Origin of the sequence: Bradyrhizobium sp. (assembly GCF_030654605.1) — a bacterium.
In the GTDB taxonomy this organism is placed as follows: Bacteria; Pseudomonadota; Alphaproteobacteria; order Rhizobiales; family Xanthobacteraceae; genus Bradyrhizobium.
Map to the genome: position 1 here is coordinate 1 of NZ_JAURXB010000198.1, position 41,210 is coordinate 41,210.

General features: G+C 64.3%; 31 protein-coding genes and 2 tRNA genes. 9 read left to right on the forward strand and 24 right to left on the reverse strand.

Translation table 11 applies throughout. The features are described 5' to 3' along the window. Window positions 1-190: 190 nt before the first annotated feature. Window positions 191-1,006: a nucleoside triphosphate pyrophosphohydrolase gene (gene mazG, locus Q7U29_RS18120; RefSeq protein ID WP_304743739.1), complete on the forward strand. Its 816-nt coding sequence runs from the start codon at window positions 191-193 to the stop codon at window positions 1,004-1,006. Between the two features lie 135 nt (window positions 1,007-1,141). Here mazG and hflX read toward each other — a convergent pair whose 3' ends face one another. The 7 genes from hflX to dusB form a co-directional block, all read right to left on the reverse strand. Next, window positions 1,142-2,515 (reverse strand): GTPase HflX, encoded by a 1,374-nt coding sequence (gene hflX / locus Q7U29_RS18125; RefSeq protein ID WP_304743740.1) that lies wholly within the window; start codon window positions 2,513-2,515, stop codon window positions 1,142-1,144. Between the two features lie 11 nt (window positions 2,516-2,526). After that, window positions 2,527-2,775 carry an RNA chaperone Hfq gene (gene hfq / locus Q7U29_RS18130; protein WP_006020546.1) on the reverse strand — a complete coding sequence of 83 codons (249 nt, stop codon included), beginning with the start codon at window positions 2,773-2,775 and terminating at the stop codon, window positions 2,527-2,529. A 254-nt stretch (window positions 2,776-3,029) separates the two neighbouring features. Then, the gene (locus tag Q7U29_RS18135) at window positions 3,030-4,400 is read right to left on the reverse strand and encodes a sigma-54 dependent transcriptional regulator (RefSeq protein WP_304743741.1); all 1,371 of its coding nucleotides are present in this window, start codon (window positions 4,398-4,400) and stop codon (window positions 3,030-3,032) included. 18 nt (window positions 4,401-4,418) lie between these two features. Beyond that, a complete protein-coding gene (locus Q7U29_RS18140; RefSeq protein WP_304743742.1) occupies window positions 4,419-6,746 on the reverse strand; it encodes a PAS domain-containing sensor histidine kinase in 2,328 nt (775 codons plus the stop codon). Between the two features lie 152 nt (window positions 6,747-6,898). After that, complete coding sequence (gene ntrC / locus Q7U29_RS18145) at window positions 6,899-8,341, reverse strand: nitrogen regulation protein NR(I) (protein WP_304743743.1); 1,443 nt, start codon at window positions 8,339-8,341, stop codon at window positions 6,899-6,901. A gap of 9 nt (window positions 8,342-8,350) precedes the next feature. Further along, complete coding sequence (locus Q7U29_RS18150; protein WP_304743744.1) at window positions 8,351-9,523, reverse strand: nitrogen regulation protein NR(II); 1,173 nt, start codon at window positions 9,521-9,523, stop codon at window positions 8,351-8,353. Continuing rightward, window positions 9,520-10,521, reverse strand: coding sequence for a tRNA dihydrouridine synthase DusB (dusB, locus tag Q7U29_RS18155; RefSeq protein ID WP_304743745.1), 1,002 nt, complete (start codon window positions 10,519-10,521; stop codon window positions 9,520-9,522). Before dusB ends, Q7U29_RS18150 begins: the two co-directional genes overlap by 4 nt. A 281-nt stretch (window positions 10,522-10,802) precedes the next feature. On the opposite strand from dusB, the gene Q7U29_RS18160 reads away from it, so the two are divergent. Together Q7U29_RS18160 and Q7U29_RS18165 are read left to right on the forward strand one after the other, a co-directional pair. Next, a complete protein-coding gene (locus Q7U29_RS18160) occupies window positions 10,803-11,999 on the forward strand; it encodes a bifunctional 2-C-methyl-D-erythritol 4-phosphate cytidylyltransferase/2-C-methyl-D-erythritol 2,4-cyclodiphosphate synthase (RefSeq protein ID WP_304743746.1) in 1,197 nt (398 codons plus the stop codon). Between the two features lies 1 nt (window position 12,000). After that, a complete protein-coding gene (locus Q7U29_RS18165; RefSeq protein ID WP_304743747.1) occupies window positions 12,001-12,603 on the forward strand; it encodes a CinA family protein in 603 nt (200 codons plus the stop codon). 135 nt (window positions 12,604-12,738) lie between these two features. Here the strand turns inward: Q7U29_RS18165 and Q7U29_RS18170 are convergent, their stop codons facing one another. Then, window positions 12,739-13,194 carry a type II toxin-antitoxin system RatA family toxin gene (locus Q7U29_RS18170; RefSeq protein ID WP_304743748.1) on the reverse strand — a complete coding sequence of 152 codons (456 nt, stop codon included), beginning with the start codon at window positions 13,192-13,194 and terminating at the stop codon, window positions 12,739-12,741. Window positions 13,195-13,203: 9 nt separating this feature from the next. Further along, the gene (gene lipA, locus Q7U29_RS18175) at window positions 13,204-14,163 is read right to left on the reverse strand and encodes a lipoyl synthase (protein ID WP_304743749.1); all 960 of its coding nucleotides are present in this window, start codon (window positions 14,161-14,163) and stop codon (window positions 13,204-13,206) included. A 131-nt stretch (window positions 14,164-14,294) separates the two neighbouring features. On the opposite strand from lipA, the gene Q7U29_RS18180 reads away from it, so the two are divergent. Next, a complete protein-coding gene (locus Q7U29_RS18180) occupies window positions 14,295-14,900 on the forward strand; it encodes a DNA-3-methyladenine glycosylase (RefSeq protein WP_304743750.1) in 606 nt (201 codons plus the stop codon). Between the two features lie 684 nt (window positions 14,901-15,584). Here the strand turns inward: Q7U29_RS18180 and Q7U29_RS18185 are convergent. Beyond that, a complete protein-coding gene (locus Q7U29_RS18185) occupies window positions 15,585-16,703 on the reverse strand; it encodes a hypothetical protein (protein WP_304743751.1) in 1,119 nt (372 codons plus the stop codon). Window positions 16,704-17,017: 314 nt separating this feature from the next. Here Q7U29_RS18185 and Q7U29_RS18190 point away from each other — a divergent pair, with 314 nt between their 5' ends. After that, window positions 17,018-17,725 carry an outer membrane protein gene (locus tag Q7U29_RS18190; protein ID WP_304743752.1) on the forward strand — a complete coding sequence of 236 codons (708 nt, stop codon included), beginning with the start codon at window positions 17,018-17,020 and terminating at the stop codon, window positions 17,723-17,725. Between the two features lie 198 nt (window positions 17,726-17,923). Here the strand turns inward: Q7U29_RS18190 and Q7U29_RS18195 are convergent, their stop codons facing one another. From Q7U29_RS18195 to Q7U29_RS18215, 5 genes are all read right to left on the reverse strand, one after another. After that, complete coding sequence (locus Q7U29_RS18195) at window positions 17,924-20,788, reverse strand: valine--tRNA ligase (protein ID WP_304743753.1); 2,865 nt, start codon at window positions 20,786-20,788, stop codon at window positions 17,924-17,926. A 180-nt stretch (window positions 20,789-20,968) separates the two neighbouring features. Further along, a complete protein-coding gene (locus tag Q7U29_RS18200) occupies window positions 20,969-21,727 on the reverse strand; it encodes a PopZ family protein (protein WP_304743754.1) in 759 nt (252 codons plus the stop codon). A 331-nt stretch (window positions 21,728-22,058) separates the two neighbouring features. After that, window positions 22,059-23,465 (reverse strand): TolC family outer membrane protein, encoded by a 1,407-nt coding sequence (locus Q7U29_RS18205; protein ID WP_304743755.1) that lies wholly within the window; start codon window positions 23,463-23,465, stop codon window positions 22,059-22,061. Between the two features lie 276 nt (window positions 23,466-23,741). After that, window positions 23,742-24,407: a protein-L-isoaspartate O-methyltransferase gene (locus Q7U29_RS18210; RefSeq protein ID WP_304743756.1), complete on the reverse strand. Its 666-nt coding sequence runs from the start codon at window positions 24,405-24,407 to the stop codon at window positions 23,742-23,744. A gap of 155 nt (window positions 24,408-24,562) precedes the next feature. Next, window positions 24,563-24,742, reverse strand: coding sequence for a hypothetical protein (locus Q7U29_RS18215; RefSeq protein WP_304743757.1), 180 nt, complete (start codon window positions 24,740-24,742; stop codon window positions 24,563-24,565). Between the two features lie 270 nt (window positions 24,743-25,012). Between Q7U29_RS18215 and Q7U29_RS18220 the strand changes: the two genes are divergently transcribed. The 3 genes from Q7U29_RS18220 (at window position 25,013) to Q7U29_RS18230 (ending at window position 27,933) form a co-directional block, all read left to right on the forward strand. Continuing rightward, a tRNA-Asn gene (locus tag Q7U29_RS18220) sits at window positions 25,013-25,087 on the forward strand. A gap of 521 nt (window positions 25,088-25,608) precedes the next feature. Next, window positions 25,609-25,788 (forward strand): hypothetical protein, encoded by a 180-nt coding sequence (locus Q7U29_RS18225; RefSeq protein ID WP_304743758.1) that lies wholly within the window; start codon window positions 25,609-25,611, stop codon window positions 25,786-25,788. A 576-nt stretch (window positions 25,789-26,364) separates the two neighbouring features. Further along, entirely contained in the window at window positions 26,365-27,933 is a 1,569-nt protein-coding gene (locus Q7U29_RS18230) for a hypothetical protein (RefSeq protein ID WP_304743759.1), read from the forward strand. Window positions 27,934-28,035: 102 nt separating this feature from the next. Here the strand turns inward: Q7U29_RS18230 and Q7U29_RS18235 are convergent. From Q7U29_RS18235 to Q7U29_RS18260, 6 genes are all read right to left on the reverse strand, one after another. Continuing rightward, window positions 28,036-28,109, reverse strand: a tRNA-Cys gene (locus Q7U29_RS18235). A 50-nt stretch (window positions 28,110-28,159) separates the two neighbouring features. Continuing rightward, window positions 28,160-28,891 carry a tRNA-uridine aminocarboxypropyltransferase gene (locus Q7U29_RS18240; RefSeq protein WP_304743760.1) on the reverse strand — a complete coding sequence of 244 codons (732 nt, stop codon included), beginning with the start codon at window positions 28,889-28,891 and terminating at the stop codon, window positions 28,160-28,162. A 58-nt stretch (window positions 28,892-28,949) separates the two neighbouring features. Further along, window positions 28,950-32,060 carry an efflux RND transporter permease subunit gene (locus tag Q7U29_RS18245; protein ID WP_304743761.1) on the reverse strand — a complete coding sequence of 1,037 codons (3,111 nt, stop codon included), beginning with the start codon at window positions 32,058-32,060 and terminating at the stop codon, window positions 28,950-28,952. Continuing rightward, window positions 32,060-35,194, reverse strand: a complete 3,135-nt coding sequence (locus Q7U29_RS18250) for an efflux RND transporter permease subunit (RefSeq protein ID WP_304743762.1) — start codon at window positions 35,192-35,194, stop codon at window positions 32,060-32,062. Before Q7U29_RS18250 ends, Q7U29_RS18245 begins: the two co-directional genes overlap by 1 nt. A 52-nt stretch (window positions 35,195-35,246) precedes the next feature. Continuing rightward, window positions 35,247-36,611, reverse strand: a complete 1,365-nt coding sequence (locus Q7U29_RS18255) for an efflux RND transporter periplasmic adaptor subunit (protein WP_304743763.1) — start codon at window positions 36,609-36,611, stop codon at window positions 35,247-35,249. After that, a complete protein-coding gene (locus Q7U29_RS18260; protein ID WP_304743768.1) occupies window positions 36,601-38,049 on the reverse strand; it encodes an efflux transporter outer membrane subunit in 1,449 nt (482 codons plus the stop codon). The genes Q7U29_RS18255 and Q7U29_RS18260 overlap by 11 nt, the downstream gene beginning before the upstream one ends. A gap of 496 nt (window positions 38,050-38,545) precedes the next feature. Here Q7U29_RS18260 and Q7U29_RS18265 point away from each other — a divergent pair, with 496 nt between their 5' ends. Beyond that, the gene (locus tag Q7U29_RS18265) at window positions 38,546-38,947 is read left to right on the forward strand and encodes a DUF2177 family protein (protein WP_304743764.1); all 402 of its coding nucleotides are present in this window, start codon (window positions 38,546-38,548) and stop codon (window positions 38,945-38,947) included. A gap of 29 nt (window positions 38,948-38,976) precedes the next feature. Here Q7U29_RS18265 and Q7U29_RS18270 read toward each other — a convergent pair whose 3' ends face one another. The 3 genes from Q7U29_RS18270 to Q7U29_RS18280 are packed head-to-tail and all read right to left on the reverse strand — an operon-like array spanning window position 38,977 to window position 41,172. After that, complete coding sequence (locus tag Q7U29_RS18270) at window positions 38,977-39,786, reverse strand: DUF1295 domain-containing protein (protein ID WP_304743765.1); 810 nt, start codon at window positions 39,784-39,786, stop codon at window positions 38,977-38,979. A 46-nt stretch (window positions 39,787-39,832) separates the two neighbouring features. Next, window positions 39,833-40,480 (reverse strand): ChrR family anti-sigma-E factor, encoded by a 648-nt coding sequence (locus Q7U29_RS18275; protein ID WP_304743766.1) that lies wholly within the window; start codon window positions 40,478-40,480, stop codon window positions 39,833-39,835. After that, the gene (locus tag Q7U29_RS18280) at window positions 40,477-41,172 is read right to left on the reverse strand and encodes a sigma-70 family RNA polymerase sigma factor (protein ID WP_304743767.1); all 696 of its coding nucleotides are present in this window, start codon (window positions 41,170-41,172) and stop codon (window positions 40,477-40,479) included. Before Q7U29_RS18280 ends, Q7U29_RS18275 begins: the two co-directional genes overlap by 4 nt. Between the last annotated feature and the right edge of the window lie 38 nt (window positions 41,173-41,210).

Consider the following 41,210-nt stretch of genomic DNA (forward strand, 5'->3'; position numbering starts at 1 on the left):
GAATCCTGTCCGCCGGAAAACAGCACCAGCGCGGTTTCGGTTTGGAGTTGGTCGCTCATGGCGTGCCCATAGCACTCATCGACCTCAGGGCCAATCGGTGGAAACATCCGCCTGCCCGGCTCGTTTCGCTGGGACGGCGGCTCCCGTTGCGGCATAAGGCCTGATGTTCTCTCCGGCCTTTGGGTGCGTCATGACCCCTTCCCGCGATATTTCACGCCTGCTCGAAATCATGGCGGCACTGCGCACGCCCGGCAGCGGCTGTCCGTGGGATCTCGAACAGAATTTCGCGACGATCGCGCCTTACACCATCGAGGAAGCCTATGAAGTCGCCGACGCCATCGCGCGCGGCGATCTCGACGACCTCAAGGACGAACTCGGCGATCTCCTGCTGCAGGTGGTGTATCACGCCCGCATGGCCGAGGAGCAGGACGCGTTCGCGTTCGGCGACGTGGTCGAGGCGGTCACGCGCAAGATGATCCGGCGGCATCCGCATGTATTCGCCGACGAGAACGGCCGGTTGACGCCGGTCGGCGTCACCAGCGCATGGGAGCGCATCAAGGCCGAGGAGCGCGCCGAGCGCGCCGCGCGGCGGCCACCTGAGGAAATCTCGCACACATCGCTGCTGTCCGGCGTCAAGGCAGGACTGCCCGCGTTGTCGCGCGCCATGCAATTGCAGCGCAAGGCCTCCAGCGTCGGATTCGACTGGAACGACCCCCGCGAAGTCCTGCGCAAGATCCGCGAGGAGGCCGACGAGATCGAGGCCGCACTGGATAATGGCGACGCCAGGGAGCTTGCCGAGGAAACCGGCGACCTGCTGTTCGCGCTGGTCAATCTGGCGCGCCATGTCGGCGCCGATCCCGACCTGGCGCTGCGCAGCACCAACGCCAAGTTCGAACGCCGGTTTGGCTATATCGAGAAAACGCTGGCGGCCCGGGGAAGTACGCTGGAGCAGGCATCTCTCGAGGAAATGGATGCGCTGTGGGACGAAGCGAAAGGCAACGAATAGAACTATCAACACCGTCGTCCCGGCGAACGCCGGGACCCATACCGCGTGATCCATCGATGTGATGACGATGTTCGACGATCTATCGTAACGATGAACGCCCGGGATTATGGGTCCCTGCGTTCGCAGGGACGACAATTACGAATGCGGTACGGCGTCGAAGCGATTGACGACGATGTCGCGCTTGGTTTCATCGACGCGCACGGTCATGTCGAAGCGGCCGTCGTGAAGCTGCTTGTTGAGCACTTCGGAATTGCGATGCAGCCAGCTGATGCCGGCGCCGTCGGAGGCGTCGATCGACAGGTCCAGCGTCATCCGGGTCGCCGCCAGCCGATGCTCGATCGCCGTCAATAGCGCCTCGACCCCCTCACCGGTCTCGGCCGAAACCAGGAAGCACGGGCGTTCCGGCGGACGGCGGGCGGCGATGTTCTGCAGATTTTCACGCATCTCGGGATCGAAGCGATCGATCTTGTTCCAGACCTCGAGAATGCGGCCGGCGTCGGGATCGATGCCGAGCTGCCGCAGCACGGTATCGACGTCGCGCTGCTGCGCTTCGGCGTCCTCATGCGAGATGTCGCGGACGTGGAGAATGACGTCGGCTTCCAGCACTTCCTCCAGCGTTGCGCGGAACGCCGCCACCAATTGCGTCGGCAAATTGGAGATGAAGCCGACGGTATCCGACAGCATCGCCTTGCCGCCATGCGGCAGATGGAGCGCGCGCAAGGTCGGATCCAGCGTCGCGAACAGCATGTCGGCCGCCTGCACCTCGGCGCGGGTCAGGCGGTTGAACAGCGTCGACTTTCCGGCGTTGGTGTAGCCGACCAGCGCCACGACGCGATACGGCACCCGCTTGCGTCCCTCGCGATGCAGCCGCCGCGTCGCCTGAACTTTACTGATTTCGTTTTCCAGCCGCGCGATGCGATCGCCGATCAGCCGGCGGTCGGCCTCGATCTGCGTTTCGCCGGGTCCCCCCATGAACCCGAAACCGCCGCGCTGCCGCTCCAGATGGGTCCATGACCGCACCAGCCGGCTGCGCTGATAATTCAAATGCGCCAGCTCGACCTGAAGCGAACCTTCCCTGGTCTTGGCGCGCCGGCCGAAGATTTCGAGGATCAGTCCGGTGCGGTCGAGCACCTTGGTGTTCCAGGCCTTCTCGAGGTTGCGCTGCTGGATCGGCGACAGCGCGCAGTCCATCACCACGAGTTCGATGTCGTGCCCGGTGATCAGGCCGACGATCTCCTCGACCTTGCCCTTGCCGAGATAGGTGGCGGGCCGGACCTGGCTGATCGGCGCGATCAGCGCCTCCGCGATCACAAGATCAATGGCACGCGCCAAGCCGACGGCTTCCTCCAGCCGCGCCTCGGAATCACGCATGGCATGCGAATCCATTGGCGCGTCGGGGTCACCGCGACGCACACGCAGATAGGGGCCGATGACAACCACCCGCCCCGATTCTTTGCCCCCTGCCGACCGCGGACGGTCGGCGCCCCCCTCAGGATTTCGGGGTTCCAATCAGATCACTCTCAAGCCGGCGCGTCCTCGCCGCCTTCGAACAGCTGGATCGGAGCGCCCGGCATGATGGTCGAGATCGCGTGCTTGTAGACGAGCTGCGAATGACCGTCGCGACGGAGCAGCAGGCAGAAATTGTCGAACCAGGTGACAATCCCCTGCAGCTTCACCCCATTGACCAGAAAGATCGTCAGTGGCGTCTTGGTCTTACGAACGTGATTAAGGAAGGTGTCTTGTAGGTTTTGTGCGCGGTCTGCCGCCATTGTTTTTGTCCCGCAGTCTTGTTTGCTTCTTTTTATTGAACCGATGGCTGCTCTCTAGCGGAGCGGTTCCCCGGTTGCCGGCTTCCCCTGAGATCCCCCTCCGAGGGCGCGGCGGTATGATTAGAAGGCAGGCGCGCTTTTTAGGCAAGCCAGTTCGCGCCTCAGTCGCACAGAACACTGGTGCAATTCTCCGTAAAAGCACGGAAAGAGATGAATTTTCTCAAGCAAATGCATGGAATGAACGCTGAGGTTACCTAGCCGACGCCGAGCGCCTTGAGCTTGCGATGCAGCGCCGAGCGCTCCATGCCGACGAATTCCGCGGTACGCGAGATATTTCCGGAAAAGCGACTGATCTGTGCGATCAAATAGTCGCGCTCGAATACCTCCCGCGCCTCGCGCAGCGGCAGGCCCATGATGTGTTCGCCATTGTTGCTGGTCGGCATCGCCGGCACCATCGAGCCGACGTCCTGCGGCAACATATCGGCGGTGATGATCACCTCCGGACCGCCGCTCGCCAGAATCATCACGCGTTCGACGTTGTTGCGAAGCTGGCGGACGTTGCCGGGCCAGACGTGCGACTGCAATACCGCCATCGCATCCTGGCCGATCTGGCGCTTGGGCAGCCCGGTCGCGACCGAGATCTGATCCATGAAATAGTCGATCAGCTCGGGGATGTCCTCGCGCCTTTCCGACAGCGGCGGCACCCGGATCGGCACCACCGACAAGCGGTGATAGAGATCCTCGCGGAACCGGCCTTCGGCGATCTCTTCTTCCAGGTTACGCGCGGTCGATGAAATGATGCGGACGTCGACATGGACCTTGGTGGTGCCGCCCGCTCGCTGGAAGGTCTGGTCGACCAGAACGCGCAGGATCTTGTTCTGGGTCTCCCGCGGCATGTCGCCGATCTCGTCGATGAACAAGGTGCCGCCATGGGCCTCCTCCAGCGCCCCCGCCTTGCGCTGCTGCTCGCCGTTGGACTGTTCGATGCCGAACAGCTCGACTTCCATGCGCTCCGGCGTGATCGCCGCGGCGTTGATGACGACGAACGGTCCCTCGGTACGGGCCGATGCGTTGTGCAGGGTGCGGGCCGCCAGTTCCTTGCCGGCGCCGGACGGGCCGACGATCAGGATGCGGCTGTTGGCCTTGGCGGCCCGCTCGATGGTCTGGCGCAGCTGGTTCATGCAGGCCGAGCGACCGGTCAGCACGCTGGCGGCCGGCGCCAGTTGCTTGAGTTCCTTCACCTCGCGCTTCAGCCGCGAGGTCTCGAGCGCCCGGGTCGCCACCAGGATCAGCCGGTCCGACTTGAAGGGCTTTTCGATGAAGTCGTAGGCGCCCCGCTTGATGGCGGCGACCGCGGTCTCGATATTGCCGTGCCCCGAGATCATCACGACAGGCACGTCGGCGTGGTCCTTCTTGATCTGCTCCAGCAGTTGCAGGCCGTCGAGCTTGCTGCCCTGCAACCAGATGTCGAGAAACACCAGATTCGGCCGCCGGTTGGCGATTTCCGCCAGCGCCGAATCGCTGTCGCGCGCGGTCCGGGTTGTGAATCCCTCATCATCGAGAATGCCGGCAACCAGATCCCGAATATCTGCTTCGTCATCGACAATCAGAATGTCATTTGCCATGGGTCGCGCCCTGTCTTGTCAGTTGCCGGTTGCGGCTTCGATTTTTGTTTCATTGTTAGTCGTGTCAGCGGGCTCAATGGTTTCAGGCGCCGGCTGCCTTGTTTCTGCCGCCGGCTCCTTGATCTCCGGCTTCGCTGCGTGGCCCGAGATGGCAAACCGCAGCCGCATCCAGGCGCCGCGCTGCCCCGGCCGGATGTCCGCGGCATCGTGCAGCTCGATCTTGCCGCCGTGGTCTTCCAGAACCCGGCCAACGATGGCCAGACCCAGGCCGGTGCCCTTCGACCTCGTGGTCACATAGGGTTCGAGCAACCGCGCCCGCGCCACCTTGGGCAGGCCGATCCCGTTGTCGATGACATCGATCACGATGTCATCTCCTTCGATGGCGGCAACGACCTCGATCCGGCCCTTGCCCAGCTCCTCCGCCGGGACGGCTTCGATGGCCTCGGTCGCATTCTTGATGATGTTGGTCAGCGCCTGCGAAATCAGCCGCCGGTCGAACTGCGCCCGCATCGGGTCGTCCTTGATCTCGGCTTCGAAGTCGATGTCGGGATTGCCGACCCGCATCAGGAACACCGCCTGCCGGACGGTGTCGGCGACGTCCTCGCCCTCCATGACGGGTTTCGGCATTCGCGCGAAGCGTGAGAATTCATCGACCATCCGCCTGATATCGTCGACCTGCCGCACGATGGTATCGGTGCACTGCTCGAAGATCGCCTTGTCCTCGGTGATGACCTTGCCGAATTTGCGGCGGATGCGCTCGGCCGAAAGCTGGATCGGCGTCAGCGGGTTCTTGATTTCGTGCGCGATGCGCCGGGCGACGTCGCCCCACGCCGAGGTCCGCTGCGCCGAAACCAGCTCGGTGATGTCGTCGAGCGTGATGATATAGCTGTCGCGCGACTGGCTGGTCTGTTCGGCGCTGACCCGCACCGACAGATTGCGCTCGTGGCCGTCGCGGAGAAGGGTGATCTGGCCCTGCACCAGCCGCTGGGTGCCCTCGCGCGCGGTCTTCATCATGTCATCGAGTTCGGGCAGCACGTCCGACAGCGGATGGTCCAGCGTCTCGGATTCCGCGTGGCCGATCAGTTTTTCGGCGGAACGGTTGAGAATACCGACATTGCCGGCGGCATCGACCCCGATGATGCCGGCGCTCGCCGACGACAATACCGCCTCGATGAACCGGCGCCGGCTGTCGATCAGCTCGCTGGCGCCGACCAGTTCGTCGCGCTGCGTGCGCAGCTCCTGCGTCATCTTGTTGAAGGTTTCGCCGAGCTGGGCGAGATCGCCCTCGGACTTGTGAACCGGCACCTGAACATTCAGGTCGCCGGTCGAGACGATATTGGCGGCGCCCATCAGCCGCCGGATCGGCGCCACCAGCCAATTGGCGAAATTCAGCCCGATCAGAACCGAAGCCATCAGGATGGTCAGCGCGATCACCGCGAACATCAGCGCGAGCGCCACCTGGAAGCCGAGCTTGCGCGACTCCATCTGGGCGTATTCGGCGACACTGGCCTGGGTCTGTCTTAGCTGCGCGACCACGCGCGGATCGAGCAGGCGGGCGACATAGAGGAAAGTGTCGTTGAACGCGCGCAGCCGGATCACGGCGGCAACGTAATTCGCCTCGATGAACACGGCGATCTGCGGTTCGGTTTCATCGACGCCGCTGAGGAATTCCGGGGCCGGCGTCGTGAAGGCCTGCGCGATACCGGTTTGCGCGGTCTCCAGGACATTGGGGACATTGTCGATCACCATGGCGCCCGGCAGGTTGCGCGCGGCGGCACTTGCGGTCAGCAGCCGGCGAAAGGTGCCACGGTCCTGGTCGAACAGCGGCCGCGCATTGGCGATGTCGTTGGCCATGCCCAGGATGTCGCCGCGAATGACCTGCGCATGCTCGTGCAGATAGGCGTTGGCCACGATCAGCGAGTTCTGGATCACCTCGCGCGTCGGACCTGAAAACAGCCGGTCGAGGCCGCGATCGATGGTGATATTGGCGACGATCGCCACCAGCACCGCCGGCAACACCGCAATGACGGAGAACAGGCTGACGATCTGGACGTGCAGTCGCGCCGCTGCCCGGCCACGGCGCCGGGCCTGAACCACCTGCCAGACCTCGCGGACGATGATGCCGACCAGGAGCAGGATGGTCGCCGCATTGATCAGCAGGAACGAATAGACCACCTCCCGCGTCGCATCGACCGGCGTCAGGCCCATCAGGACGACGAAAGTGAGGAAGGCCGACAATAGCGCAATAACGACGGCGAACGGCGCCAGCCACCTCCGCAGGGTTGATCCCCTGGATTCAGCAAACGTCGGATCGAACGATGAGGTCGAGGTGTCTGCGCTGGTCATTCCGGCAAGGTGTGAGCTGAAGGCCTAGGTCCGCCGGCAGCGGACTGATGCATTCATATCACAATGTTGCCGAATTGCGACAATTCCGCGGCGTGCCCTCGCAGCGAACTCCGCGGGCTCAATTTATGAACGTATTCCAGATCCCGCAGCCGCTAACTGCCGCTCCGATAGACCTGAATGTCGAGATCCCGGATCTTCTTCCGCAGCGTGTTGCGGTTGAGGCCCAGCAGATCGGCGGCGCGAATCTGATTGCCGCGCGTGGCCGCCAGCGCCGCCGTGAGCAGCGGAATCTCGATTTCCTTGAGGATCCGGTGATAGAGCCCCGGTGGAGGTACGCCGTTGGGAAAGCCCGAAAAATGCGATGACAAATAAGCTTCGACCGCGCCGCCGAGGTTGTCGACGCCGTGCTGGACGCTGCCGCCAGAAGTCACCGCCGGAGGCGCCAGTTCGCCGTCGATGACGGAGCCCGTGATCACGTCCTGTGGATACAAAGCGGCCAACCGGCGCGCGAGGTTTTCAAGTTCGCGCACATTGCCGGGCCAGCGATGCTGCTTCAGGCGTTCCAGCGCCAGCACATCGAGCTTCTTCGGCGGCAATCCGTCCTTCTCGGCCAGCGTGAAGAAGTGCCGGATCAAATCCGGCAAATCCTCGATTCGCTCTCGCAGCGGCGGCAGCCGCAGCGGCACGACGTTGAGGCTGAAGAACAGGTCCTCGCGGAACAGGCCCTGCTGAATCAGGATGCGCAGGTCCTTGTTGCTCGCAGCCACAATGCGCACGTCGGTCTTGATCGGCGTACGGCCGCCGACCGTGGTGTATTCGCCCTGCTGCAGCACGCGCAGCAGACGGGTCTGCGCCTCCATCGGCATGTCGCCGATTTCATCGAGGAACAGGGTGCCGCCTTCGGCCTGTTCGAACCGGCCCGAGGCGCGGGTATTGGCGCCGGTGAAGGCGCCGCGTTCATGGCCGAACAACTCCGATTCGATGAGGTCGCGCGGGATCGCCGCCATGTTGACCGCGACGAACGGGCCGTTGCGCCGCTTGCCGTAATCGTGCAGCGCGCGCGCGACCAGCTCCTTGCCGGTGCCGGACTCGCCGGAGATCATCACGGTGAGGTCGGTCTGCATCAGCCGCGCCAGCACCCGGTAGATTTCCTGCATCGCGGGCGAGCGGCCGACCAGCGGAATCGAATCGAACTCGTTCTCGTCGGGATGGCTGGCCACCCGCTCCTTGGGCTCCGCCAGCGCGCGGCCGACGATGGTGATGAGCTCCTTGAGGTCGAACGGCTTCGGCAGATATTCATAGGCGCCGCGCTCCGAGGCGCGGATCGCCGTCATGAAGGTGTTCTGCGCGCTCATCACGATGACGGGCAGATTGGGGCGCATCTTCTTGATCCGCGGCAGCAGATCGAAGGCGTTCTCGTCCGGCATCACCACGTCGGTGATGACGAGATCCCCCTCGCCCTGGCTTACCCAGCGCCACAACGTCGCCGCGTTCCCGGTCAGGCGCACCTCATAGCCGGCGCGCGAGAGAGCCTGGTTCAGTACCGTACGGATGGCGGTGTCATCGTCGGCTACAAGTATGCTACCTGCGGGCATTGTCATTCCTCATCTGGAGTTCTGTGAGGCATGCGACGGCGTCCCCGGAACGCCGTCGCGGTTGCTTTCGAATTGTTTGGTCGGGTTGAACATCGGCAGCAGCACGCGGAACGTGGTCTTGCGCGGCTGGGATTCGCATTCGATGATACCGCCATGATCGCCGACGATCTTGGCCACCAGCGCAAGGCCGAGGCCGCTGCCGCTCGGCTTGGTGGTGACGAACGGATCGAACAGGTTCGGCAGCAGGTCGTCCGGCACGCCGGCGCCATTGTCCTTGACGCAGAATTCGAGCGGCAGCGACACCCGCGATTTCTTGCCGGGCACCGACAGCCGAACGCCGGGACGGAACGCGGTGGTGAGCTGGATCTCGGCATCGCTGCCGAGATCGACAACCGCCTCGGCGGCGTTCTTCACCAGATTGAGAAACACCTGGATCAGCTGGTCCTGGTTGGCCAGCACCGGCGGCAGCGACGGGTCGTAGTCTTCGACGAAACGGATATTGCGGGCAAAGCCGGACTGGGCGAGCCGCTTGACGTGATCGAGCACGCTGTGAATGTTGACCGGGCCGCGCGCCACCGGCCGGTCGTCGCCGAACACTTCCATGCGATCGACCAGCGTGACGATGCGGTCCGCCTCGTCGCAGATCAGCCGCGTCAGCATGCGGTCTTCCGACGAGGCCGCCTGCTCCAGCAGCTGCGCCGCGCCACGAATGCCGGACAGCGGGTTCTTGATTTCGTGCGCCAGCATCGCGGCCAGCGCGATCACCGAACGCGCCGCACTTCGATGCGTCAATTGCCGGTCCATCTTGTCGGCGATGGTGCGTTCCTGCAGCATCACCACGATATGTCCGGGCCGCTCGGTGAGCGGCGCGACGTGCAAATCGACCTGACGATCGCCGCCGATCCGGGGCGTCCCGAGATCGACCTTGTATTCATTGACCGGCGAACCGCTCGAGCGCACCTGGTCGATCAGCGCCAGCAACGGGCTGCCGAACGGCACCAGTTCCTTCAGCGACTGGCGCTGCAGAAACTGGGTCGAAATCTCGAAAAACGATTCCGCCGCCATATTGGCGTCGATGATCTTGCCGTCGGGCGCGATCAGCAGCACCGGATTCGGCAAGGCGTTGAGGATGGCCTCGCTTTCCGATGGCATCGTGCGGCGGTGGTCTGCGGCTAGACTCATGCAGCAGCACTCCATGCAAAGTCGTCGAATGCATCTTCAAGGGATCGGTGAACGCGGTTCGGATCGTCTGACGTCAATATCTTCTGTCGCCAGGCCCTGAGCGTCGCCGCCGGCGCGCAGCTGTATTGAGAAGCGACTTCCAGCGCCCAGCCGAGATGCTTGCGGGCGTGGCGGAGCCCGATGCGCAGGCCGTAGAGGCTGCAGACTTCATCATAGAGCGCGCGGATATAGTCGAGCTGCTGCGCCAGATCAGGCGCGTCCTCCGGGATGCCCGATTCGAGCCGGCGTCCGATCTGGCCGGGCAGCCACGGCTGGCCCTGCGCGCCACGACCCATCATGATCGCGTCGGCGCCGGACATTTCGAGCGCCGTCACCGCCTTCTCGAACGAAGTGATATCGCCGTTGACCACCAGCGGAATGGCGATCGCATCCCGGACGGCGCGCACCGCGCCCCAATCGGCTTCGCCCTTGTAGAACTGGCAGCGGGTGCGGCCATGCACCGAAATCATCTGTATGCCGGCGGCCTCGGCGCGGCGCGCCAGTTCCGGCGCGTTGAGGGAGCGATCGTCCCAGCCGAGCCGCATCTTCAACGTGACCGGCACTTTCACCGCCGCGATCGTGGCTTCGATCAGCGTCAGGGCGTGATCGAGATCGCGCATCAGCGCGGAACCGGACTGGCCGCCGGTAACGTGGCGGGCGGGACAGCCCATGTTGATATCGATGATGTCGGCGCCGGCGGACTCGGCGATCCGCGCCCCCTCCGCCATCCAGTGCGCCTGGCAGCCCGCGAGCTGCACGACATGCGGACCGATCCCGGTCGCCTCGCAGCGCAGCAGCGACATCGGGCGGCCGTTGACGAGATCATCGCTGGCGGTCATCTCGGAGACGACGAGTCCCGCCCCTAGGGCCGCGGTCTGACGCCGAAACGGCGCGTCGGTGATTCCTGACATCGGCGCCAGCAGGGCCCGGTTGGCGACCGCAATATCACCTATTTTCAATGGCTTAGGATTTGAGGATACCGCAGTCACGGAGTTCTCGTTTTTCTGACTCGCGCAACATTGCGTCCGCCGGGAGCCATTTTGCGCACAAATCTTGTGCAGTCAAGTTCCATGCCTACACTTTAGACAATTCTATCAATTGCGCAAGTGCACTGCAGCAAAATATGCTTTTCCCACAGCTAACGGTAAACGGCCTGTTTTTACGCCCTCGGCATGATAGGGAGGGCGCCAACGGACCTCCGTTCCCTCCTTCAACCTCGAATCGTCAGTAATTAATCCAGATGCCCGGACCTGAGCGGACTGCAGCCATCCTTGTCGCAGCCGGGCGCGGGCTCCGCGCCGGTTCGGGAGGACCGAAGCAATATCGCTCGATCGGCGGGCAAACCGTCATCTTCCGGGCGATGGAGCCGTTCTGCCGCCATCCGCAGGTGTTTGCCGTGCAGCCGGTTTTGAATCCCGATGACACCGCCATGTTCAACGATGCCGTCCGCGAATTGCGTCATGCGCCGCCGACCAATGGCGGCGCGACGCGGCAGGCCTCGGTGCATGCCGGTCTCGAAGCGCTTGCCAGCCAGAGGCCGGATGTCGTCCTGATCCACGACGCGGCGCGTCCGTTCGTGTCGGCGGCGCTGATTTCGCGCGCCATCGACGCCGCCGGCCGCACCGGCGCCGCGGTGCCGGCGATCGCGGTCACCGACACCATCAAGCTGGTCGACGGCAGCGGCAATGTCGAAGCGACGCCGGAGCGCGCGCGGCTGCGGATCGCGCAAACCCCGCAGGCCTTCCGCTTCGACGCGATTCTCGACGCCCATCGCCGCGCCGCGCGCGAGGGCCGCAGCGATTTCACCGACGATGCCGCGCTGGCGGAATGGGCGGGATTGACGGTAGCGACATTTGAAGGCGATCCTGCGAACATGAAACTGACCACCCCTGAAGATTTCGTCCGCGAGGAAGCCCGCCTGGCTGCAGCACTCGGCGATATCAGGACCGGCACCGGCTACGACGTGCACGCCTTTGGCGACGGCGACCATCTGATGATCTGCGGCGTGCGCGTGCCGCACACCCGCGGCTTTCTCGCCCATTCCGACGGCGACGTCGGCCTGCACGCGCTGGTCGTCGCAATCCTCGGCGCGCTGGGGGATGGCGATATCGGCTCGCATTTCCCGCCGAGCGACCCGCAGTGGAAGGGCGCGGCGTCCGACCGCTTTCTGAAATACGCCGTCGACCGCGTCACCGCGCGCGGCGGCCGCATCGCCAACCTCGAAGTCACCATGATCTGCGAGCGGCCTAAAATCGGGCCGCTGCGCGACACCATGCGGGCGCGGATCGCCGAGATCACCGGGCTCAATGTCTCGCGCGTCGCCGTCAAGGCCACCACCAGCGAGCGGCTCGGTTTTACCGGCCGCGAGGAAGGCATCGCCGCCACCGCGAGCGCCACCATCCGTCTGCCTTGGGATTCCAAAGGTTGGAGCGACTGACATGAGCGGCAGCGACACCCGCGCCCTCTCCCGCTCGCTGCTCGATTTGTGCCGGATGCGCAAGCTCACCATTGCCACCGCTGAATCCTGTACCGGCGGCATGGTCGCCGCCGCGCTGACCGACATTCCCGGCTCCTCCGACGTCATCGACCGCGGTTTTGTCACCTACTCCAACGATGCCAAGCGCGCGATGCTCGGCGTCAAGGCCGCGACGCTTGCGAACTTCGGCGCGGTCAGCAAGGAAACCGCGACCGCGATGGCGTTCGGCGCACTTGAGAAGGCCGGCGTCGACCTCGCCGTCTCCATCACCGGCATTGCCGGCCCCGGCGGGGCGACGCCGGGCAAGCCGGTCGGCCTCGTCCATCTCGCGGTCGCCGCGCGCGACGGCCGCATCCTGCACCGCGAATGCCGATTCGGCGCGATCGGCCGCAGCGCGGTGCGGCTGCGCTCGGTGGTCGAGGCCCTGCGCATGCTGACGGAGCTCGCGCGCGGCCCGCAGGCACCCGTAAAACCCCGCCGCCAGACCATGAGCCGGTTGCGTCCCCGCGTCGCCCGCACCCCGCGCCGCAGCGCGGTGAAGCGGCGGCGGCCGCCGCGGGCTTGATTCCTCGTGCCCCGGACGCGGTGCAGCGTCCTTACGCTGCTCCGCAGAGCCGGGGCCCACAGACTGGGGCGATTGGTGGGTCCCGGTTCTGCGAAGCAGCGCTGCGCGCTGCATCGCGCCCGGGACACGAGCGGCTTATCCTTTCCCGTACACCGCATCCGCGCGCTTCTCGAAGGCCGCGGCAAAGCGCTGGAATGCGGTATCGAACATGGTGCCCATCAGCATCGCCAGCATCCGGCTCTTGAATTCGTAGGACAGGAAAAAGCCGACGTCGCAGGCGGTCTCCGATCTCGGCTCGAAACTCCAGCGGTTTTCGAGATTGCTGAACGGCCCCTTCAGATATTCCACCATGATCTTCAAATTGGGACGGTCCAGCGTCACCCGGCTGGTAAAGGCCTCGCGCACCAGTTTGAACGACACCGCCATGTCGGCGACCACGATTTCGGTGCCGTCGGGCCCGGGCGTGCGCTGCCGAATCTTGAGCGAGTGGCACAACGGCACGAATTCGGGATAGCGCTCGACATCGGCGACGAGATCGAACATCTGCTCGGCGCTATGGAGGACGCGGCGCTTGCTGGAGAATTTCGGCATCGAAAAAACTCAGCCGGCTCGCGCCGCGCGCGCGAGGCGAAGCTTCGCGAAATCGTCGCCGGCGTGGTGCGACGAGCGGGTCAGCGGGCTCGCCGATACCATCAGGAACCCCTTGGTATGGGCCACCTTCTCGTAGCCGGCGAATTCATCCGGAGTGACATAGCGCATCACGGCGTGATGCTTGCGAGTCGGCTGCAGGTACTGCCCGATGGTGAGAAAATCGACGTCCGCCGAGCGCAGATCGTCCATCACCTGCAACACCTCGTGGCGCTCCTCGCCGAGCCCGACCATGATGCCGGACTTGGTGAAGATGGTGGGGTCGATTTCCTTGACCCGCTGCAGCAGCCGGATCGAATGAAAATAGCGCGCGCCCGGCCGCACCGTGAGATAGCGCGAGGGCACCGTTTCCAGATTGTGGTTGAACACGTCGGGCTTGGCCTTCGCCACGATCTCGAGCGCGCCTTCCTTGCGCAAAAAATCCGGCGTCAAAATCTCGATCGTGGTCGAAGGGCAGCGCGCGCGGATGGCGCGAATGGTCTGTGCAAAATGCTCGGCGCCCCCATCGGCGAGGTCGTCGCGGTCGACCGAGGTCACCACGAGATGGGCGAGCCCGAGCTTGAAGGTGGCCTCCGCGACATGTTCCGGCTCGGACGCATCGAGTGCGGTGGGCATCCCGGTCTTGACGTTGCAGAACGCGCAGGCGCGGGTGCAGGTGTCGCCCATGATCATGAAGGTGGCGTGCTTCTTGTCCCAGCATTCGCCGATATTCGGGCAGCCCGCCTCTTCGCAGACGGTGACGAGGCCGTTTTCCTTGACGATGGCGCGGGTGTCGGCATAGCCGCGGGTGTTCGGCGCGCGCACCCTGATCCAGTCCGGCTTCGGCGGCGAGAAAGAATCCGGCCGGTTCACCTTTTCGGGGTGGCGGGGACGCAGCGGCGTGGCGGAGATGGTATCGACGACGACGACCATGGAATGTTGATATCCCTTCGAGGCTTAGCTAATCCGCTTGAAGGGGAATCGCAACCGCCCGGCTTGTTGGCAGCCAAGCTTTAGCATATTGCCTTGGCAGACGCATTCCACCCTCCCCAGCCCCGATTTGAATGGCTCGAAGCCGCACCCCCCCGGTCCCGACCGCCGCCGATCCGGGCAGGCCGTTGAAGCGCGCCTTCTTCGCGCGCAGCGTGCATGAGGTGGCGCCCGACCTGATCGGCGCCACGCTGCTGGTCGATGGCGTGGGTGGCGTCATCGTCGAGGTCGAGGCCTATCACCACACCGATCCCGCCGCGCATTCGTTCCGCGGACCGACGCCGCGCAACCTCGTGATGTTCGGCCCACCCGGCTTTGCCTATGTCTATCGTTCCTACGGCATCCACTGGTGCGTCAACTTCGTCTGCGAGAAGGCAGGCTCGGCCAGCGCGGTGCTGATCCGCGCGCTGGAGCCGACCCACGGATTGGCGGCGATGCGCCGGCGGCGCGGCCTGGAAGATGAGCGCGCACTGTGTTCCGGCCCAGGCAAGCTGACCGAAGCATTGGCGATCACCCATGCGCATGATGGCCTCGCGCTCGATACGCCGCCGATCGCGCTGTATGCGCGAACAAAAAAGCCTGACATCGTTGCGGGGCTGCGGGTCGGCATCACCAAGGCTGTGGAATTGCCGTGGCGATATGGGTTGAAGGGCTCGAGGTTTCTCAGCAAGCGGTTTTGAGAACTGGCGTGATGCAGGTGGCGTACTGCCGCTACACCCGGGATCGTCGTCCCCGCGCATGCGGGGATCCAGTACGCCGCGGCTCCCCGGTTTAAGCGCTACCGTCTCTGGGATACTGGGTCGTCCGGTCGAGCCGGACGATGACAGCTGTGGGTGTGTCAGCAAGACGTGCCTTCGCGTTCTCGCGGCGCGTTTCGCCCGAGGTTTGCTCTCAACTTCCCGCCCTCTCCAGTCAGAGGGCGCGGGGAGGCCGGGCGCCCGATGCGCCCGATCGCCGCGTGTGCAATGGTAGTGGGTAGTAAGCACACGCGTTAGTCAGGTCACACCGGAATCACCCGGCACTCCCCGCGCAATGGTTTACGGCTTATAGGTGATCTCCTCGGTGAGCCCTGCACTCTTGCCACCGTCGCCCGCGCTCCTTAGCTGCGAACTTGACACCAGCCTTTGGGGTGTCGGGACCACACGATTTCGCCGTCCACTTCAGGCCCCCTGGTCAGGAGCGCCCTCCGCGTCCACTGCATCCCCGTCCCGCATCGGTGACCTTGCGCAACGCCCCTCTGGATGGGACGGGATGGCTATCGATATAGTTTGATTTTTATTTCTGTAAAACAGAAATCTTTTTTCACTGGGGGCTTGACACGACTTCCGATAAACCGAAGTGATTTGCCCGTCGGGTCGTTCAGCTCACATCATCGCCAGCGACAGCAACAGCCTGACCAGTTCCGCCTGGCGGTTGGTGCCTGTCTTGCGGTACATGGAGGCCAGATGCCAGCGCGCGGTCGCGGTCTTCACGTGCAGGAAAGCCGCGGCCTGCTCTGGACTGTCGCCCATCATCAACCGTTCCGCGACCCGCGTTTCCGCTGCCGTGAAGCCGAACAACTGGGCCAGCACTTCCTTTGGCGGTATCGGCGTGACATCGGGATCGGCGACCAGCACCAGCGCCATCGGCTCGTGTCCGATCCACGATGCCTCACGTTTGACTGGCGCAACGGTGACGGTGTAGCGCCCCTTGCCTGAGCGGCGCGCAAGGCGCATGACCCCGCCGCGCGGCGCGTCAAAGCCCTGCAGCGCGCCTACCGCTCCCGCAACCAGACGCTGAAACGCGGCATCGTCGTTTCGATCCAGAATTTCAAACTGATCGCTGCGAAGCAGAAACGCATCCGTTGATGCCGCCATGGCGCGCGCGGCCCTGTTGGCAAATTTCACCCGCCCGTCGCGCTGCAGCAACAACATCGCCGTGACCGAGCGGTCGACAACATCGGAAAGCCCGCCCAGCATCGCGCCGGCGTCTTGCGCCTGGAAACGGATATGGGCCGCACGCTCCAGATGCGGCATCAGCACCCGGCATCGCTCGATCGCCGCGGCGTCGAATTCGTCGGCGGAACGCGGACGTACCAGGCTGATGATGGTGAGAAATCGATTGCGGTGCGCCAGCGTCAACCGCATCACCGTGTGCATGTCTCGCGGCTTCATGAAGCCGTTGTAATAGTCGCTCGCGAGCAGCTCGGACTTCGGCACGATCTGCTGATCGATGTCGATCGCGCCGGGCCGCCATTCCCGGGTTCGCAGGCGCACGAGGTCGCGCGCGCTCCAGACATCGAGAAACTCGCGCTGGCTGGAAGCATCGACGCCTGACGTCTCGACCCTGGCTTCGAGGGTACGAAGATTTCGCTCGATCAGCGCGACACATCTGCAGTCGAAGGCCTGTCCCAGTCTTTCCAGAGCCTGCGGCCAGCGGTCGGGAAAAACCGCCGATTCATACACCGCATCGAGTATTCCGGAGACCTCTGCCGCGTCCATCATCGGTCGTCTCGTGGCAATGAGTGGCAATGAAGCGCCCGGGTCTCCCCGGAAAAAAAACTTGATCCAAAAAACCTGAGCCAAGGGGCGTCGCCGCGGTTCCATCGCCGCAAGGCCGCTGACGATAGTTCACTGCGATTAGTGCGGAAATGCAACATCCAGAAACAATCGTCGCTCTGGTTGTGCGGGTCGGTGGGAACTAGCCATTTGACAGGTGCGGACTTCAGCGACTCCCATTCTAATTGAACTCATAGATTGCACGGCCAGGAATTCGCTACCTGGTGTCTTGTTACCGTGCACGGGGACGGGGGACAGACATGCGTGGAATCGCAATCGCGGCAGTTGCGGGCAGTGCGTTGTTTGCCGGTGTCGTGCCGGCTGGTGCCGCCGACATGGCAGTCAAGGCGCGGCCGATAGCACCTCCTCCAGCAGCCTTCAGCTGGACCGGCTTCTACGTCGGCGCCAATGTCGGCGGAGGGTGGACTCCTGAGAGCGGTAGCTCGGATTTCGGACCACTGTGGCCGGGCTTTATCGTCCTTGCGCCGCAGGCGGCGATACCAACCCTTTTTCCAGGACAACTGGGCACGCTCGCCGGCAACGGCAACAGCAGCGGCGTCATCGGCGGCGGCCAGATCGGTTATAACTGGCAATTCAATCAGTTCGTCCTCGGTGTCGAAGCCGACCTGGTCGGCACGGATCTGAAGGATACAAGCGGTAGCGCCACGCGCACCTTCGGCCCCCCGATCATCCTCGCCACGGTCAGCCAAACCGTCACGGTTGATTTCGGCCATATCGACTGGATGGCCTCGTTTCGCGGACGCCTCGGCTTTGCCGCCGATCGCGCCCTGTTCTACGTCACCGGCGGCGCGGCCGTTGCCGAAATCGGCGGCTCCACGACCACGGTCGTCAACGGACCCGGCATCGCCATCCCGGCCGGAACGTTCTCGGCAAGCAATGGCGGCTCGACCACGCGCTGGGGCTGGACAGTGGGCGGCGGCATCGAATGGGCGTTCAGCCAAAACTGAAGCGTCGCCGGCGAGTACCGCCATACCGATTTTGGCAACCGCGCGACCAGCTTCACCGTGCCCGACGGGTTCGGCACCACCTTCGCCACCGGCACTGGAAGTTCACGTTTGACCGTCGATCAGGCCACCGCCCGGCTCAACTACCGCTTCGGTGAGCCGGTGGTCGCACGCTACTGACGTAACCTCTCACAACGTCCGTCAAGCCGCGTTCTTCAGCCGCTCCAGTGCCTCGATGATCCTGGCCTTTCGCGCCACCGCGGCCTCGCGCTTTTCCTTTTCTTCCTCGACGATCTCGTCCGGGGCGTTGGCGACGAATTTCTCGTTGCCGAGCTTGGCATCGACGCGCTTGATGTCGGCCTCAGCCTTGGCCAGTTCCTTGTCGAGCCGCGCCTTCTCGGCGGAAAGATCGATCACGCCCTTGAGCGGCAGGGCCGCGACCTCGCCGCGCACCAGCAATTGCACCGCGCCTTCCGGGGGACGGTCGGCAAAGGAAATCTCGCCGAGCCGCGCCATCCGCCTGACCACGTCGTTCCAGCGTTGCGCGCGCCCCTTGGTTTCGTCCGAGGCGCCCGCCAGCACCAGCGGCGTCAGCGTCGCCGGGGTGATGTTCATCTCCGCGCGCACCGAACGGATCGCGGTGACGAGATCGACCACCCAGCCGATCTCGGCTTCGGCGGCGGGGTCGCTGAAATCGCCGGTGTCGAGCGCCAGCAGCACGGGCGGAAGCAACCCGTCGTTCGGGCTGGTGGTCGCCATCATCACGGCTTCGTCCGACGTGAGGCCGGCCTTGCGCGGCCATTCCGTCAAGACCAGCAGGCCGTCGCGTTTGGCCGTCACCGCCCACAATTCCTCGGTGATGAAGGGCATGAACGGGTGCAGCAGTTTCAGAATTTCGTCGCGCGCCCACGCCACCATGGCAAGGGTTTCGGATTTGGCGGCGCCCTCCTCGCCCATCAGCACTGGCTTCGCGAGCTCGAGATACCAGTCGCAATACACGTTCCAGACGAAGCGATAGATCGACGCGGCGGCGTCGTTGAAACGATACGCCTCGATCGCCTCGGTGACCTCGCGCGTGGCGCGCGCGGTCTCGTGCGCGATCCAGCGGTTCAAGGTTTGCGTCGCCTGTGTGGCGTCGAAATCGACCGGCAGCGCGCAGCCGTTCATCTCCGCAAAGCGGCAGGCGTTCCACAGCTTGGTCGCGAAATTGCGATAGCCCTCGACACGCTGGGAAGCGAGCTTGATGTCGCGGCCCTGCGCCGCCATCGCCGCCAGCGTGAAGCGCAGCGCGTCGGCGCCGTAATCGTCGATCAGATGCAGCGGGTCGATGACGTTGCCTTTCGACTTCGACATCTTGGCGCCCTTCTCGTCGCGGACGAGGGCGTGGATGTAGACCGTCGGGAATGGAACATCCTTCATGAAGTGCATGCCCATCATCATCATGCGGGCGACCCAGAAGAAGATGATGTCGAAGCCGGTGACGAGGACGTCGGTCGGGTAATGGCGCGCCACATCGGTCTCGTCGTCGGGCCAGCCCAGCGTCGAGAACGGCCACAGCGCCGAGGAGAACCAGGTGTCGAGCACGTCCTCGTCGCGGGTGATGAACCCCTCGCGCTTGTCCGGATCTCGCGCCATCTCGTCGCCCTGCTCCGGCGTGATGACTTCCTGCTCGACGTAATAGCCGAGCGCATTGCCGACCGCTTCCTCTTCGCTCTCGGCGACGAACACCTTGCCATCCGGCCCGTACCACGCCGGAATCTGATGGCCCCACCAGAGCTGGCGCGAGATGCACCAGGGCTGGATGTTCTCCATCCATTCGAAATAGGTCTTTTCCCAGTTCTTCGGCACGAAATTCGTCGCGCCCGAGCGCACCGCCGCGATGGCGGGCTGCGCCATGGTGTGGGCGTCGACGTACCACTGGTCGGTGAGATATGGCTCGATCACGACGCCGGAGCGGTCGCCATGCGGCACCATATGCGTGTTGGGCTCGATCCGCTCCAGGAAGCCGAAATCCTCCAGCCGCGCCACGATCAGTTTTCGCGCTGCGAACCGGTCGATGCCATGTAGTTCTTCCGCAAGCTGCGAGGCGCCTTCCGGCAGGCCGCGCAGATAATCCTCGTTGTCGAGCAGCGCCAGGCAGCCCTCCTGGTCGAGCACGCTGATCTGCGGCAGGTTATGTCGGCGGCCGACCTCGAAATCGTTGAAGTCATGCGCCGGCGTGACTTTCACGGCGCCCGAGCCTTTCTCGGGATCGGAATATTCGTCGGCGACAATGGGAATCTTGCGCCCGACCAGCGGCAGGATGACGTGCTTGCCGACCAGGTCGGCATAGCGCTCATCGTCCGGATTCACCGCGACCGCGGTATCGCCCAGCATCGTCTCCGGCCGCGTGGTGGCGACCACGATGAAGCTGGAAGAATCCTCGGGATTGAAAGCCTTGCCCTCCAGCGGATAGCGCAGATACCAGAGACTGCCCTTGACCTCGATCTGCTGCACCTCGAGATCGGAAATCGCGGTCAGCAATTTCGGGTCCCAATTCACCAGCCGCTTGTCCTTGTAGATCAGCCCTTCGCGATGCAGCTCCACGAACACTTTTGCCACTGCGCGCGACAGGCCCTCGTCCATCGTAAAGCGTTCGCGCGACCAGTCGCAGGAGGCGCCGAGCCGCTTCAGCTGATTGACGATGACGCCGCCGCTCTCGGCCTTCCACTGCCAGACCCGCTCGAGGAATTTGGCGCGGCCCATGTCGCGGCGGCCCGGTTCCTGGCGCTCCATCAACTGCCGTTCGACCACCATCTGGGTGGCAATGCCGGCGTGATCGGTACCGGGCTGCCACAGCACGTCGCGGCCGCGCATCCGCTCGAAGCGACACAGAATGTCCTGCAGCGTGTTGTTGAGCGCGTGCCCCATATGCAGCGAGCCGGTCACGTTCGGCGGCGGGATCACGACGGTGAAGGGTCTTGCGTCACGTCGCTCGGGCCGACCGGCCTTGAACGCCCCGGCTTCCTCCCACAGGCGGGCCATACGGGTTTCGATATCGGCGGGCTGGTAGTTCTTCTCGATCATCGGGAGATGCAATCTTTGGGGCTGTGGAACGGGCTAGAAAGCCGCCGGAACGCGCCAAGTCAACCTGACAAGTCAACATGACACGCACACCGGACGCAGGATTAGGCCGGATCCGGGACTGAATGAGGGCCGGTATTGGCCCTTGGCGGCCGAGGTCCCGCAGGTCGGACCGAAAACGCCCTAACGACCGCCGCGGGAAACCCGCTCGATTTCCGCTTTCACGATCCGCTCGACGAGGCCCGGCAGATTGTCGTCGAGCCAGTTCTTCAGCATCGGCCGCAGCATTTCCTTGACCAGGTCTTCCAGCGTCCGCGCATTGTTGCTGAGCACGGTATTGGCGAGCGAGTTGAAGGCGGATTCAACGGCGGACACGGTGGTGTGCGACAGAATCTGCTGGACCGGCGCGGCACTTTCAAACGGCGGGGGTTCGTAGGCAGGCTGCCGTGGTGCCGCGCGCGCTGCGCTCTCGGCAAATTCCAGATCGTCCTGCGGCTCGACCTTCCGGAACGAAGCTTGCGGCGGGGGCGGCGGTGGTGCCTGCTCCATCGCTACCGCCATGTCGTCGGTGAGTTCGAACACATCACCGTCGGGCAAGGGCGGACGGATCTCCTCCGGCACGGTCGCCTCGTCGAGGCCGTTGAGCAGGGCGTCGATGTCGTCCTGGCTGTTGGATACGGCGGGCGCGGGTGCCGCGGGAGGGGCTGCGGGTTTGGCCGGCGGGGGGGCGGGCTTCGGTGCCGGGGCAATCGCCGACGGCGGAATGTCGGCCATGGCGGCAGGCTTGGCCGCTGGCGCCGCCGCGGCAGGCTTCGCAGGGGCCGCCGGACTGGCGGGTTTTTCGGCAACCGGCGGCTTGGCTTCGTCGTCGGCGATGATACGACGGATCGACGCCAGAATCTCCTCCATCGAGGGTTCCTGGACCTTTGCAGGTTGCGTCATCGCCGACTCCACATCATCAACGCCCTCCGGTGCGTTTTACACCAAGCCAGACAGGATTTGCCGGTTCTGGAGATGCAGGCCGGGATTTTCACCGCTCAAGCCTGACTTGTCCCCAGATCAAGCGCCGCCCAACACATTGTTCGGGACCCCGCCCCGCTCAGGGCACCGAAGCGTCGCGGCCTTTTGCTGTGTCAGATGCGGCGCGAATCGCCCTGCTGCCTCAAATAACGGTATGGCATGGCAACAATTGATTGCAAGCAACGCGCCGCCCCTCTTTCACGCTCGCGAGCGCTCGAGGAGGCGGCCTATGGTCATGCAGCGATGGTGAGAATCAGCGGCCGTCAGGAACGCGAACACCGAACCAGCTGTCGCGGACCTGGTGATAATGCACACTGGGGTCATAGACGGTGGTGGGAAGCTTCAGCACCACCGGCGACAACCGTCCGACCTTGTCCAGCACGGAGTAGGACGCGACCACGCGATCATGCTGTGCGGTGACCAGCGCGACGCGGGCGTTGACCAGCGCCTGCTGGGCGTTCAGCACGTCGAGCGTGGTGCGCTGTCCGGCCTTGGCTTCCTCGCGCACGCCGTTGAGCGCGATCTCGGATGCCGACACCTGCGACTGGGCCGACTGGACCTGCGCCTTGCCCGCCACCAGTTGTCCCCATGCCGTCACCACGTTGGCGCGGGTCTGGTCGCGGACCTGTTCGAGGTTGAGGCGCTGCTGCGCCAGGGTTTCCTTGGACTGGCGGATCAGCGCGTATTCGGCGCCGCCCTGATAGACCGGAACCGACAGCTGCGCGATCGCCGACGCGCCGAACGAACGCTGGATCGTCATGGTCTGTTCCTGGGACTGCTGCACCGAGGCTTGCAGCGTTACCGTCGGCAACAGCGCGCCTTCGTTGACCCTGACCTGCAGATAGCTGACGTCGATGCCGAACATCGCGGCGGTCACGTTGGGATTTTGCGTCAACCCCAGATCGACCGAGGAGGCAAGCGTTCCCGGCAGAAACCGATCGACCGGCGACCCCGGCGCGAGCGCGACCGGCTCGTTGCCGATGATGCGGCGGAAGTTCGATCGCGTCGTGTTCAGGTTGGCTTCGGCGGTCAGCAGCTGGGTATTGCCCGCGGCAAGTTGCGCCTCGGACTGCGCGACGTCGGTGCGGGTAACCTCGCCGACGCTGAAGCGGTCCTTGGTCTGCTTCAAGGTCTGTTCGAGAACGCGGACGTTGCTCTTCTGCACCTCGACGATCGCGGAGTCGCGCAGATAATCCATGTAGATGGTGGCGGCCTGCAGCAGCACGGTCTGTTCGAGCACCCGCAACGCTTCGCGCGCGCCGGAAACCTGGCTCTCCGCCGCGCGGGTCCGGTTCGCGGTCTGCTGTCCGTTGAATAGCGTCTGCGTCACCGTAGCGCCGATGCTGCGCGGCGAGTTGGCGCCGCGATTTCCAGTTCGGACGAGTTTCTCGGGGGTGCCGCCCGCAGTGGTGAGCGTTTCGGTGAATTGATAACCGGCGCTGCCGGTGACCGCGACGCGGGGACGATAGCCGGACAGTGCCTGCGGCACGTTCTCGTCGGTCGACCTTACCGAGGCGCGCTGCGCGTTGAGCTGCGGATTGTTCTGATAGGCACGCACCAGCGCTGCCTCGATGGTGTCGGCCAAGGCCGGCGTCGGGCCCATCCATGCCAACAGAAGGACCGCAGCCGCAGCTCCGGTAACGACCTTCACACCACGCATCCCAGGAAATCCATTCATTCTTGTTCGCCGGCTCGAACGATGAGCCGGACGTCGCTGCAGTCCGAGTGAGTCCCGGCTCACCTTATTCCGCACATAGGCCCGACGGAACCACCCCGCATCCCCAAGCAACGGAAACTCTGGACGTGGGGCATCTGGGCCACACTTCGGATCGGGAACGGAATTTGGTCAATTGGCAAGGGACGGCCATGGGACGGCCATGGGACGGCCGAGCACGGGTAAGCCCCCAACACGGGGGCCGGCAAGGACTGGAACGCCCTAGAAAACGAAGGCGGCAACCCGCTCCAGGCCGGGAAGAACCGGAACCGCGGCGTCGAACAGCGCCCGGTTTCCGAAATCGCCATGCGAGCGGGTCACGATGGTGGCCCGCGGCGGCTGGGTGGTGGCGAAAACGCCGACCAGCCGCCCCCCCTCCTTGAGCTGGTCATACAGCCGGTCCGGCACGATCTCGGTGGCGCCGTTGATGACGATGGCATCGTAGGGCGCGTTGGCCGGATCGCCCTCGGCGGCCGCCGCGACCCGCACCGTCACATTCGCCAGCCCCAGCCCGGGCAGAACATCCCCGGCCTTCGCGGCCAGCGACGAATCGCTCTCGGTCGCCGTCACCTGCCCGGCCAGCCTGGCGATGATCGCCGCCGCATAGCCGGTCGCGCATCCCACCACCAGGACGTTGTCGCCTTGCTTGATCTCGGCCGCCTGCAGCATCTTCGCGGTGACAACCGGCTTGATCAGGAATCGTTTGGCCGAAGCTCCCTCGCTGACGTCGAGATCGAGGTCGAGATAGGCCAGCGCACGCTGGCTGGCCGGGACAAAGGCCTCGCGCGGCACCGCCATCATGGCGTCGAGGATTCGGATATCGGTGACGTCGCTGGGGCGCACCTGGCCATCGACCATTTTCTGGCGCGCGGTCGAAAAACCGGACATTGGCAGACCTTTTCGGGCGGCGCGGGCGCGAGCCCGCAGGGGCGAAGCGCGCCATCTTTGGTACAAGGATCGCCAAAACGCAACACGCCGCCGGCGCCCGCCCGAGATGGTGCGCCACCCTCCCCGATGCGCGGTTCCAGCTGCAGCCGGCCGGTCTATTCGATGGCCACCGCCAGCCGCGCGATCAACCGCGCCACTTCGTCCAGATCGTCGGCATCGTGCCCGGCGATGGCCCGGGAGAGCCGAAGCAGGCATTCGTCGTCACTCAGCGCTGGAATATCGCCGGGAATGATCGATGGCGCCGGTTTTGCGAGATCGGTCAGGGCGTCTGGCATCGAATCACCTCGAGGGTTCAAGTCCGGCGCGATCAGGATTGTCGGCGAATGGGCCCTTTTGGCGGCTGATCCATGCGAAACGCCTGTGGCGGCAATGCGCCGGCGAGGCACCGGGGCCGCGGCCCGCCGGCCCGGAAACGCAACAAATCGTTGTGGCGCAGGCAGTTTCGCCGCTCTCTTGATGTCGCGTCGGAACGGGCTATTTCGTCCTTTGCAAGCCCGAAAGGCTTTGTTATACGCAGCCGGCTTGCGAACGATTGTTTCGCCTGTTCCTCGGTAGCTCAGCGGTAGAGCATTCGACTGTTAATCGAATGGTCGCTGGTTCGAATCCAGCCCGGGGAGCCAACACCTTCGATCTTTCGCAAGACCGAGGCGCCTCAAGCGAGCGGCGCGCAGCACGTCCGCAATTCGGATGCCCGCGTCAATCCCTCACGGCTCAAACACCGTCCAGCGCGCCTCGCTCAGGCTCGCCTTTTTTCGTCGCGACCAGTCGGTGATGGCCCGGAGCTTGAGGATTTCGCCGGCGTGGCTGGCGCAGGCGTCGCGGGCGTAAAGGACGCCGACAGCGCAAGATTGGCGCGGCTCGCTTTGGCCCAGGCCCGGTCAAACCTTGCGGACATGGCGGTTCTCCCGTGTTGACGGCTCGTGGAAGCCGTGGTGATCTCGGAATACGGCAGGATTTTTCGGCGAAATGTGATTTTTCTCACAAAAGGCCGCGGGCGGAACCGCCTAGTGTGCCCGCGGGACTTCAAGACATCAGTAACCAAGACGACCGCGATCGCTCGATCGATAAAATTTGAGCGATCCGTTCAATCTGGAACCAAGACACTTTTGAGATGGTGCGCTCTCGAACGAGGGAGAGCGCCATGAGTGAAGTTGAATACAACCGATTGCTGGAGAGCGTCAGGATGGCGATTGAACCCGCGCCGCAGGAAGACTTCTTGTCCGATCTGCCGCTTTTCGAGGAGCCGCCGAGAGCCGCCAATGACAACCAGATGGCCTGGCCGCTGGTGCCGTTTCCGGAAGGCTGGTACGCCGCCTGCTGAAGCACCCGGCTTCCCCTTGCCTCTGAGATAATCAGCGCAAGGCGTTGATGATGCTCGTAGAGCCTGTGACTCGAATCGAGCGAATATTGACGTTCGCCGGGTCTCCATCCTCTCCACCGCCCCGCCGTCTGAAGCCGCTGCCGGCTTCGTTCTGCCAGACGCTTGGCAGCTACTCCAATGCGCGGACACGGCTTAAGCCGTCGCTCACCACGTTCCCGTTCCTCGGCATGAAGACCGTCGGGAAAAGCTGCATGGGTGCTGGCACCGTTTCTTTGCCCCGACGGCCCGCGGCGCGCGTGCAACCCGACGCGGCCTCTGCCAGAACGCCATCGATCTCCTCGCGTGACCGCACCAGAACGCCGTTGCGAACTCTGAACATTGCCGCTGTGGCGCCTGAAAAGCGGGTGACCGCCTGCCTCGATCATGGGCTCCCGGGGAACTTGATCTCCGTCTTGATAGCTGAGATGGAGGGAGGACGGTCCCGCTGTGAAAAGGGGCGCGGGGGAGTTCGGGCGTGAGCCACGCAGAGACAAGCAATTCGAAGGCACTCTCCGGCCACCCGGCCGAACCAGCACAATGACGAGTCGCGCGTCGCGCTGGTATGCCCTGTCCGGATCAGCGATCGCGTTGCTGATTTTTCCGGTGGGCATGCTGGTCACCGGTCTTGTGATGATCGGTTACATGAGTCCCATTTATTCGGGACTGCAGTACCTGGACTACGACTGCGCCTACCAGTACTTGTTCAACGGTGCCGGCCTGATGAAGGGTTACAATCCTTCTCACACCGACCATCCTGGAACGCCGGTCCATATCCTGACAGGACTGATCAGCATCCTTTCATGGTCGATCGCAAGGCTGGCCGGGCTGACCTCGCTGGCATTTCCGGTATCCATTGCAACCAATCCGGAGGAATACCTCCGCGTCATCATGACGACGTTTCTGGTCATGAATTGCATGGCGGTCTATTGCCTCGGCGCCGCCATTGCCCGGGCAACGGGCTTCGCGGTGGCCGGCATTGCCTGCCAAACGGGATATTTTCTTTTCGGAGCGCTTTTTCCCCGGGTCTTCCACGCCGCCCCCGAAGCCATTCTCTGTCTTTCCGCAACCGCCTTGATGTGTGTCCTGACACCGGTTTTGTTTGCCGACAGAGACTGTTCGGATCGACGGGCCGGGGCGGCAGGCTTTTTCATCGCACTTGGCATCGCCAGCAAAGTGAACTTCTTTCCCTTGGTGCTGTTGACGCTGCTTCTCAGGCGGCCGCGGGCGATATTCATCGCGATATCGGCAAGCGCTCTGTATGCATTTCTCCTTCTACTGCCCATCATCAGCCAATTGAAACGCGTATTCGGCTGGCTGTTCGCCATTGCCACGCATGAAGGTCGTCACGGCGACGGCGCGGCGGGGTTCATCGACTGGGCCGTGATACCGGAAAGGGCTGGCCTGATCGCGTCCGCCGAACCTTTGCTGGTGGTCGCGGCAGTTGCCGTAACGGCAGTGATGCTGTTGTCGAGGTCCGGCGAGCGACTCAAGGCGGCCGTCATCGCTGCGACGCTGGGGACGATGATACTTCTCGTCCTGAAACATTACGCGATCCATTACCTGATGCCGGCGGTGGCGATAGCACCGCCCGTCATCGTTTGGGCAGTCAGCCGTTTTGCCAGGCGGCAATTGCCATACGTGGTTGCAGCAATGGTCGCCTCGATCATCGCTGTCGTCTCCATCCAGAACATGTCTTCGGCATTTGCAAATGAGCGTGCGCTGCGCCGGGAGAACGAGAAGGCGGTCAATGAGGTCATCGCGCGATATCAAAATCCCGTTGTTATCGGCGCCTATCGATCAGGCTACAAACCCTGGGCAGTCCTGTTCGGGTTGGCCTGGTCCGATCTGAAATTTGCTCGGCTGTTTCCCCAGACCACTGCGGCGGATAGCCTGACTTACGACGGAGGTCTGAAAAAACTCTGGCGCGCGCATTCCGGCCCGGTGGAGTGGAACTATCTCGATCAGTTTGAAAAAGCCGGACGCACGGTTCTGATTATCCAGTCGAGGGACAGCAAGATCGAACCGCAGACCGCGCGCACCGAAACCGTGCTGGATCAAGGTTTCGGCGATACCGTTGAACGGATCGTCGTCACGCCAAGCCGATGACCATGAATCAGCTTCGGACCGCAAATCAACGGCCGGCTATCGCCGCCGTGGAAAATTCATGAAAAACCTGAGTAATAGGTCATAAGTTGTTGATTATATTAATGGAGGCCACGTCGGGAATCGAACCCGAGTGCACGGTTTTGCAGACCGTTGCGTAACCACTCCGCCACGTGGCCCCTTGGGCGATCTCTTATACGGCCCGCCTGATATAGGCAACCAAGGCTGCTCAGGCCCGCTTGCGCCGCCTGTAATCCTTCTTCTTCGGCTTGGGCGCGATCTCCGGCATCGTGTCCTGCACTTGCCGGTATCGCGCCAGCATCCGCTCGAAACTGGCGTGCAGGGTCTCCGCGATTTCGGGCCGCTTCTCGAGGCTCGAGAGCAGCATCGCCGCCGCCTCGATGGTGGACAGGCCGTCGCCACGCGGCTCCTTGCGCAGCTTGCCGTAGCGTGACGGCTGCGTGGGCCCAAGGATGACGCGCTGGCATTTCAGCATCCAGGCGTTGCGCCACCACAGCGCCTTGGCCTGGCTCCAGGTGCCGTCGAGCAGCACGATTCCCTCGATATCCTTCAGGATGCCGCGCTGGTTTTCCTCGGCCCGGCCCTTGTGGTCGATGGCGACGATATCGCGGTCGGTTTCGATATCGGCGACCTTGGCCGAACCGAGATAGAGCACCGCCCAGCGCGAAGGATCGAGCACCCGGCGCCCCAGCGCCTTGGACAGGCTCGGCCACGACAGGCCGATCTTGAGCACCGCGTTCGGAAAATGCAGCGCGGCCAGCCGCGCGGTGCCAAGCAACCTGTCCTGCTCCTGCGGGTGCTGCAGGATCAGCAGCGAGATCTTGCTCTCGATCGGCGTGATGCTGTCGCAGATGCACAGCGGCATCGGCTTTTTGCAGCGCGGACATTCCGGCACCGCTTCCGCGGCGGCGGCCATTTCAGGCGCGGGGGATTTTGACATGGGCCCGCTATACGCTTGCCGGGCGCGCGCTTCAACAACGCAAAGGCCGTTTTGGGGGCTATTCCGCGGGAGCCGCGACCGCTTTGGGCTCGGATGACCAGCGCCGCCGCAACCGGTCGATCAGCAGATAGATCACCGGCGTCGTGTAGAGCGTCAGGATCTGCGAGACCAGCAGCCCGCCGATGATGGTGATGCCGAGCGGCCGGCGCAGTTCGGTGCCGGGTCCGGTGGCGATAACCAGCGGAATCCCGGCGAACAGGGCCGCCAGCGTCGTCATCAAAATGGGGCGGAACCGGGCGCTGCAGGCCTCGAAAATGGCGTCGGCAGATGACAATCCGCGATTCCGTTCGGCGTCCAGGGCAAAGTCCACCATCATGATGCCGTTCTTCTTGACGATGCCGATCAACAGGATGATGCCGACGAAGGCGATCACGGTCAGCGGCGTATTGGTCACCTGCAGCGCCAGCAGCGCTCCCAGCCCGGCGGAAGGCAGCGTCGAGATGATGGTCAGCGGGTGGGCCAGGCTCTCATACAGCACCCCCAGCACGATATACATCGCCGCCAGCGCGCCGAGGATCAGCAGCGGCTGCCGCCCGCTGGTCTTGCTGAAATCGCCGGCATTGCCATCGAAGCTGCCCCGGATGCCCTCGGGCATGTGCAATTCGTCGACCGCGCGCTGGATGTTGGTGGTGGCGACCTCCAGCGGTACTTCGGGCTGCAGGTTGAACGACACCGTGGTCGAGGGAAACGACTGCGAATGATAGACCGCGAGCGGCGACAATCCCCTTGAATAGCGCACTACGGCGGATAGCGGCACCTGCGCGCCATTGGCGCCGGCGACGAATATCTGCTCGAGGTTGGATGGATCGGCCTGGAATTTCGGATTGATCTCCAGCACCACCATGTACTGGTTGCGCTGGGTGTAGATGATCGAGATCTGCCGCTGCGAGAACGCATTGTTGAGCGCGTTTTCGATGTCCTGGACGCGAACGCCGAGGCTGGAGGCGGTCTTGCGGTCGATCGCCAGCGTCAATTGCAGGCCCCCGGGATCGCGGTCGCTGGAAATGTCGGTGATCCCCTCGACGCTCTCCATCCGCTTGGCCACGATCGGCGCCCATTTCTGCAAGAGATCGAGATCGGGACTGCTCAGCGTGTACTGGTAATCGGAATCGCTTTGCCGGCCGCCGGCGCGGAGGTCCTGCGCCGCGAACATGAACAGCCGGATCCCGGCGACGCGATAGAGATCCTTGCGCAGCCGGTCGATCACCATCTGGGTCGACATTCCCGCGCGCTGCTCCGGCGGCTTCAGACTGATGTACATCACCCCGCGATTGGCGCCGCCGCCGCCGGGACCGCCGGGGCCGCCCAGCGTCGAACCGATTCCGGCAACGGCCGGATCGGCCATCACGATATCGGCAAGCTGCTGCTGCAGCTTGAGCATGGCCTGGAACGAGGTGTCGGCCGAAGCCCGGGTCGCGCCGATCACGAAGCCGGAATCGTCGACCGGAAAGTAGCCCTTCGGGGTCTTGATATAGAGCACCACCGTCAGCGCGATAGTGGCGAAAAACACCACCAGGGTCAGGAACGGAAAGCCCAGCACCACCCGCAGCGTCCGCGTGTAGAAGGCGACGATGCGCGACAGCGTGCCCTCGACGGCGCGGTCGAACCAGGTTGCGTTGGTGGAGGTCGCAGCCTTGATGTAATGCGCGCAGATCATCGGCGTGATCGTCAGCGACACCAATGTGGAAACCACGATGGCGAAGGTCAGGGTCAGCGAGAACTCCCGCAACAGCCGGCCGACGACGCCGTCCATGAAGACCAGCGGCGCGAAGGCGGCGATCAGCGACAGGCTGATCGACAGCACCGTGAAGCCGATCTGCCTGGCGCCTTCGAGCGCGGCCTGAAACGGCTTCATGCCCTGCTCGAGGTTGCGGTACATGTTCTCGATCATGACGATGGCGTCGTCCACCACGAAACCGACCGAAATCGCCAGCGCCATCAAGGTCAGATTGTTGATGGAGAAACCGGCGAGCCACATCCCGGCGCAGGTGCCGGCCAGCGCCAGCGGCACCGCGACGCCGGCCGCGACCGTCGGCGTGATCCGGCGCAAGAAGGCAAACACCACCACCATGACCAGGAAGGCCGTCGCCAGCAGCGTCCACTGCATGTCCGCCACGCTGGCGCGGATGGTTCCGGTACGATCGACCAGGGTCGAGATCTCCACCCCGGCGGGAATCCACTGCTTCAGTTCCGGGATCAGCGCCTTCACCCGATCGACGGTGTCGATGACGTTGGCGTCGCCCTGTTTTGTGATTTGAATCAGCACCGCCGGCTGTTTGTTGAACCAGGCGATCGACCGGCTGTTGCGCACGGAGTCCTCGACCTCGGCGACATCGGACAACCGGACGTAGTTGCCTTTCGAACTCTTGATCAGGATGTCGCGAAATTCGGCCGCGGTCCGCATCTGCGGGTTGGTCGACAGCGTCTCGCTCTGGCGGTCGCCATTGAAAATTCCGACCGGGCCGAGCGGATTGGCGCCGATGATGGCGAGCCTGACCGCGTCGGTCGAAATTCCCGCATTGGAGAGCGCGACCGGGTTCAGCGCGATGCGAACGGCGGGCTGGTCGGCGCCGCTCACCGTCACCTCGCCGACCCCGGGCACCTGCGAGATGCGCTGGGCGATCACGGTGTCGGCCACGTCGTACATTGCGTTCGACGCGATCGTCTTCGAGGTCAGCGCCAGCACGAACACCGGCGCCGCCGCCGGATTGGCCTTGCGGAACCGCGGCAATGAAGGCAGGTCGGTCGGCAGATCCGCCAGCGAGGCGTTGATGGCGGCCTGCACGTCGCGCGCGGCGCGGTCGATGTCGCGGCCGATGGCGAATTGCAGCTGGATGCTGGCGGTGCCGAGCGAACTGGTCGAGGTGATCTGGGTGATGCCGGCAATCACGCCGAGCCGGCGCTCCAGCGGGGCCGCCACGGTCGCCGCCATGACCGAGGGATCGGCGCCCGGGCGCGACGCAAACACCCGGATCATCGGGAAGTCGACATTGGGAACCGCGGCCACCGGCAGGAACACGTAAGCCACCATGCCGACCAGAAACAGCCCGATCGCCAGCAAGGTGGTGCCGACCGGCCGGCGAATGAACGGCTCCGAGATCGATGCCATTACTGCATCCCCTCGGTGGCTCCCGCGACCGGCGGTGACGGCAATTCCGGCGCCGGCGGCGGCACCGCTTTCTCGATCCGGCGATTGAGCCGGTCCAGCGCGAGGTAGATCACCGGCGTCGTGTAGAGCGTCAAGAGCTGGCTCAGCAGCAGGCCGCCGATGATGGAAATGCCGAGTGGAAAGCGCAGTTCGGCGCCGGTGCCGCTTTCCACTGCCAGCGGCAGCGCGCCGAACAAGGCGGCCAGCGTCGTCATCATGATCGGCCGAAATCGCAGCAGGCAGGCCTGCACGATCGCATCGTTCGGCGACATGCCTTGGCGCCGCTCCGCCTCCAGCGCGTAGTCGATCATCATGATGGCGTTCTTCTTGTCGATACCCATCAACAGAATGATGCCGATCAAGCCGATCACCGACAGGTCCTGGCCGAACAACATCAGCGCGACAATGGCGCCGACGCCCGCCGACGGCAGCGTCGACAGAATGGTGATCGGGTGAATGTAGCTCTCATAGAGCACGCCGAGCACGATGTAGATGGTGACCAGCGCCGCCAGGATCAGCCAGGGCTGGCCGGCAAGTGACTTGGAAAATTCGGCGGCGTCGCCCGAGTAGACGCCGACGATGCTGCCGGGCATGCCGATGCGCTGCTCGATCGACTTGACGGCGTTGACGGCATCGCCGAGCGCCTCGCCCGGCGCCAGGTTGAAGCTGAGCGAGACCGCGGGAAACTGCGCATGATGCGAGATCGCCAGCGGCGCGGTGGTGCGGGTCAGGGTCGCCACCGCCGACAGCGGCACCTGCGCGCCGGCCACCCCCGGCAGATAGAGTTTCGAGAGGATCGAGGGATCGCGCTGGTACATCGGCATCGCCTCCAGCACCACGCGGTACTGGTTGGCCTGCCCGTAGATGGTGGAAATCTGGCGCTGTGCGAAGGCGTCGTTCAGGGTGTCGTTGACGGCCTGGATGCTGACGCCGAGCTGGCCGGCGCGCTGCCGGTTGATGTCGAGCGAGGCGCGCAGGCCGCCATCCTGGGCCTCCGACGAGACATCGCGGAACAGGGGATCCCGGCGCAATTCGGCCACCAGCCTGTTGGCCCACAGGCTCACGAGTGCTGCGTCGGTGCCCGTCAGCGTGTACTGATATTGCGAGCGGCTCGCCTGGGTCGAGATCTGTACGTCCTGTACCGGCTGGAAATAGATCGTCATGCCCGGGATCGACGCCGTCCGTTCCTTGAGGCGCAGGATCACCGCGGAGACGTCATCCTTTCGCTCGCCGCGCGGCTTCAGCGTCATCACCAGTCGGCCGACATTGGTGGTCGGGTTGACCGAGCCCGCGCCGATCACCGAGACGACGCCGGTGACATCGGGGTCGGCCTGGATCGCTGCCGCCGCCCTGCTCTGCCGTGCCTGCATTTCCGCGAACGAAACGTCGGGACCGGCCTGGGTCACCGCGGTGATCGATGCGGTGTCCTGCAACGGCAGGAATCCCTTGGGCGCGACGACGTAGAGGATCAGGGTCGCGGCGATGGTGACGAAGGTGAGTACCAATGTCGCGCGCTGGCGCTGCAGCACCCACAGCAGGGTGCGGTGATAGAACTCGACCATGCGGTCGATGCCGCGGGACACCGCGGCAAGGCCGGGGACCGCGAATTCCTCGTGCGCGTGCTTCAACATGCGCGAGCACATCATCGGCGTCAGCGTCAGCGAGACCACCGCCGACGTCACCACCGCGATCGTCAGGGTCAGCGCGAATTCGCGGAACATGCGCCCGACCAGTCCCGACATGAACAACAACGGGATGAACACGGCGATCAGCGACACCGTCAGCGAAATCACGGTAAAGCCGATTTCCCTCGCGCCCTTGAGCGACGCCTCCATCGCGGAATCGCCGTTCTCCATGTGCCGGACGATGTTCTCGATCATGACGATGGCGTCGTCGACCACGAAGCCGGTGCCGATCGTCAGCGCCATCAGCGACAGATTGTCGAGGCTGAAGCCGGAAAAATACATGATGCCGAACGAGGTGATCAGCGACAGCGGCAGCGCCACGCCCGCGATCAGGGTGGCGCGCAGCGAGCGCAGGAACAGCAGCACCACCAGCGTCACCAGCACCACGCTCAGGATCAGCGTGAACTGCACGTCGCGCACCGAGGCGCGGATGGTGACGGTGCGGTCGCTGACCACGGTCAGGGTGACGCCGGCGGGGATGGCGCGCTGCACCTTCGGAATGGCTTCACGGATCTGGCGCACCACCTCGATCACGTTGGCGCCGGGTTGCCGCTGGATGTCGACGATGACGGCCGGCGTGCCCTGGTACCAGCCGCCGGTGCGGTCGTTCTCCAGCCCGTCGACGATGATGGCGACGTCGCCGATGGTGACCGGCGCGCCGTTGCGGTAGGCGATGATGATCGGCTTGTAGGCCTCCGCCGCCGCGATCTGGTCGTTGGCGGCGATGGTGTAGGCCTGCTGCGCGCCGTCGAGCGAGCCCTTCGGCCCGGACACGTTGGCGCCGGCGATCGCGGCGCGCAAATCCTCCATCGAGATGCCGTAGGCGGCGAGCCGCGCCAGATCCGCCTGCACCCGCACCGCGGGCTTCAGGCCACCGAGCACCGCAACGCGCCCTACTCCCGAAATCTGGCTCAGGCGTTGCGCCAAAATGGTGTCGGCGAGATCGCTCATGGCGCGCAGCGAAATCGTCTCCGAGGTCAGCGCCAGCGTCATGACAGGCGCGTCGGCAGGATTCACCTTGGCGTAAACAGGCGGATAAGGCAGGTTTTTCGGCAGGATTCCGGCGGCGGCGTTGATCGCCGCCTGCACGTCCTGGGTGGCACCGTCGATGTCGCGGTTGAGATCGAACTGCAGCGAAATCTGGCTGACGCCGAACGAACTGGTCGACTGCATCGACGACAGCGACGGGATCTGCCCGAGCTGGCGCTCCAGCGGTGCGGTTATCAGCGAGGCGATCACGTCGGGGCTGGCGCCCGGCAATTGCGTCGTCACCTGCACCGTCGGGAAATCGACCTGCGGCAGCGCCGACACCGGCAATGCCCAGTAGCCGAGCGCGCCGCCAATCAGCAGCGCCACCCCCAACAGCGAGGTCGCGATGGGACGGCGAATGAAGGGTTCCGAGACGCTCATGGCTGCGCGCTCACGCTGGCGAAGTCACACATTCAGGCGACGAATGGCTTTGTCATGGCTGCGACTTCGCTCCGCTGCCTGACTTGACGCTCCCCTCCGCCGGTCCCGGTCCCGTCTGCCCCTTTTGATCGCCCTCGCCGTTGTTGCCGCGGCGCTCGCCGTCCTTGCCGGCCGCGTCCGGCGCGCGTGTTCGCTTGCGCGGGGCGAGATCGGCGGATGGCGTCTGATCGTCCCTGCCGATGAAGACCCTGGCGCCATCGGACAGATTGGCAAAACCGGTGGTCACCACCCGGTCGGACGGCGATAGTCCGCTTGCTATCACGGCATCGGTTTCGTTCTGTTGCGTCACCACGACGGGCTTTGCCGTGGCGATGCCGTCAGCGCTGACGACATAGCTGAACGTGCCCACCGGCCCGCGCTGCACGGCGGAGGTCGGCACCACGATGGCCTTGGCGAGGGTTTCGACCTTCAGCCGGATGTTGACGAACTGGCCCGGCCACAGCTGGAAGTTCGTATTGGGAAATTCGGCCTTGAGCTTGAGCGTCCCGGTGGTCGGATCGACCTGGTTGTCGATGCCTTTCAGCGTTCCGGTGTCGACCACCGTGACGCCGTCATTGCCGAACACGTCGACGGTCAGCGCGCCCCTGGCGGAAGCGGCATTGACCCGCACGATCTGCTGCTGCGGCAGGCTGAACTGCACGGCGATCGGCTGCAACTGGGTGATGATGACGAGACCGGTCGCGTCGGAAGCGCGGATGATGTTGCCCTGATCCACCTGCCGCAGCCCGGCGCGGCCCGACAACGGCGCGATGATCCTGGTGTAGCCGAGCGTGGCCTGCGCATTGTCGATCATGGCCTGGTCGGCGTTGACGAGTGCTTCCTGCTGCGCCACCACGGCGCGCTGGGTGTCGGCCTGCTGCTTGGAGCCGGCATTGGAGGCGGCGAGCTGCTGATAGCGCGCGAGATCGATGCGCATATTCGCAAGCTGCGCTTCGTCCTGCGCCTTCTTGGCGACGGCCTGATCGTACTGCGCCTTGTAGATGACAGGATCGATCTCGCCGAGCACATCGCCCTTCTTGACGTCCTGCCCCTCGGTGAAATTCACCTGTAGCAGTTTGCCGTCGACCTGGGCGCGCACGATCACGTTGTTGAGCGCGCGGACCGAGCCGACGCCGTCGAGATAGACCGGTACGTCCAGGACACGCGGCGTCGCCGCCAGCACCGGGACCGGAAGATCGCGCGGCAAGCCGCCGCCGCGGCCGGCCGTCTGCTTCTGCTGAAATGCTGTCCAGGCGATGTAGCCGAGGCCGCCGAGGATCACGAGCGTGAGCGTAATCGAAACGATGCGGCGGGCCGCGCCGCGCGCAACGCTCTTGCCGGTGGTTTTCGCATTGTCCAGATCCGGCTTAAAGAGCATCGACCGGCCTTTCCATCCTGGGCTCCCAGCCGCCCCCCAGCGCCTGATACAGGCTGACGATCGCCAGCAGCCGGGCCAACTGGGCCTGCGACAGCGAATCTTCCGCCTGGAATAACGTCAATTGCGTATTTAGCACAGTAACGATGTCCGCCGTGCCGGCGCGCAGCTGCTGCTCGGACAGTTGAAACGCCCGCCGCGAGGCCGCCAGGACATCGCGCTGCAGCCGCAGACGGTTGGCGGTCTCGCGGATCGCCACCAGCGCGTTGTCGACATCCGCAAACGACTGGATCACCGTCTTGCGATAGGTCTGCAGCAGTTCGTCCTGTCTCGCCTTGGTGAATTCGAAATTGCCCAGGATTCTTCCGCCGTCGAAGATCGGCTGCGTCAGGCTGCCGACGACGTTGAAGAATGCCGCGTGGGGCTGGAACAGCGACACCAGCGACGAACTCTGATAGCCGCCCGAGCCGGTCAGCTGAATCGAGGGAAAGAACTGCGCGCGGGCGCTGCCGACATTGGCGGTGGCGGCGGCGAGTTGCGCTTCCTGGCGCCTGATATCCGGCCGCTGCGTCAGCAATTCCGACGGCAGGCCCGGCGTCACCCGCGGCGACGAAATGCGGTTGAGCGAGCCGCCGGTGACGCGCACGCTTTCCGGCGGCCGTGCCACCAGTGTGGCTAGCGCGTTGACATTCTGCGCCAGCGTCTGGCGCAGGGTCGGCACCGCGGCGCGCTGATTGGCCAGCACAGCTTCCTGCTGCGCGACGTCGAGGTCGGTCCCGGTGCCGGCGCTCAGGCGCTGCTTGATGGCGTCGAGGATGCGCTGCGCGCTGGCGATGTTGCGTTCGGCGGTGCGAATCCGGTCCTGTGACGCCAGCACCTGGAAATAGGCGTTGGCGACGCTGACCAGCGCGGTGAGAGCCACCACATCGCGATCGAAGCGGGTGGCGATGGAGGTCTCCTCCGCCGCCTGCGCAGCGTCGCGGTTCTTGCCCCAGAAATCGAGTTCATAGCTGGCGCTGAGGGAGGCCTGGTAAAGGGTGGTCTCGCGTCCGCCACTGCTCGATCCGCTGGTGGTTGAACCCGAGGTGCGGGCATAGTTCTGCTGGCCCGTGCCGCTGAGGCTCGGCAGCAGCGCCGCGCCCGCCACGCGTGCCTGGGCGTCCGCCTGGATGAAGCGCGCGGTCGCCGCCGCGATGTCCAGATTGACGGTCTGGGCCTCCTCCATCAGCATGGTCAACTCCGGCGAACGGAAGCCGCGCCACCAGTCCAGCGTCGGCGGGGCGTCGGCGCGGCTCAATCGCGCGGCCTTGTAGCCTTCCGGGACGTCCAGCGCCGGGTCGGGCAGATCCCTGGTCAGAATGCAGCCCGCGGAACTCACGACCACGCAGAGCGTGGCAAGCCATCGTGCGACACGATCCCGGCCGGGGGTGGCCGCCAGCAGGCCGTTTACGGCTACCTCGGCGCGTTGTTTCACGTCCGCCCTCCGCCGGGCGCAACACCCGGCAACCGGCGATGCGAGAGGCACCCGACCGGTTCGCTGATGACGCTGATCGAGACGGCCTGCGACACGGTCACCGCTGTGATGCTTCCTCTGGAACCCCTGATGCCATCCTAGCCGGGCGACGCCGGGGCGGACAGTCCTGTTGCGCCCGTTATCCCGGAGCTGTTGCTGACAGCGTCAGACGACAAATCTCCAGTTAGGCCTGTACTTCAGGGGTTTTTGAAGTTTTGACGCGGCGGGAAGACGCGACAGCCTTACCAAGATTTCATGTGGCGCGACGGTCGCTGCGCGCGAACGGATGCTCACGATCCGGATCAGGTGCCCTACCCCCGGAATCAGGCCGTGATCCAGGCAGGAATTTTCTTCGTTACAGTCCTGCGTTCACCAGATCCGATCGATGCCGCCGCGGCGTCGGTCCAGTATTGGGCATTCCAACATGATTTATGTCACCGCTTATTTGTCGACCCTGGTGGTTTTCGTGTTTGTCGACATGGCATGGCTCGGAACCATGGCGAGCCGGCTCTATCGCCCAACACTGGGCGATATCATGCTCGCGACCGTCAACCTGCCGGCGGGAATAGCGTTCTATCTGATCTACCCGGTCGGGCTGGTCTATTTCGCCATCCTTCCGGCGCTGAAATCCGGCAGCATCGCGCAAGCGATGCTTGGCGGCGCGCTGTTCGGTTTCTTCACTTACATCACATACGACCTGACAAACCAGGCGACACTGCGAAACTGGACTACGCAACTCACCCTCATCGACGCCGGTTGGGGATCGCTGCTCGGTGCCATCGCTGCGATGGCGGGCTTCTGGGTGACGATCAAGCTCACGGTCTGACCTGCGGACGATGTGTCGATGATCCCCGATCATCCCTTGGGGAACGGAAAGAACGCCCGCGTGCGGGCCTGAAAGGCGCGAAATCGCTCGCCGCGGGTTCGCAACATGTGCGCTTCCAGCGGCGGAATGCCGGAAACATGAACCAGCACCCAATACATGCAGGCGGGTGCCAGGAGCGCGATCCAGCCAAGCGGGTTGGCGCCCGAAAGATCGATCGCGATGACAGGATAAGCCAGCCAGCACAGCCATTCGAAGAAATAGTTCGGATGCCGCGACAGGCTCCAAAGCCCCGCCTCGCAGATCCGCCCGCGATTGGCGGGGTCGGATTTGAACCGGCGCAATTGCCAGTCTGACACCGCCTCCCCGGCCAGCGCGCCGACCAGCAGCGCTATCCCGAGGAAATCCTGCCAACCGAGATTCGGCCGCGGATTATGGGCCGCAAGCGCTACCGATAGCGCCAGGATCAGGCCGACCGCCGCCTGCGACTGCAATTGCAGGAACATCCGCAGATCTGCGTTAGCGCCCCATTGCATGATGAGGTCCCGATAGCGCGGATCGTCCCCGACTTCGCGGGTGCGCAGCAGAATGTGCCCGCCGAGGCGCAGCGACCAAAACACGATCAGGACGGCGACCATGATCTGCCGCGCGCCCGGCGAATGATCGGCTTCAAGCGGCGCCAGGCTGCCGAGCGCTGCGACGATGCCGGTTCCAAAGGTCCAGCAGACGTCGATCCAGCCGGTATGTCCCGTGGTCCGCTGCACCTGCCAGGCCACGGCCATGATCGCCGACAGCGCTATTGCCATCGCCGCCGCCAGCAAGGCCAGTTGGAGCCAACTCATGTCACGTCTTCCGTCGGAACCATGCCTGTTGCGGCGGCTTGCGAAATCACATCCGGATCAGCGGCTGCAGCAGGCGGCCGATCATGCCATTCAGCTTGAGATCGCCCTCCATGGCGATCAGGCAGATGCAATCGTCCTGGGAGTCGATCATGATCTCGTGATCGTCATCGCCGTCACCGAGATCGAAATCGCCCGGTCCGAAATGCCCTCCGGCATGAACGAAGCTTCCCGTCAGCACGCAGCTCATTTCGAAACCGGTGTGAGTGTGCTCGATCATTCTGGTGCCCGGCCGTGATTTCAACAGGAAGACCCGCGTCGAGCTCGCTTCGGGAAGCTGAATGGGACGCAAATGCACCTTCGGCGCGATCCATCGCCATGGACCGGCGGCGTATTCGCGCACGAAGGGCGGCAGACCGGGTATGTCGGCAAGCCCCGCAGCGCGTCGTGGCGGCAAGGCGGGAGCGACCAGTCTGTCCAGCCGCGCCGCGACGCTGGCGAAGGCACCGCTGGACATCGCGGTCGGCGGCAGGCCGGCGAGCACGGCGCCGCCGACATGCTCCATCGTGCGCACGGCATCGCGACAGTGCGTGCAGCCGACGAGGTGCGTTGCGATGGCCACATGCTGGCCCAGATCGAGCAAGCCCGCCGCAAATGCCGTCAGCAACTCGTCCGGGGGGTGGTGATGGATCGTCATGAGAGGTCACCCAACAGTCCGCGCAACCGATTCATCGCCAGCCGCAGTCGCGACTTTACCGTTCCGAGCGGTATCTGAAGCGTCTGCGCAATTTCCGCATGCGCCTTCTCGTCAAAGAAGGACAATTCGATCACCCGCAGCTGATCCTCGGACAGGTGGGTCAGGGCATCGCGGACCCTCGATTCGACCTGTGATACGGCCAGGCCTGCATCCGGCAGCGGCCCTTCATCGACGTGAAACTCCGGGTCGATCTCGACCGTATAGTCCCTGCCGCCCCGCTTTTCACGGCGGAGGACATCGATGCGCAAATTGCGGGCAATCGTGAATATCCAGGCCGAGGCGCCAACGCTGGCGGGATCGAATAATCCCGCCTTCGACCAGACCGCAAGCAGGGCTTCCTGCGCGAATTCATCGGCGCTTTGCTCGCTGGCGCCGGATCGCCGCATGAAGGATTTTATCCGCGGCGCGAAATGTTCGAACAGGGTCGCGAACGCCGCGCGATCCCGGCGCGTCGCAACGGCTTCGATCAAGGCAGCCCACCTCGCCGCGTCCGACGTCGCGCCGTTGGGTGTCTCCTTCGCCATGCCGCCCGAACGCTCCGATCCGCCAACGCGTGTCCGACGTGAGTACCGGATCGCCATCGCGCTGGCCAGAGCGTCGTTGGGTGGGAGATGTCGCGCCAGCGTTTGCATATCGTCAAAACGCAGAGTTGCCGGGTTTGGATCACCCG

Bases quoted from the DNA above. Each gene is read 5' to 3' on its own strand.
- mazG (WP_304743739.1), top strand. From the start codon at position 191: ATGACCCCTTCCCGCGATATTTCACGCCTGCTCGAAATCATGGCGGCA.
- hfq (WP_006020546.1), bottom strand. From the start codon at position 2,775: ATGGCGGCAGACCGCGCACAAAACCTACAAGACACCTTCCTTAATCAC.
- Q7U29_RS18135 (WP_304743741.1), bottom strand. From the start codon at position 4,400: ATGGCAAATGACATTCTGATTGTCGATGACGAAGCAGATATTCGGGAT.
- Q7U29_RS18140 (WP_304743742.1), bottom strand. From the start codon at position 6,746: ATGACCAGCGCAGACACCTCGACCTCATCGTTCGATCCGACGTTTGCT.
- ntrC (WP_304743743.1), bottom strand. From the start codon at position 8,341: ATGCCCGCAGGTAGCATACTTGTAGCCGACGATGACACCGCCATCCGT.
- Q7U29_RS18150 (WP_304743744.1), bottom strand. From the start codon at position 9,523: ATGAGTCTAGCCGCAGACCACCGCCGCACGATGCCATCGGAAAGCGAG.
- Q7U29_RS18160 (WP_304743746.1), top strand. From the start codon at position 10,803: ATGCCCGGACCTGAGCGGACTGCAGCCATCCTTGTCGCAGCCGGGCGC.
- Q7U29_RS18165 (WP_304743747.1), top strand. From the start codon at position 12,001: ATGAGCGGCAGCGACACCCGCGCCCTCTCCCGCTCGCTGCTCGATTTG.
- Q7U29_RS18170 (WP_304743748.1), bottom strand. From the start codon at position 13,194: ATGCCGAAATTCTCCAGCAAGCGCCGCGTCCTCCATAGCGCCGAGCAG.
- lipA (WP_304743749.1), bottom strand. From the start codon at position 14,163: ATGGTCGTCGTCGTCGATACCATCTCCGCCACGCCGCTGCGTCCCCGC.
- Q7U29_RS18180 (WP_304743750.1), top strand. From the start codon at position 14,295: ATGGCTCGAAGCCGCACCCCCCCGGTCCCGACCGCCGCCGATCCGGGC.
- Q7U29_RS18185 (WP_304743751.1), bottom strand. From the start codon at position 16,703: ATGATGGACGCGGCAGAGGTCTCCGGAATACTCGATGCGGTGTATGAA.
- Q7U29_RS18190 (WP_304743752.1), top strand. From the start codon at position 17,018: ATGCGTGGAATCGCAATCGCGGCAGTTGCGGGCAGTGCGTTGTTTGCC.
- Q7U29_RS18195 (WP_304743753.1), bottom strand. From the start codon at position 20,788: ATGATCGAGAAGAACTACCAGCCCGCCGATATCGAAACCCGTATGGCC.
- Q7U29_RS18200 (WP_304743754.1), bottom strand. From the start codon at position 21,727: ATGACGCAACCTGCAAAGGTCCAGGAACCCTCGATGGAGGAGATTCTG.
- Q7U29_RS18205 (WP_304743755.1), bottom strand. From the start codon at position 23,465: ATGCGTGGTGTGAAGGTCGTTACCGGAGCTGCGGCTGCGGTCCTTCTG.
- Q7U29_RS18210 (WP_304743756.1), bottom strand. From the start codon at position 24,407: ATGTCCGGTTTTTCGACCGCGCGCCAGAAAATGGTCGATGGCCAGGTG.
- Q7U29_RS18215 (WP_304743757.1), bottom strand. From the start codon at position 24,742: ATGCCAGACGCCCTGACCGATCTCGCAAAACCGGCGCCATCGATCATT.
- Q7U29_RS18225 (WP_304743758.1), top strand. From the start codon at position 25,609: ATGAGTGAAGTTGAATACAACCGATTGCTGGAGAGCGTCAGGATGGCG.
- Q7U29_RS18230 (WP_304743759.1), top strand. From the start codon at position 26,365: ATGACGAGTCGCGCGTCGCGCTGGTATGCCCTGTCCGGATCAGCGATC.
- Q7U29_RS18240 (WP_304743760.1), bottom strand. From the start codon at position 28,891: ATGTCAAAATCCCCCGCGCCTGAAATGGCCGCCGCCGCGGAAGCGGTG.
- Q7U29_RS18245 (WP_304743761.1), bottom strand. From the start codon at position 32,060: ATGGCATCGATCTCGGAGCCGTTCATTCGCCGGCCGGTCGGCACCACC.
- Q7U29_RS18250 (WP_304743762.1), bottom strand. From the start codon at position 35,194: ATGAGCGTCTCGGAACCCTTCATTCGCCGTCCCATCGCGACCTCGCTG.
- Q7U29_RS18255 (WP_304743763.1), bottom strand. From the start codon at position 36,611: ATGCTCTTTAAGCCGGATCTGGACAATGCGAAAACCACCGGCAAGAGC.
- Q7U29_RS18265 (WP_304743764.1), top strand. From the start codon at position 38,546: ATGATTTATGTCACCGCTTATTTGTCGACCCTGGTGGTTTTCGTGTTT.
- Q7U29_RS18270 (WP_304743765.1), bottom strand. From the start codon at position 39,786: ATGAGTTGGCTCCAACTGGCCTTGCTGGCGGCGGCGATGGCAATAGCG.
- Q7U29_RS18275 (WP_304743766.1), bottom strand. From the start codon at position 40,480: ATGACGATCCATCACCACCCCCCGGACGAGTTGCTGACGGCATTTGCG.
- Q7U29_RS18280 (WP_304743767.1), bottom strand. From the start codon at position 41,172: ATGCAAACGCTGGCGCGACATCTCCCACCCAACGACGCTCTGGCCAGC.